General features: G+C 68.1%; 58 protein-coding genes, 1 tRNA gene and 1 pseudogene (2 of these 60 cut by a window edge). 29 read left to right on the top strand and 31 right to left on the bottom strand.

Going from position 1 to position 53,785, the window contains the following annotated elements:
- Positions 1 to 388: the 5' end (the start) of a LytTR family DNA-binding domain-containing protein gene (locus tag FHR20_RS19650; RefSeq protein ID WP_167301313.1), read on the bottom strand. The gene continues 440 nt to the left of window position 1, outside the view; 388 of the gene's 828 nt are visible here — the first part of the coding sequence; the start codon lies at positions 386 to 388; its stop codon lies off the left edge, out of view.
- Between the two features lie 47 nt (positions 389 to 435).
- Between FHR20_RS19650 and FHR20_RS19645 the strand changes: the two genes are divergently transcribed.
- The 5 genes from FHR20_RS19645 to FHR20_RS19625 all read left to right on the top strand — a co-directional run bounded on the left by FHR20_RS19645 (position 436) and on the right by FHR20_RS19625 (position 4,090).
- Entirely contained in the window at positions 436 to 1,014 is a 579-nt protein-coding gene (locus tag FHR20_RS19645; RefSeq protein ID WP_243857669.1) for a DUF1579 family protein, read from the top strand.
- A gap of 100 nt (positions 1,015 to 1,114) precedes the next feature.
- The gene (locus tag FHR20_RS19640; protein ID WP_167301312.1) at positions 1,115 to 2,359 is read left to right on the top strand and encodes a BtaA family protein; all 1,245 of its coding nucleotides are present in this window, start codon (positions 1,115 to 1,117) and stop codon (positions 2,357 to 2,359) included.
- The gene (locus tag FHR20_RS19635; protein WP_167301311.1) at positions 2,356 to 3,018 is read left to right on the top strand and encodes a class I SAM-dependent methyltransferase; all 663 of its coding nucleotides are present in this window, start codon (positions 2,356 to 2,358) and stop codon (positions 3,016 to 3,018) included. Before FHR20_RS19640 ends, FHR20_RS19635 begins: the two co-directional genes overlap by 4 nt.
- A 4-nt stretch (positions 3,019 to 3,022) precedes the next feature.
- Positions 3,023 to 3,439, top strand: coding sequence for a response regulator transcription factor (locus tag FHR20_RS19630; protein WP_167301310.1), 417 nt, complete (start codon positions 3,023 to 3,025; stop codon positions 3,437 to 3,439).
- Between the two features lie 123 nt (positions 3,440 to 3,562).
- Positions 3,563 to 4,090, top strand: a complete 528-nt coding sequence (locus FHR20_RS19625) for a DUF4199 domain-containing protein (RefSeq protein ID WP_167301309.1) — start codon at positions 3,563 to 3,565, stop codon at positions 4,088 to 4,090.
- On the opposite strand, the gene FHR20_RS19620 is transcribed toward FHR20_RS19625, so the two are convergent.
- Both FHR20_RS19620 and hemA read right to left on the bottom strand, forming a co-directional pair.
- Positions 4,087 to 4,434, bottom strand: coding sequence for a hypothetical protein (locus tag FHR20_RS19620; protein ID WP_167301308.1), 348 nt, complete (start codon positions 4,432 to 4,434; stop codon positions 4,087 to 4,089). The two genes, FHR20_RS19625 and FHR20_RS19620, sit on opposite strands and share 4 nt — an antisense overlap.
- Position 4,435: 1 nt before the next feature.
- Positions 4,436 to 5,677 (bottom strand): 5-aminolevulinate synthase, encoded by a 1,242-nt coding sequence (gene hemA / locus FHR20_RS19615; protein WP_167301307.1) that lies wholly within the window; start codon positions 5,675 to 5,677, stop codon positions 4,436 to 4,438.
- A 233-nt stretch (positions 5,678 to 5,910) separates the two neighbouring features.
- Between hemA and FHR20_RS19610 the strand changes: the two genes are divergently transcribed.
- On the top strand, positions 5,911 to 6,081 hold the full coding sequence (locus tag FHR20_RS19610) for a hypothetical protein (RefSeq protein WP_167301306.1): 171 nt from the start codon (positions 5,911 to 5,913) through the stop codon (positions 6,079 to 6,081).
- A 102-nt stretch (positions 6,082 to 6,183) separates the two neighbouring features.
- Here FHR20_RS19610 and murI read toward each other — a convergent pair whose 3' ends face one another.
- Positions 6,184 to 6,981, bottom strand: a complete 798-nt coding sequence (gene murI, locus FHR20_RS19605) for a glutamate racemase (protein WP_167301305.1) — start codon at positions 6,979 to 6,981, stop codon at positions 6,184 to 6,186.
- A 136-nt stretch (positions 6,982 to 7,117) separates the two neighbouring features.
- Here murI and plsY point away from each other — a divergent pair, with 136 nt between their 5' ends.
- The 4 genes from plsY to yghU all read left to right on the top strand — a co-directional run bounded on the left by plsY (position 7,118) and on the right by yghU (position 10,436).
- Complete coding sequence (plsY, locus tag FHR20_RS19600) at positions 7,118 to 7,723, top strand: glycerol-3-phosphate 1-O-acyltransferase PlsY (RefSeq protein ID WP_167301304.1); 606 nt, start codon at positions 7,118 to 7,120, stop codon at positions 7,721 to 7,723.
- Positions 7,716 to 8,801 (top strand): DNA-processing protein DprA, encoded by a 1,086-nt coding sequence (gene dprA / locus FHR20_RS19595; protein WP_167301303.1) that lies wholly within the window; start codon positions 7,716 to 7,718, stop codon positions 8,799 to 8,801. Before plsY ends, dprA begins: the two co-directional genes overlap by 8 nt.
- Before the next feature lie 10 nt (positions 8,802 to 8,811).
- The gene (locus FHR20_RS19590; RefSeq protein ID WP_167301302.1) at positions 8,812 to 9,474 is read left to right on the top strand and encodes a hypothetical protein; all 663 of its coding nucleotides are present in this window, start codon (positions 8,812 to 8,814) and stop codon (positions 9,472 to 9,474) included.
- Between the two features lie 68 nt (positions 9,475 to 9,542).
- On the top strand, positions 9,543 to 10,436 hold the full coding sequence (yghU, locus tag FHR20_RS19585) for a glutathione-dependent disulfide-bond oxidoreductase (protein ID WP_167301301.1): 894 nt from the start codon (positions 9,543 to 9,545) through the stop codon (positions 10,434 to 10,436).
- A gap of 32 nt (positions 10,437 to 10,468) precedes the next feature.
- Here the strand turns inward: yghU and FHR20_RS19580 are convergent, their stop codons facing one another.
- Entirely contained in the window at positions 10,469 to 12,001 is a 1,533-nt protein-coding gene (locus FHR20_RS19580; RefSeq protein WP_243857667.1) for a DUF4403 family protein, read from the bottom strand.
- A gap of 130 nt (positions 12,002 to 12,131) precedes the next feature.
- On the opposite strand from FHR20_RS19580, the gene topA reads away from it, so the two are divergent.
- Both topA and FHR20_RS19570 read left to right on the top strand, forming a co-directional pair.
- Complete coding sequence (topA, locus tag FHR20_RS19575) at positions 12,132 to 14,672, top strand: type I DNA topoisomerase (RefSeq protein WP_167301300.1); 2,541 nt, start codon at positions 12,132 to 12,134, stop codon at positions 14,670 to 14,672.
- The gene (locus tag FHR20_RS19570) at positions 14,669 to 15,109 is read left to right on the top strand and encodes a GNAT family N-acetyltransferase (RefSeq protein ID WP_167301299.1); all 441 of its coding nucleotides are present in this window, start codon (positions 14,669 to 14,671) and stop codon (positions 15,107 to 15,109) included. The genes topA and FHR20_RS19570 overlap by 4 nt, the downstream gene beginning before the upstream one ends.
- Positions 15,110 to 15,124: 15 nt before the next feature.
- On the opposite strand, the gene FHR20_RS19565 is transcribed toward FHR20_RS19570, so the two are convergent.
- Both FHR20_RS19565 and panC read right to left on the bottom strand, forming a co-directional pair.
- Entirely contained in the window at positions 15,125 to 15,421 is a 297-nt protein-coding gene (locus tag FHR20_RS19565; protein WP_167301298.1) for an SEL1-like repeat protein, read from the bottom strand.
- A gap of 88 nt (positions 15,422 to 15,509) precedes the next feature.
- Complete coding sequence (gene panC, locus FHR20_RS19560; protein WP_167301297.1) at positions 15,510 to 16,352, bottom strand: pantoate--beta-alanine ligase; 843 nt, start codon at positions 16,350 to 16,352, stop codon at positions 15,510 to 15,512.
- A gap of 79 nt (positions 16,353 to 16,431) precedes the next feature.
- Here panC and FHR20_RS19555 point away from each other — a divergent pair, with 79 nt between their 5' ends.
- The 5 genes from FHR20_RS19555 (at position 16,432) to FHR20_RS19535 (ending at position 20,157) form a co-directional block, all read left to right on the top strand.
- Complete coding sequence (locus FHR20_RS19555; RefSeq protein ID WP_086128233.1) at positions 16,432 to 17,226, top strand: division plane positioning ATPase MipZ; 795 nt, start codon at positions 16,432 to 16,434, stop codon at positions 17,224 to 17,226.
- Entirely contained in the window at positions 17,226 to 17,483 is a 258-nt protein-coding gene (locus FHR20_RS19550; protein ID WP_086128232.1) for a J domain-containing protein, read from the top strand. Before FHR20_RS19555 ends, FHR20_RS19550 begins: the two co-directional genes overlap by 1 nt.
- 84 nt (positions 17,484 to 17,567) lie before the next feature.
- The gene (gene pgmG / locus FHR20_RS19545) at positions 17,568 to 18,956 is read left to right on the top strand and encodes a phosphoglucomutase/phosphomannomutase PgmG (RefSeq protein WP_167301296.1); all 1,389 of its coding nucleotides are present in this window, start codon (positions 17,568 to 17,570) and stop codon (positions 18,954 to 18,956) included.
- Positions 18,956 to 19,336 carry a DUF1801 domain-containing protein gene (locus FHR20_RS19540; protein ID WP_167301295.1) on the top strand — a complete coding sequence of 127 codons (381 nt, stop codon included), beginning with the start codon at positions 18,956 to 18,958 and terminating at the stop codon, positions 19,334 to 19,336. Before pgmG ends, FHR20_RS19540 begins: the two co-directional genes overlap by 1 nt.
- Before the next feature lie 56 nt (positions 19,337 to 19,392).
- Positions 19,393 to 20,157 carry an exonuclease domain-containing protein gene (locus tag FHR20_RS19535; RefSeq protein ID WP_167301294.1) on the top strand — a complete coding sequence of 255 codons (765 nt, stop codon included), beginning with the start codon at positions 19,393 to 19,395 and terminating at the stop codon, positions 20,155 to 20,157.
- A gap of 1 nt (position 20,158) precedes the next feature.
- On the opposite strand, the gene FHR20_RS19530 is transcribed toward FHR20_RS19535, so the two are convergent.
- The 11 genes from FHR20_RS19530 to FHR20_RS19480 form a co-directional block, all read right to left on the bottom strand.
- The gene (locus FHR20_RS19530; RefSeq protein ID WP_167301293.1) at positions 20,159 to 20,626 is read right to left on the bottom strand and encodes a DUF1440 domain-containing protein; all 468 of its coding nucleotides are present in this window, start codon (positions 20,624 to 20,626) and stop codon (positions 20,159 to 20,161) included.
- Positions 20,627 to 20,703: 77 nt separating this feature from the next.
- On the bottom strand, positions 20,704 to 21,627 hold the full coding sequence (locus FHR20_RS19525) for a TraB/GumN family protein (RefSeq protein ID WP_167301292.1): 924 nt from the start codon (positions 21,625 to 21,627) through the stop codon (positions 20,704 to 20,706).
- Positions 21,628 to 21,654: 27 nt separating this feature from the next.
- Entirely contained in the window at positions 21,655 to 22,068 is a 414-nt protein-coding gene (locus tag FHR20_RS19520; RefSeq protein ID WP_167301291.1) for a hypothetical protein, read from the bottom strand.
- The gene (locus FHR20_RS19515; RefSeq protein ID WP_167301290.1) at positions 22,061 to 22,273 is read right to left on the bottom strand and encodes a helix-turn-helix transcriptional regulator; all 213 of its coding nucleotides are present in this window, start codon (positions 22,271 to 22,273) and stop codon (positions 22,061 to 22,063) included. The genes FHR20_RS19520 and FHR20_RS19515 overlap by 8 nt, the downstream gene beginning before the upstream one ends.
- A 103-nt stretch (positions 22,274 to 22,376) precedes the next feature.
- Entirely contained in the window at positions 22,377 to 23,594 is a 1,218-nt protein-coding gene (locus FHR20_RS19510) for an NAD(P)/FAD-dependent oxidoreductase (protein WP_167301289.1), read from the bottom strand.
- A complete protein-coding gene (gene fghA / locus FHR20_RS19505) occupies positions 23,591 to 24,424 on the bottom strand; it encodes an S-formylglutathione hydrolase (RefSeq protein ID WP_167301288.1) in 834 nt (277 codons plus the stop codon). The genes FHR20_RS19510 and fghA overlap by 4 nt, the downstream gene beginning before the upstream one ends.
- Before the next feature lie 10 nt (positions 24,425 to 24,434).
- Positions 24,435 to 25,283 (bottom strand): formyltetrahydrofolate deformylase, encoded by an 849-nt coding sequence (gene purU / locus FHR20_RS19500; protein ID WP_167301287.1) that lies wholly within the window; start codon positions 25,281 to 25,283, stop codon positions 24,435 to 24,437.
- Between the two features lie 25 nt (positions 25,284 to 25,308).
- A complete protein-coding gene (locus FHR20_RS19495) occupies positions 25,309 to 25,665 on the bottom strand; it encodes a cupin domain-containing protein (protein ID WP_167301286.1) in 357 nt (118 codons plus the stop codon).
- Positions 25,662 to 26,045 (bottom strand): VOC family protein, encoded by a 384-nt coding sequence (locus FHR20_RS19490; RefSeq protein ID WP_167301285.1) that lies wholly within the window; start codon positions 26,043 to 26,045, stop codon positions 25,662 to 25,664. The genes FHR20_RS19495 and FHR20_RS19490 overlap by 4 nt, the downstream gene beginning before the upstream one ends.
- A gap of 10 nt (positions 26,046 to 26,055) precedes the next feature.
- The gene (locus tag FHR20_RS19485; protein WP_167301284.1) at positions 26,056 to 27,168 is read right to left on the bottom strand and encodes an S-(hydroxymethyl)glutathione dehydrogenase/class III alcohol dehydrogenase; all 1,113 of its coding nucleotides are present in this window, start codon (positions 27,166 to 27,168) and stop codon (positions 26,056 to 26,058) included.
- Between the two features lie 59 nt (positions 27,169 to 27,227).
- Positions 27,228 to 27,875 carry a hypothetical protein gene (locus tag FHR20_RS19480; RefSeq protein ID WP_167301283.1) on the bottom strand — a complete coding sequence of 216 codons (648 nt, stop codon included), beginning with the start codon at positions 27,873 to 27,875 and terminating at the stop codon, positions 27,228 to 27,230.
- A 165-nt stretch (positions 27,876 to 28,040) separates the two neighbouring features.
- Between FHR20_RS19480 and FHR20_RS19475 the strand changes: the two genes are divergently transcribed.
- The 4 genes from FHR20_RS19475 to FHR20_RS19460 all read left to right on the top strand — a co-directional run bounded on the left by FHR20_RS19475 (position 28,041) and on the right by FHR20_RS19460 (position 31,528).
- Complete coding sequence (locus FHR20_RS19475; protein WP_167301282.1) at positions 28,041 to 28,469, top strand: hypothetical protein; 429 nt, start codon at positions 28,041 to 28,043, stop codon at positions 28,467 to 28,469.
- Positions 28,470 to 28,530: 61 nt separating this feature from the next.
- The gene (locus tag FHR20_RS19470) at positions 28,531 to 29,649 is read left to right on the top strand and encodes an 8-amino-7-oxononanoate synthase (RefSeq protein ID WP_167301281.1); all 1,119 of its coding nucleotides are present in this window, start codon (positions 28,531 to 28,533) and stop codon (positions 29,647 to 29,649) included.
- On the top strand, positions 29,646 to 30,257 hold the full coding sequence (gene bioD, locus FHR20_RS19465) for a dethiobiotin synthase (protein ID WP_167301280.1): 612 nt from the start codon (positions 29,646 to 29,648) through the stop codon (positions 30,255 to 30,257). Before FHR20_RS19470 ends, bioD begins: the two co-directional genes overlap by 4 nt.
- On the top strand, positions 30,254 to 31,528 hold the full coding sequence (locus tag FHR20_RS19460) for an adenosylmethionine--8-amino-7-oxononanoate transaminase (RefSeq protein ID WP_167301279.1): 1,275 nt from the start codon (positions 30,254 to 30,256) through the stop codon (positions 31,526 to 31,528). Before bioD ends, FHR20_RS19460 begins: the two co-directional genes overlap by 4 nt.
- Before the next feature lie 7 nt (positions 31,529 to 31,535).
- Here the strand turns inward: FHR20_RS19460 and FHR20_RS19455 are convergent.
- The 3 genes from FHR20_RS19455 to FHR20_RS19440 form a co-directional block, all read right to left on the bottom strand.
- Positions 31,536 to 31,610, bottom strand: a tRNA-Thr gene (locus tag FHR20_RS19455).
- A 244-nt stretch (positions 31,611 to 31,854) separates the two neighbouring features.
- On the bottom strand, positions 31,855 to 32,004 hold the full coding sequence (locus FHR20_RS19445; protein WP_167301277.1) for a hypothetical protein: 150 nt from the start codon (positions 32,002 to 32,004) through the stop codon (positions 31,855 to 31,857).
- Positions 31,971 to 33,767, bottom strand: a complete 1,797-nt coding sequence (locus FHR20_RS19440; RefSeq protein ID WP_167301276.1) for an aminopeptidase P family protein — start codon at positions 33,765 to 33,767, stop codon at positions 31,971 to 31,973. The genes FHR20_RS19445 and FHR20_RS19440 overlap by 34 nt, the downstream gene beginning before the upstream one ends.
- A gap of 83 nt (positions 33,768 to 33,850) precedes the next feature.
- On the opposite strand from FHR20_RS19440, the gene FHR20_RS19435 reads away from it, so the two are divergent.
- The gene (locus FHR20_RS19435; protein ID WP_167301275.1) at positions 33,851 to 34,915 is read left to right on the top strand and encodes an alanine racemase; all 1,065 of its coding nucleotides are present in this window, start codon (positions 33,851 to 33,853) and stop codon (positions 34,913 to 34,915) included.
- A 3-nt stretch (positions 34,916 to 34,918) separates the two neighbouring features.
- Here the strand turns inward: FHR20_RS19435 and FHR20_RS19430 are convergent, their stop codons facing one another.
- Positions 34,919 to 35,236, bottom strand: coding sequence for a hypothetical protein (locus FHR20_RS19430; protein ID WP_167301274.1), 318 nt, complete (start codon positions 35,234 to 35,236; stop codon positions 34,919 to 34,921).
- Positions 35,237 to 35,360: 124 nt separating this feature from the next.
- On the opposite strand from FHR20_RS19430, the gene FHR20_RS19425 reads away from it, so the two are divergent.
- Complete coding sequence (locus FHR20_RS19425; RefSeq protein WP_167301273.1) at positions 35,361 to 36,113, top strand: energy transducer TonB; 753 nt, start codon at positions 35,361 to 35,363, stop codon at positions 36,111 to 36,113.
- A gap of 449 nt (positions 36,114 to 36,562) precedes the next feature.
- Here the strand turns inward: FHR20_RS19425 and FHR20_RS19420 are convergent, their stop codons facing one another.
- The 4 genes from FHR20_RS19420 to uvrB all read right to left on the bottom strand — a co-directional run bounded on the left by FHR20_RS19420 (position 36,563) and on the right by uvrB (position 41,245).
- Positions 36,563 to 36,802 (bottom strand): hypothetical protein, encoded by a 240-nt coding sequence (locus FHR20_RS19420; RefSeq protein ID WP_167301272.1) that lies wholly within the window; start codon positions 36,800 to 36,802, stop codon positions 36,563 to 36,565.
- Positions 36,803 to 36,843: 41 nt separating this feature from the next.
- The gene (locus FHR20_RS19415) at positions 36,844 to 37,386 is read right to left on the bottom strand and encodes a hypothetical protein (protein ID WP_167301271.1); all 543 of its coding nucleotides are present in this window, start codon (positions 37,384 to 37,386) and stop codon (positions 36,844 to 36,846) included.
- An 88-nt stretch (positions 37,387 to 37,474) separates the two neighbouring features.
- The gene (locus FHR20_RS19410; protein WP_167301270.1) at positions 37,475 to 38,881 is read right to left on the bottom strand and encodes a pentapeptide repeat-containing protein; all 1,407 of its coding nucleotides are present in this window, start codon (positions 38,879 to 38,881) and stop codon (positions 37,475 to 37,477) included.
- Positions 38,882 to 39,052: 171 nt separating this feature from the next.
- Positions 39,053 to 41,245: an excinuclease ABC subunit UvrB gene (gene uvrB, locus FHR20_RS19405; RefSeq protein ID WP_167301269.1), complete on the bottom strand. Its 2,193-nt coding sequence runs from the start codon at positions 41,243 to 41,245 to the stop codon at positions 39,053 to 39,055.
- A 52-nt stretch (positions 41,246 to 41,297) separates the two neighbouring features.
- On the opposite strand from uvrB, the gene FHR20_RS19400 reads away from it, so the two are divergent.
- Positions 41,298 to 41,867: a DUF3617 domain-containing protein gene (locus tag FHR20_RS19400; RefSeq protein ID WP_167301268.1), complete on the top strand. Its 570-nt coding sequence runs from the start codon at positions 41,298 to 41,300 to the stop codon at positions 41,865 to 41,867.
- A 47-nt stretch (positions 41,868 to 41,914) separates the two neighbouring features.
- Here the strand turns inward: FHR20_RS19400 and FHR20_RS19395 are convergent, their stop codons facing one another.
- Positions 41,915 to 42,373, bottom strand: a complete 459-nt coding sequence (locus tag FHR20_RS19395; protein ID WP_167301267.1) for a hypothetical protein — start codon at positions 42,371 to 42,373, stop codon at positions 41,915 to 41,917.
- Between the two features lie 92 nt (positions 42,374 to 42,465).
- Positions 42,466 to 43,623, bottom strand: a complete 1,158-nt coding sequence (locus tag FHR20_RS19390; protein WP_167301266.1) for an MBL fold metallo-hydrolase — start codon at positions 43,621 to 43,623, stop codon at positions 42,466 to 42,468.
- A 75-nt stretch (positions 43,624 to 43,698) separates the two neighbouring features.
- On the opposite strand from FHR20_RS19390, the gene ligA reads away from it, so the two are divergent.
- Both ligA and FHR20_RS19380 read left to right on the top strand, forming a co-directional pair.
- On the top strand, positions 43,699 to 45,828 hold the full coding sequence (gene ligA, locus FHR20_RS19385) for an NAD-dependent DNA ligase LigA (RefSeq protein WP_167301265.1): 2,130 nt from the start codon (positions 43,699 to 43,701) through the stop codon (positions 45,826 to 45,828).
- Between the two features lie 169 nt (positions 45,829 to 45,997).
- A complete protein-coding gene (locus FHR20_RS19380; RefSeq protein ID WP_167301264.1) occupies positions 45,998 to 48,766 on the top strand; it encodes a TonB-dependent receptor in 2,769 nt (922 codons plus the stop codon).
- A gap of 178 nt (positions 48,767 to 48,944) precedes the next feature.
- On the opposite strand, the pseudogene FHR20_RS19375 reads toward FHR20_RS19380, so the two are convergent.
- A pseudogene (locus FHR20_RS19375) lies at positions 48,945 to 49,534 on the bottom strand (HD domain-containing protein).
- A 199-nt stretch (positions 49,535 to 49,733) separates the two neighbouring features.
- Here FHR20_RS19375 and FHR20_RS19370 point away from each other — a divergent pair.
- From FHR20_RS19370 to FHR20_RS19360, 3 genes are all read left to right on the top strand, one after another.
- Complete coding sequence (locus tag FHR20_RS19370; RefSeq protein WP_086128473.1) at positions 49,734 to 50,771, top strand: sensor histidine kinase; 1,038 nt, start codon at positions 49,734 to 49,736, stop codon at positions 50,769 to 50,771.
- Positions 50,768 to 51,574: a LytR/AlgR family response regulator transcription factor gene (locus FHR20_RS19365; protein ID WP_086128202.1), complete on the top strand. Its 807-nt coding sequence runs from the start codon at positions 50,768 to 50,770 to the stop codon at positions 51,572 to 51,574. Before FHR20_RS19370 ends, FHR20_RS19365 begins: the two co-directional genes overlap by 4 nt.
- A gap of 240 nt (positions 51,575 to 51,814) precedes the next feature.
- The gene (locus FHR20_RS19360) at positions 51,815 to 52,582 is read left to right on the top strand and encodes an isocitrate lyase/PEP mutase family protein (protein ID WP_208413773.1); all 768 of its coding nucleotides are present in this window, start codon (positions 51,815 to 51,817) and stop codon (positions 52,580 to 52,582) included.
- Positions 52,583 to 52,820: 238 nt separating this feature from the next.
- On the opposite strand, the gene FHR20_RS19355 is transcribed toward FHR20_RS19360, so the two are convergent.
- Both FHR20_RS19355 and FHR20_RS19350 read right to left on the bottom strand, forming a co-directional pair.
- Entirely contained in the window at positions 52,821 to 53,093 is a 273-nt protein-coding gene (locus tag FHR20_RS19355; protein ID WP_167301262.1) for a DUF3297 family protein, read from the bottom strand.
- A 16-nt stretch (positions 53,094 to 53,109) separates the two neighbouring features.
- Positions 53,110 to 53,785, bottom strand: the end of a protein-coding gene (locus FHR20_RS19350) for an FAD-dependent oxidoreductase (protein ID WP_167301261.1). The gene runs 986 nt beyond the window's last position; only the last 676 of its 1,662 coding nucleotides appear in the window; its start codon lies off the right edge, out of view; its stop codon occupies positions 53,110 to 53,112.

Genomic DNA, 53,785 nt, shown 5'->3' with positions numbered 1-53,785 from the left:
TCTCGACGCCGACGGCACGGCCGCACAGCCAGATCTCGAACGGCAGGGGCAGGTTGAGCGGGATCGTGCCGAAGAGCGAGACGCGCGGCCAGTCGCCCGGCTTGCGCACGCCCCAGGCAAACAGCGCCTGCCATTTGAGCGCGTTCCACCCCATCAGCAGCAGCCAGAAAGCGATGCGCGTGCCGAGCGGCAATGCGCCGGTGCCGAACCCGCCGGTGACCACCATCAGCGCGGCCGCGGCCAGGCAGGCGATCCACAGCAAGGGAAAACCGGGCACCGGCGCCCGGGGCAGCGCGCGTTTCGCGAAGCCGGGCGCGCGCTTCGCGAAACCGCGCTTGCCGGCGAGGCGGGCGACGGGGCCAGTGCGGAGCGATCGGGCGGCGGGCATGGCGGAGAGGCTGCCATGCGCGGCCCGGGATCACAACGGGAGACCCCATGCTTCGCCCCATGTTCCCCCTCGCCTTCACGCTCGCCGCGCTCGCCCTGCCCGCCGCGGCGCACGCCCAGGCCGCCGACACCGCCGCAATGGCCGCGCAGGCCGAAGCGATGCACAAGCTCGACTGGATGCACGGCAAATGGCGCGGCGAGGCGCGGATGCAGATGCCGGGCGGCAAGGAACTGGTGGTGACGCATACCGAGCGCGTCGGCACGCTGCTCGGCGGCACGATCACGCTGATCGAAGGCAAGTCGTTCGGCGCGGACGGCAGGGTGCCGTTCAATGCCTTCGCCGTCGTCTCCTACGATCCCGCCGCGAAGGCCTTCACCATGGCGAGCCACACGGGTGGCCGATCGGGCAGCTTCCCGCTGATCGCGGCCGAGCGGGGCTATGCCTGGGAAGTGCCGGCCGGGCCCGCCGCCCGCGTGCGGTACAAGGCCAGCTTCGACGGCACCACCTGGACCGAGACCGGCGACTTCGTCGCCGACGGCCAGCCGCCCCGCCCCTTCTTCAGGATGACCCTGAAACGCATCGGCGATACCGACTGGCCGATGGCCGGGAGCATGACACGGGATTGATTTTACAGCACTCCTGACCCAAGGGTGACGCCGGTTCGTCACAAAGGGGTAATAGGGCGTGGCGGAACGCCGCCGCCCGCCGGGCGCCCAGGAGTCACTGATGGGTTCGATTACCAAGACGCCGAAGAATGTCGCCGTCCGCGGTGCCGTGCATCGCCACGAGCATCTCACCAAGGAAGGCCTGCTCGAGCGGGCCTTCACCTTCGCGTTCCGGGGCCTGGTCTATCCGCAGATCTGGGAGGATCCGGTGATCGACATGGAGGCGCTGCAGCTCCAGCCGGATCACCACATGGTGACGATCGCGTCGGGCGGGTGCAACGTCTTCTCCTATCTGACGGCGAACCCGGCCAGGATCACTGCGGTGGACCTGAACCCGGCGCACATCGCGCTCAACAACCTCAAGAAGCAGGCGGTGCTGAACCTGCCCGACTATGCTTCGTTCCACCGCTTCTTCGGCCAGGCGAACAAGGCGGAGAATGTCGAGGCCTATCGCCAGCATATCGCGCCGCACCTCGACGCGCCCTATCGCGACTATTGGGAGCGCCGCGGCCTGAACGGCACCCGCCGGATCGACGCGTTCCGGCACGGCTTCTACAAATATGGCCTGCTCGGCCGGCTGATCGGCTTCGTCCACTGGCTCGCGCACCGCTATGGCATCGATCCGCGCGAGATCCTGGCGGCGAAGACCATCGAGGAGCAGCGCCAGATCTTCGAGACGCGCTTCGCCCCCTTCTTCGAGAAGAAGTTCCTGCGCTGGCTGGTCGACCAGCCCGCCGCGCTGTTCGGCTTCGGCATTCCGCCGGCGCAGTACGACCTGCTCAAGGTCGACGACCAGGCGGGGATCACCGGCGCGCTCAGGAGCCGCCTGCGCAAGCTCGCCTGCGACTTCGACCTGAAGGACAATTTCTACGCCTGGCAGGCATTCGGCCGCGGCTATGGCGAGGGGCCGGACGCGCCGCTGCCGCCCTATCTCGAGGCGAAGAACTGGGATGTGGTGCGCGCGCGTGCCGACCGCGTCGAGATCCGCCACACCAATTATGCCGACTATCTCGAATCGATGCCCGCCCAGTCGCTCGATCGCTTCATCCTGCTCGATGCGCAGGACTGGATGACCGACGAGCAGCTCACCCGCATCTGGAACGAGATCACCCGCACCGCCAAGCCGGGCGCCCGCGTGCTCTATCGCACCGCGGCGATCCCCGACGTGGTGAGGGGCCATATCCCCGACGCGATCATGGATCAGTGGGAATATGAGGACCAGGCCAAGCTCGACGACTGGACCCGCCGCGACCGCTCCTCGGTCTATGGCGCGACGCACGTCTGGACGCTGAAGCCGCACGCATGAGTGCCGCGACCGGGGGGGCCGACCAGAAGGGGCTGATGGACGCGACCTATGCGCTCCATCGCCACTTCTATGACTTCACGCGCAAATTCTACCTGCTGGGGCGCGATGCGCTGATCCGCGGGCTGAACCCGCCCGAGGGCGGGACGGTGCTGGAAGTGGGCTGCGGCACCGCGCGCAACCTGATCGTCGCGGCGAAGCGCTTCCCGCGGGCGCGCTTCTTCGGCTTCGACATCAGCGAAGCGATGCTGGAAACCGCGCGCGCCTCGGTCGAGAAGAACGGCCTGGGGAGCAGGATCACGCTGGCGCAGGGCGATGCGGGCGCGTTCGACGTGACCAGCCTGTTCGGGCTGGAGAAGCTCGACCGGGTGTTCATGAGCTACACGCTCTCGATGATCCCGCCCTGGGTGGAGGCGATCGAGCTGGGGGCCAGGGCGCTGGCGCCGGGCGGCAGCCTGCACATCGTCGATTTCGGCCAGTATGAGCGGCTGCCGGGGTTCGCCAAGCGGCTCCATTTCAAGTCGCTCAACGACTTCCACGTGTTCCCACGCGCCGAACTGCCCGCGGTGCTGAAGCGCGTCGCCGAGGAACAGGGCCTGCGCCTCGACTTCCGCTCCTCCCTGCGCGGCTATGTGTGGAGCGCGACGCTGACGCGGGACTGAGGACATGATATGGAGGCGCATCGTCCTGTACGGCGCGCTCCTGGCCGCGGGCACGCTGCTGCTCGAATGGCTCGACTATCAGCGGCTGGTGCGCTCGCATGCCGGCGACGTCTATGTCTTCCTGATCGCCTGCGGCTTCCTTGCGCTGGGCGTGTTCCTGGGCATGAAGGGGATGGCGCGGCCGGCCGCGCGCGGCTTCGACGGCAATCCGCGCGCGGTGGCGACGCTGGGACTTTCGCCGCGCGAACTGGAAGTGCTGGACGAACTGCGCGCCGGCCGATCGAACCAGGAGATCGCCGAGCGGCTGGGCGTTTCGCCGAACACAGTGAAGACGCATGTCGCCCGGCTGCTGGACAAGCTTGGTGCCAAGCGTCGCGGAGACGCCGTGGCGCGGGCGCGGGAACTGGGGATCGTTCGCTGAGCCGGATCCGTGGCCGGGGCCTGGTGCTGCGCATTTCACGCAAATCATCCCTTCGGGCGATTGCCGGGCGGGCTTGCCCGATGCTTCCTTCGGGCGCAACCTGAACCCAAGGAGGACATCGACATGCTCCGCACCGCTTTGGCTTATGGCGCGATCGGCGGACTGATCGCCGGCGGCCTGCTCTCCATCGTCGTCCTCAACTTCGAAGGCGCCGTCGACCAATACGGCATGGCGATCGGCTATCTGATCATGCTGATCGGCCTGAGCACCATCTTCATCGCGATCAAGCGCCAGCGCGACGTGACGCAGGGCGGCGTGATCCGCTTCCTGCCCGCATTCGGGCTGGGGCTGGGCATCAGCCTGGTCGCGGGCATCGTCTATACGCTCTGCTGGGACGCGGCGCTCCACATGATCGGGATCGACGCGTTCGTCGACAAGTTCGCCGGGGGCTCGCTCCAGGGCAAGACCGGCGCGGAACTGGCCAGCGCCAAGGCCGAGCTGGAGAGTTTCCGCGCCACCTATCACAACCCGTTCCTCCGGCTGCCGATCACCTTTTCGGAGATCTTCCCGGTGGGCGCGATCGTGTCGCTGGTCTCGGCCGGGCTGCTCCGCAACAGCCGCTTCCTGCCGGCGCGCGCAGCGGAAGCCTAAGCCTTGGGGAGCGGCTCGGTCCGCTCCCAATACCAGGCCCAGAAGACGCCGAACGCAGTCAGCGCGAACCAGAAGATCGGCGCGGCGGGATTCGGCGCAACGAGGCGCAGCAGGATCGCGAGGCCGACCGATACGAGCAGGACGATGAGATAGCTGCGCAGCGGTCGTGCGACGCGATGGCCGATATAGGTGCCGGCGGTGGCGAAGAGGATCGATAGCGTGAACAGCCCGAGCCGATAGGCGCCGAACCCGCCCCGAACCAGCATGAAGGCCATCCAGGCGACACCGGGCAGCGCACCGAGCAAGGCGTCGCGCTTCCAACGGGTGTCGGGAGCGCGCTTCACTTCAAGCCGCCAGCCGCAGCTCCAACCGGCCCCAGATCTCGACCAGTGCATCGACCAGCTCGCGCATCATGGCCTCGTCATGCGCGGGGCCGGGCGTGAAGCGCAGCCGCTCGCTGCCGCGCGGCACGGTGGGATAATTGATCGGCTGGACGTAGACGCCATATTCGGCGAGCAGGACATCGCTGATCTTCTTGGCCTTGACCGGATCGCCGACCATCAGCGGCACGATATGCGTGGTCGAGGGCATCACCGGCAGGCCCGCATCGGCCATCATCGCCTTGAGCGTCGCCGCGGCCGCCTGCTGGCCCTCGCGCTCCTCGGCGGAGCCCTTCAGGTGCTTCACGCTGGCCAGCGCGCCGGCGACGAGCACGGGCGAGAGCGAGGTGGTGAAGATGAAGCCCGGCGCATAGCTGCGGATCACGTCGATGATCATCTGGTCGGCCGCGATATAGCCGCCCATCACGCCGAACGCCTTGCCGAGCGTACCCTCGATGATCGTCAGCCGGTCCGCAACGCCGTCGCGCTCCGAAATGCCGCCGCCGCGCGGGCCGTACATGCCGACGGCATGGACCTCGTCGAGATAGGTCAGCGCGTTGTACTTGTCGGCCAGGTCGCAGATCGCGGCGATCGGGGCGATGTCGGCATCCATCGAATAGACGCTCTCGAACGCGATCAGCTTGGGCACCGCGGGGTCGTCCGCCGCGAGCAGCGCCTCGAGATGGGCCAGGTCGTTGTGGCGGAAGACGCGCTTCTCGCAGCCCGAATTGCGGATGCCGGCGATCATCGAGGCATGGTTGAGCTCGTCCGAATAGACGATGCAGCCGGGCAGGATCTTGGCGAGCGTGGAGAGCGTCGCTTCGTTGGAGACATAGCCGGACGTGAAGAGCAGCGCGCCCTGCTTGCCGTGGAGGTCGGCAAGCTCATGCTCCAGCTCGATATGATAATGGGTGTTGCCGCCGATGTTGCGCGTGCCGCCCGAGCCGGCACCGACGTCGTGCAGGGCCTCCTCCATCGCCGCGATCACCTTGGGATGCTGGCCCATCGCCAGATAGTCGTTCGAGCACCAGACGGTGATCGGCTTCGGGCCGTTATGGCCGGCGAAGCAGCGCGCATTGGGGAACATGCCCTTGTTGCGCAGGATATCGATGAAGACGCGGTAGCGGCCCTCGGCGTGCAGCCGGTCGATCGCGGACGAGAAAACCCGGGAATAGTCGACGGGCGCGGGGCTGTCTGCGCTGTGCATGCAGCGTTCCTATCGCCAAAATCGGGCGATTTCCAGTTGGACATAATGCCTAATCGGAGCGCCCGTCTCTCCTTTGATCGAAAACAAAATGCCATTGATCCGGAATCGATAGGGATTGCTGCAGGAACGGCGCGACTTGTGGTAAGCAGGAGGCATCGTGGGCGACTCGGCTACCGAGCGGGCCCACGGCCAAGAGACCTAGCGCGCCTCCGCCTGAACAGGAGCATCGGGCCATGACGGTCAGGGACATGGAATATTTCGCCAGACGCGAGCGCCAGGAGCGCGAGCATGCCGCGCGCAGCGACGACATGATCGCGCGGCGCGTCCATCTGGAAATGGCCGATCGCTATTCGGCGCGGCTGCGCGACATCGCCGTCGTCGCCGTGCCCTGCGTCCAGGCCTGAGGGCCGGGCTGGGGATTCAGGTTCCCCCACCCGTCTTCCCCGCGCAGGCGAGGATTCAGGGCTGCACAGGGATGACGTGGGAGAGGATGTGAATCCCGCAGCCTAGAGCGATTCGATTTCGACCAGGCCGTAGCGCGCCAGGGCCGGCGCCAGCATCTCGGTCCGTGCGCTGCGCGCCGTGAACACCGCCTTCCCCGGCACCGGCGCCGAGGGCCAGCCCTGTCCCTGGGTCAGATGGGCGACGCGCCGGGCGATGCCCGGGCCGCCATCGACGAAGCGCACGGGATGCGGCGCGGCGACGGCGAGTTCGGCCTCGACCAGCGGGAAATGCGTGCAGGCATTGACGATCACGTCGATCCGTTCGCCGCCCGGCTGGCCGAACAGCCCGGCGAGCACGGCGCGCATCCGCGCCGGGATCGGGGGCACCCCTTCCAGCGCGGCCTCCGCAATCTCCACCAGTTCGGCCGAACCGTGGCGCAGGACCGTGCAATCGCCGGCAAAGCGTGCCGCGAGATCGTCGACATAGGGCTGGCGCACGGTCGCTTCGGTGCCCAGCACGCCGATCACCCGCGTCTCGCTGATCGCCGCGGCCGGCTTGATCGCAGGCACGGTGCCGACGATCGGCACGTCGAGCGCGGCACGGACATGCTGGAGCGCGATCGTGGACGCGGTGTTGCAGGCAATGACGATCAGGCGCGGATCGTAGCGCTCGGCAAGGCGGCCGAGCAGGGCGGGCACGCGCGCGGCGATCTCGCCCTCGCTGCGGGTGCCATAGGGAAAGCCCGCCGAATCGGCGACATAGACGAGCGGCGCGTGCGGCAGCAGCGCCGCGCAGGGCGCAAGCACCGAAAGCCCGCCAACGCCGGAATCGAAGAACAGGACGGGCCGATCGTCGGACATCGCCGCGCGGCATGGGCCGGGCGCGAGGCAGCGTCAACCTCGCCCCGACGCAACCGGCCGATACATCCGATTGCGCGTCATCCGCGTCATTGCGCCTCTGCCGCCAGCCACTATGTTGGCAGGCGCAGGGGGATGAATGACGACCGACATTCCATGGCTCGCACCCGCAGGGGTCTTGCTGCTCGGCTATCTGCTGGGCTCGATTCCGTTCGGGCTGCTGCTCACGCGCTTCTTCGGCGCCGGCGACCTGCGCCAGATCGGCTCGGGCAATATCGGCGCGACCAACGTGCTGCGCACCGGGCGCAAGGGGCTGGCCGCGGCGACGCTGCTGCTCGATCTCGCCAAGGGTGCCGCCGCGGTGTGGATCGCCGGCGCGCTCGTGCCGGGCGGCGGCATATTGGGCGGGCTCGCCGCGTTCATCGGCCATTGCTACCCGGTGTGGCTGCGCTTCAACGGCGGCAAGGGCGTGGCGACGATGATGGGCGTCGTGCTCGCGCTCCACTGGCCCTCGGCGATCGTGTTCGCGGTGGTCTGGCTCGGGTTGCTGGCGATACTGCGCATCTCCTCGCTCGCCGGGATGAGCGCGGCGATCAGCGCGCCGGTGAGCGCCGCCTTTTTCGGGCGGATCGAGCTGGTGCTGATGCTGCTCGCGCTGGCGATGATCGTGCTGTGGAAGCACCGCGCCAACATCGATCGCCTGCTGAACGGCACCGAGCCCCGCATCGGGAAGAAAAGTGGCTGACACGCGGGAGGCACGGCTAAGGCTGTTGCGCTCCGCCAATATCGGCCCCGTCACCTATGCCCAGTTGATCGCCCGCTTCGGCAACGCCGAGGCGGCGCTCGACGCGCTGCCGATGCTGGCCGCGCGTGGCGGCGGGCGGGCGCCGGCGATCGCGGATCCGGGCGCGGTGCGGCGCGAGATCGCGGCCGTCGAGCGGCTGGGCGCACGCTATCTGTTCCTGGGAGATGCAGACTATCCTCCGCTCCTCGCCGAGCTGGAGAATGCGCCGCCCGCGCTGATCCTTCGGGGCCGGCCGGCGCTTCTCGCCCGGCCCACCGTCGCCATCGTCGGCGCGCGCAATGCCTCGGCCGCCGCCTGTCGCTTCGCCCGCCAGCTCGCGCTCGGGCTGGGCGAGGCCGGGGTGACGCTGGTCTCGGGGCTGGCGCGGGGGATCGACACCGCCGCGCATATCGGCTCGCTCGCCAGCGGCACGGTGGGAGTGATCGCAAGCGGGATCGACATCGCCTTTCCGCCCGAGAATCGCGAGCTGCAGGAGCGCGTGGCGCGCGAGGGGCTGCTGCTGGCGGAACAGCCGCCAGGCACCGAGCCGCTCGCCCGCTTCTTCCCGGCGCGCAACCGGATCATCGCCGGGCTCGCGCTCGGCACGGTGGTGGTGGAAGCGGCGCCGCGCTCCGGCTCGCTGATCACCGCGCGGATCGCCGCCGAGGCGGGGCGCGAGGTGATGGCGGTGCCCGGCTCGCCGCTCGACCCGCGGGCGCAGGGCTGCAACCTGCTGATCCGCGAGGGCGCGACTCTGGTGCAGGGCGTGGACGACATCCTCGAGATGGTCCGTCCGATCGATCCGCGGGCAGTGCGCGTGCCGGGCACCGGCTGGCGCGGCCCGCCGCCCGAGGATGCGGGCGATGCGGATCGCCGCGCGGTGACCGGGCTGCTCGGGCCGGTGCCGGTGGCGGCGGACGAGCTGATCCGGCAATCGGGGCTGGCGCCGGCGGTGGTGCAGACTGTGCTGCTCGAGCTGGAGCTGGCCGGGCGGCTGGAGCGGCATGCGGGCGGGCGGGTAAGCTTGGCGGTCGGGTGAGGGGGACGGAATGGAAGATTTCGACACGAGCATGATCCTGCGGCGGACCGGCGAGATGGTCCGGCTCGCGCCCGGCGCCGCGCTGATCTTCTGGCTGGCGCTGGCGCTCCCCACCACGGCGCTGAGCGTGCTGCCCGGCGGCGGCAGCGACGCCCGCTTCGCCTTTGTCGGCGGGATCATCGGCATCTTCGGCCAGTTCATCGTGAGCGGCCGGGTGGCGCGCCGCGCGGGATTGATGCAGGCGGACAATGTGCCCGGCCGCGCCGGCAGCTATGCGCTGCTGAGCATCGTCTCGGGCCTCGCAATCCTGCTCGGCATCTTCCTCCTCGTGCTGCCCGGGCTCTACCTGCTCGCGCGCTGGTCGATCGGCGTGCCGATCGTGGTCGCGGAGGGCAAGGGAATGGGAGCGGCACTGGGCGGCAGCTGGACCCGCACGCGCGGCAAGGCCGTGCCGATCTGCCTCGCATTTCTGGTGGTCGGCACCGGCCTGGTCGCGTCGGTCGTCCTCGATCTCTTCCTCATACCGGAATATGGCCCCGCGCCGCCGGTGCCGATGCTCGCCAGCAACCTGCTCGCCTATGGCTCGACGGTGCTCAGCTGGTTCCTGGCGATGGCGATCTATTCCTTCTCGGCCAGGGAAGCGTCGCCGCAACTCGAGCAGATCTTCGCCTGACCGGGGCTGGCAAGTCCCCGGACCGTTCCTACATCGCCGGGGCAATCCTCCCCACAAGGAACCCCGACATGGCCGACGCCCAAGACCCCGCGAACAACCTGCCCGCCGGCTATGTCCCGCCCCGGGTGTGGACCTGGGAGCAGCCCAGCGGCGGCCAGTTCGCGAACATCAACCGGCCGGTCTCGGGCGCGACGCACGAAAAGGCGCTGCCGGTCGGCGCGCATCCGATCCAGCTCTATTCGCTCGGCACGCCGAACGGGCAGAAGGTGACGATCCTGCTCGAGGAGCTGCTCGCCGCCGGCCATGGCGGTGCCGAATATGACGCGTGGAAGATCAACATCGGCGAGGGCGACCAGTTCGGCAGCGGCTTCGTCGAGGTCAACCCGAACTCGAAGATTCCCGCGATGGTCGACCATTCGGTGGATCCCGCCATCCGCGTGTTCGAGAGCGGCGCGATCCTGGTCTATCTCGCCGAGAAGTTCGGCGCCTTCCTGCCGGGCGATCCGGCGAAGCGCGCGGCGACGATGAGCTGGCTGATGTGGCAGATGGGATCGGCGCCGTTCCTGGGCGGCGGCTTCGGCCATTTCTTCGTCTATGCGCCCTACAAGATCGAATATGCGATCAACCGCTATGCGATGGAAGTGAAGCGCCAGCTCCACGTGCTCGACACGCATCTGGCAGAGAATCGCTACATGGCGGGCGACGACTATACGATCGCCGACATCGCGATCTGGCCCTGGTATGGCGGCGTCGCCCGCGGCGATGCATATGCCGGCGCGGCCGAGTTCCTGAACACCGCCGAATATGCGCATTTCAACCGCTGGGTCGCGGAAGTCGGCGCGCGCGAGGCCGTCCAGCGCGGTCGGCTGGTCAATCGCGGCACCGGGCCGGAGGACCAGCGCGTGCCGGAGCGGCATTCGGCGGCGGATATCGACGCGGTGCGGGCGCGGATGCGCGCGTAAGGCGCTCGCCTCCCTTCCAGGGGAGGGGGCGGCTAGCGGCCGGTATATTCCACCCGCGCCGTGCCCGACGCCCAGACGGGCAGGTACAGTCCCTGCCCCGCCGCCTTGAGCTCGCCGGTACGCACATCGGCGATATCGGCGCGGATCACGAAGTCGCCGGCGCGCTTCTGGACGATGGCGCGCCGGACCTTGCCGAGCAGCTTGTCGAAATCATGCGTGAAGTTCTGGGTGAGCGATTCGGCCAGCGTCTCGGCCACGCCGGGGCTCTGGACGAGGCGGACGAGCAGGTCCCCTTCGATCCGGTCGGTCTCGCCCGAAACGGCCAGCTGCTCGAAATGGACGCGCTGCGAGCCGGGAGCGTTGACCGGCCTGGCGGTGAGCCAGACCAGGCCATGCGTCTCGGCCGCGCTGTCCTGCCGGCGGGCGGTGATCGCCAGGCCCACCGCGATGCGGCCGCCCGTGGTGCCATAGCCGGTCACCTTGTCGAACCGCGCGACCACCGGGCCGATGCCCGGTAACGCGAAGGGCCGCATCGAGCGCTTGGCGAGCGCTTTCTGCAGCACCGGCTCCAGCTGGGCATAGTCGGCGATCACCGGAATGAAGAAGGCAAGCTTCGCGCCATGCGCATCGCGACCGAGCGGCGGCAGCGGCGTGGGCGCGGGATCCTCGGGACGCGGGCCGACGAACGTCTCGGTGAGCGCGGACAGGCCAAGGCGCAGGCGCAGCCGGTTCCCGGCTAGGCCATAGCCGCCATAATTGAGCTTCTGCGGCGTGATCCGCATCCAGACCGGCGGGTTCTCGGCATTGAGCTGCAACGACGTGAAGCTCTGCCGCCAGGCATCGGCAACGCGGGCGCGGACGTTGAGCTTGGCGATCTCGCGCGGCAGCGTGCGCTCCAGATCGCGCACCACCGGGCGGAGCTTCTCGTCGGCCTTGTCGGTGAAGGTGATGCGGCGGCCAAGGAAGTCGATGCCGGGCGGCGCCGTCCAGTCATAGGCCAGGCGGACGGTCGCCTGGGGCTGCCAGTTGGCGGTCATCGACAGGCGGACCCGGGCACGGACCATCGCCGATCCCGTCGCGGTCTTGCCCTTGAGGAAGCCGCCGACATGGCGCGCGGCGATATTGGCGCGGATCGGCACGTCGGCGATGATCTCGTCGCCCGCGCCGCGCAGGCGGATCGCCGAGCGGGTGACCGTGCCGACCACGGTGCAGCCGAGATCGGGGGTGACCTTGAGCTTCTTGCTGAACAGCTTCACCCGCTGCGCCGGCACGCAATTGTCGATCCGCTGGTCGATCGACCAGAGCGTGCGCGGCACCGCCCGTTCGAGCGCGCGGCTGAGGACGGAGACATGCACGTCGAGCGGCACGTCGATCGCGGAAACCTGTCTGGGCACTTCGATCGCGTCGCTGGCGCGCGGCGGCGCCTCGGCCTTCACGTCGAGCGCGGCGCGGAGCCAGAGAAAGGCGGCGCCGCCCGCCGCCGCGAGCAGGGCCAGGATAGTTCCGAAGACCCACAGGCGCCGATGCGAGCGGCGCGGCTGCGGCGGCACTGTCTCTTCGGGCAATATCCTGCTCCCCCTCGGCCTCGACGAGTGATACCCGCAAAACCGCTTCAGGTTCCAGATCAACCGGGTTGACGGCTCCCGTCTCCCCTCCCCACCTTACACGCGTACACGTGAGGAACGCTTACCCCCCATGCAGCTCGTCATCGTAGAATCGCCGGCCAAGGCGAAGACCATCGAGAAATATCTCGGCAAGGACTATCGGGTCCTCGCCTCCTACGGCCATGTCCGCGACTTGCCTGCGCGCGACGGCTCCGTCGACCCGGACGAAGGGTTCGCGATGGAATGGGAGACCTATGCCGACAAGTCGAAGCAGCTGAAGGCGATCGCCGACGAAGCGAAGAAGGCCGACCGGCTGATCCTCGCGACCGACCCCGATCGCGAGGGCGAGGCGATCAGCTGGCACGTGCAGGAAGTGCTCCGGAACAAGAAGGCGCTGCCCAGGGAAGTCGAGCGCGTCACCTTCAACGCGATCACCAAGCCGGCGATCCTGACCGCGATGGCGCAGCCGCGCGAGCTGGATACCGACCTGATCGATGCCTATCGCGCGCGCCGCGCGCTCGACTATCTGGTGGGCTTCACCTTGTCGCCGGTGCTGTGGCGCAAGCTGCCCGGCGCCAAGTCGGCCGGCCGCGTCCAGTCGGTGGCGCTGCGCCTGATCGTCGAGCGCGAGCGCGAGATCGAGGGGTTCAAGGCCCAGGAATATTGGTCGGTCACCGCCGACATGGAGCAGGACGGCACGCCGTTCACCAGCCGCCTGGTCAAGTGGAAGGGCGACAAGCTCGACCGGCTGTCGATCGGCGACGGCAAGACTGCCGAGGCAGCGAAGAAGTCGGTCGAGGAAGGCCGCTTCACCGTCGTCTCGGTCGAGACCAAGCCGGCGATGCGCAACCCGCCGCCGCCCTTCACCACCTCGACGCTGCAGCAGGAAGCCGCGCGCAAGCTGGGCTTCTCGGCCAGCCACACGATGCGGATCGCCCAAGGTTTGTACGAAGATGGCGCGATCACCTATATGCGTACCGACGGCGTCCAGATGGACCCCGGCGCCATCCAGGAGGCCCGCAAGGCAGTCGCCACCCGCTATGACGGCAGCTATGTGCCGGACAAGCCGCGCGTCTACACCACCAAGGCCAAGAACGCCCAGGAAGCGCACGAAGCGATCCGTCCCACCGATTTCAGCAAGGACCGCGCAGGCTCGGGCGATCACGCCAGGCTCTACGAACTGATCTGGAAGCGTGCGCTGGCCAGCCAGATGGCCTCGGCCCGGATGGAACGCACCACGATCGACCTGGAGGACGCGACCGGCCAGCACGGGCTGCGCGCCACTGGCCAGGTGGTGCTCTTCCCCGGCTATCTCGCGCTCTACGAGGAAGGCCGCGACGATGAAGGCGACGAGGATTCGCGCCGCCTGCCGCGGATGAGCGAAGGCGCGACTCCGGCAAAGAAGGCCGTCCATGCCGAGCAGCATTTCACCCAGCCGCCGCCCCGCTTCTCCGAAGCCTCGCTGGTCAAGCGGCTGGAAGAGCTGGGGATCGGCCGCCCGTCGACCTATGCCTCGATCATCCAGGTGCTCAAGGATCGTGCCTATGTGCGCGTCGAGAAGAACCGCTTCTTCGCCGAGGAGAGCGGGCGGCTGCTGACGGCGTTCCTCGAGCGCTTCTTCCAGAAATACGTCAACTACGACTTCACCGCCGAGCTGGAGGAGGAGCTGGACGACGTCTCGGGCGGCCGCGCCCAGTGGCAGGCGGTGCTCGAAGCCTTCTGGAAGGACTTCAAGCCGCGCACGGCCGATGTGATGGAGCAGAAGCCGTCGGACATCACGGCGGCGCTGGACGAGTTCCTGGCGCCCTATCTGTTCCCGGAAAGGGCGGACGGCAGCGATCCGCGGCTGTGCCCGAACTGCGGCAACGGCCGGCTGGCGCTGCGCGGCGGCAAGTTCGGCGCGTTCATCGCCTGCTCCAACTATCCCGAATGCAAATATACCCGCCGCTTCGCCCAGCCCGGCGGGGAAGCGGGCGAGGACAGCGGGCCGGAAGTGCTCGGCCAGGATCCGGAAACGGGCCTCAACGTCGAGCGCAAGTCGGGCCGGTTCGGGCCGTACATCCAGCTCGGCGAGGGCAAGGAAGCGGCACGCGCCTCGATCCCCAAGGACGTCGAGCTCGACCTGGAGCTGGCGCTGAAGCTGCTCAAGCTGCCGCGCGTGATCGGCGACCATCCGGAGACCGGCAACCCGATCACCGCCTCGATCGGCCGCTACGGGCCGTATCTGGCGCATGACGGCAAATATGCGCGGCTCGGCTCGACCATGGAAGTGTTCGAGACCGGCATGAACGCCGCGGTGGTCAAGCTGGCCGAAGCGGCGGCGAATTCGGGCCGCCCGGCCCGGGGCGCCGCGCGCGAGCCCCTGAAGGTACTCGGCAAGCATCCGCGCACCGAGGCCGAGATCAAGCTGATGGACGGCCGCTACGGCGCCTATGTCACCGACGGCGAGACCAACGCCACGCTGCCCAAGTCGATCGACAAGGACCAGCTGACGCTCGAGGAAGCCGCCCAGCTGATCGACGCCCGCGCGGCGGCGGGCCCCGCCAAGGGCAAGGGCAAGAAGAAGGCCCCGGCCAAGAAGGCGCCTGCCAAGAAGGCGGCGCCCAAAAAGGCCGCGGCGAAGGCGGGATGAGGCACGGCATCCGCGCGTTCGGGGAGGCGGATCTGCCCGCCTGCCTGGCGTTGTTCGATGCCAATTGCCCGCGCTTCTTCGCCCCGAACGAGCGCGCCGAGTTCGTCGACTATCTGCGCGCGCATGCCGGCGAGTACCGGCTATGCGAGCGCGATGGCCGGGTGGTCGCGGCATTCGGAGTAGCGCTGCGCGGCGCGCGGGCGCGGCTGAACTGGATCATGGTCGACCCCGCGGTGCAGGGATCGGGAGCCGGCGGCGCGATGATCGCCGCGACGATGGCGTCGGCCAGGGCCGGCGGCGCCCTTAGGATCGATATCGCGGCCAGCCATCTCTCGGAGCCCTTCTTCGCGCGCTACGGCGCACGGTCGCGCGGCCGGATCGCCGATGGCTGGGGCCCCGGAATGCACCGGGTCGACATGGAACTCAGCCTCGATTGAGGTGAGGCCGGCGGATCAGGCCGCCCGCACCTCGAAACCGCGGAGCCAGGCCCGCGCGGCCTTCTGTGCCTCGATGATCTCGCGCGCGGTCATGTCCTCGGCGATCTCGGCGCGGCATTCCTGCGCGCGCGTGTCGCCGGTGACCGCGGCGATGTTGAACCATTTGTGCGCCTCGATCAGATCGACGCCGATGCCATCCGCGCCGCTCGAATAGACCATCCCCAGATCGTAGCACGCATTGGCATCGCCGCGGGCCGCATCGCGCAGCCGGCTCTCGATAAGGAAACGCGCACTCTTCAGGCTGCTGCCCATGTCGCTTACCCCTTTCCACCCTTTCGTGGTGGATGGGGTTTGGCACTCGAATCCAAAACAAATGGTTAACGGCGTTAACCGTAATTGTTCAGGGTATCGCGATGTTGTCGATCAGCCGGGTGGTCCCGATCCTGGCGGCGGCGAGCAGGCGCAGCGGCCGGTCGGCGGAATAGGCGGTCACGGGCGCCAGCGTGGCGGCATCGGCGAGCGCGACATAGTCGATCTCGAAGCCCGCCGCGGCCAGCGTCTCGCGCGCCTGGGCAAGCGCCGCCTCGACATCGCCGCCCTCCACGATCGCCTTGCCCGCCGCGCCGAGCGCGCGGGGCAGCGCCACGGCCTTGGCGCGCTCCTCGGGCATCAGATAGGCGTTGCGCGACGACAGGGCCAGGCCGTCATCGTCGCGCTGGGTCAGCACCGACTGGATCTCGACCGGCAAGTCGAGGTCCATGGTCATGCGACGGATCACGGCGAGCTGCTGCCAGTCCTTCTCGCCGAAGAACGCGATGTCGGGCTGGACCTGGCCGAACAGCTTGGCGACCACCGTCGCCACGCCGTCGAAATGGCCCGGCCGGTGCGCGCCCTCGAGCACTTCGCTCACGCCCGAAACCGAGACGTTGGTCGCGAAGCCTTCGGGATAGACCAGCTCCACCGGCGGCATCCACAGCAGGTCCACGCCCGCGCCCGAGAGCATGCGCGAATCCGCGGCTTCCTTGCGGGGATATTTGGCGAGATCCTCATTGGGGCCGAACTGCTTCGGGTTCACGAAGATCGAGACGACGACGCGGTTCGCGGCACGCCGGGCGGCATCGACCAGCGCCATGTGCCCGTCATGCAGCGCCCCCATGGTGGGAACAAGGGCGATGCGCTCGCCCGCCTGGCGCCAGGCGGCGACCGCCTCGCGAAGGGCTTCGAGCTGACGGACTGTTTGCACGCGTTAACACTTTCGATAAGACGGAGGCGCGGCCTTCTATGGGGGGCGGGCCGATCGATCAATAAAGGATGTTGAGACGTTGAGCGAAGGATCGAAGCGGCTGCACGTTCTCGTATTCGCGAACGAGAAGGGCGGCACCGGAAAATCCACCACGGCGGTCCACACCGCCATCGCGCTCGCGTCGAAGGGCGCGCGCGTCGCCTGTTTCGATCTCGACCATCGGCAGCGCACCATGGGCCGCTATCTCGACAATCGCGGCGCGACGATGAAGCGCATGGGCCGCGAGCTGCCGATGCCGGTCTACGACACGCATGACGGCGAGAGCATGGCCTATTTCTCCGAGGCGCTCGACCGGCTGGGCACCGGCGCGGACTTCCTGGTGATCGACACGCCCGGCCGCGACGACAAGTTCGCCCGCATCGCCGTCACCAATGCCGACACGCTGGTCACTCCGATGAACGACAGCTTCGTCGATTTCGACCTGATCGGCCAGGTCGATCCCGATACCTTCAAGGTCGTCCGCCCCAGCTTCTATTCGGAGCTGATCTGGGAATCGCGCAAGCGCCGCGCCAAGGCGGACGGCGAGACGATCGACTGGGTCGTGCTGCGCAACCGCATGCAGCATATCGAGGCGCGCAACATGAAGCGCGTGTCGGAGGCGATCGACCAGCTCTCCAAGCGCGTCGGCTTCCGCGTGATCTCCGGGCTTTCCGAACGCGTGATCTATCGCGAGCTGTTCCCCCAGGGGCTGACCATGCTCGACAGCCGCGAGTTCGGCGAGATGGGCCTGGCGCACGTCGCCGCGCGGCAGGAACTGCGCGAGATGATGGCCGGGCTGGCGCTCCCCGAAGTCACCATGCCGCTGTTCGCCTGATGGCGAAGCTGATCATCGCGGCGCTGGTCCTCTACGCGCTGTACCTGCTCGTGCTGAAGCCGCGTTCAAAGGGCCCGCGCATGCCCGAGGAAGAGGCGCGCGCGATCCTGGGCGTGGCGGCCGATGCCGATGACGAGGCGATCCGCTCGGCGCATCGCCGGCTCGTCTCGGCGGTGCATCCGGACAAGGGCGGCTCGGCCGAGCTGACCCGACGGATCAATTCGGCGCGCGACACGCTGCTGCGGCACGGCCGCTGAGCTCTTGCCCGCGCTTGCGATGCCGGATTGAACTTTCCCCGATATTCGCGAATTAGGCCGCCAGAGATTCCCCCGGGAGGCATCATGACGCATCGCTTCGACCCCACTTCGCTGCGCGAGTACGACATTCGCGGGATCGTGGGGCAGACCCTCGGCCCGGACGATGCGCGCGCGATCGGCCGCGGCTTCGCCACTCTGCTGCGCCGCGCCGGCGGCACGCGCGTGGCAGTGGGGCGCGACGGCCGCCTCTCCTCGCCCGCACTCGAGGAAGCGCTGATCGACGGGCTCACCAAGTCGGGCTGCTCGGTGGTGCGCACCGGCATGGGCCCGACGCCGATGCTATATTATGCCGAGGCAACGCTGGAGGTGGATGGCGGCATCCAGATAACCGGCAGCCACAATCCCGGCCATTACAACGGCTTCAAGATGGTGTTTCAGCACGCCAGCTTCTTCGGCGAGCAGATCCAGCTGCTCGGCCGGATGGCGGCGGAAGGCGATTGGGACGAAGGCGACGGCAGCGAGACCGTGACCGACGCCGATGTCGAGGACCTGTATGTCGGCCGGCTGATCGCGGGCTATGCCGGCGGCGCCTATCGCGTCGGATGGGATACGGGCAACGGCGCCGCCGGCCCGGTGGTCGAGAAGCTGGTGAAGCTGCTGCCCGGTGAGCATCACACGCTGTTCACCGATGTGGACGGCAATTTCCCCAATCATCATCCCGACCCCACCGACGAGAAGAACCTCGCCGATCTGAAGAGGCTCGTCGCGGAGAAGCAGCTCGATTTCGGACTTGCCTTTGACGGCGACGGCGACCGGCTGGGCGCGATCGACGGGCAAGGCCGTGTGATCTGGGGCGATCAGCTTCTGTCCATTCTGGCCGAACCCGTCCTCCGCGTGGAGCCGGGCGCGACGATCATCGCCGACGTGAAGGCGTCGCAGATGCTGTTCGACCGAGTCGCGGAACTGGGCGGCAAGCCGCTGATGTGGAAGACCGGGCACAGCCTGGTGAAGACCAAGATGAAGGAAACCCATGCGCCGCTCGCCGGCGAGATGAGCGGCCACATCTTCTTCGCCCAGGATTATTACGGCTTCGACGATGCGCAATATGCCGCGATCCGGCTGATCCAGGCGATCCATGTGATCGGCAAGTCGCTGACCGAGCTCAGGGACGCGATGCCCAGGCTGGTCAACACGCCCGAGATGCGCTTCCAGGTGGACGAGAGCCGCAAGTTCGCGGTGGTCGACGAAGTGCTCGACCGGCTGGAAGCCGAAGGCGCCGATGTCGACCGCACCGACGGCGCACGCGTGAACACCGCCGACGGCTGGTGGCTGCTGCGCGCGTCGAACACGCAGGACGTGCTCGTCGCCCGTGCCGAGGCCGGGGACCAGGCCGGGCTCGACCGGCTGCTCGCCCAGATCGACGATCAGCTCGCCAAGAGCGGCCTGGTGCGCGGAGAGACGGTGGCGCATTGATGGCGGCCGGATCGATCCCCGCATTCCTCGACGCGCTCGACTCCGGTCACCGCGCCGCCGTCGATGCGCTGCGAGGGCTGGTGGCCGAGGCCGCGCCGGGGCTGGTCGAGGAGTTGAAGTGGAACGCGCCGAGCTTCCGCGACGCGCGGGATCACAAGGTGACGCTCGGCATCGACCGCAAGGGCGGCGTCCGGATCGTCCTGCATCGCGGCGCCACGGCGAAGACGGCGACGGGCTTCCGGTTCGAGGATCCCGCGGGCCTCGCGGCCTGGCCGGCGCCCGATCGCGGCGTGATCCAGCTGCGCGACGCGGACGACGTCGCCGCCCATGCCGATGCACTGCGCGACCTCGTCCGCCGCTGGATCGCCGCCACCGCCTGATGCCCCGTCGGGCGATTTGACTCGCAATTCCGCGTCCCTCCCCCCATTTGGGGGTCATGGCGTCATCCCACCCGCCCATCATCCGCGTCATCGATCTCGAAACCACCGGCGACAAGCCGCCGGCCCATGCCGTGTGCGAGATCGGCTGGCAGGACGTCGCGATGGGCAAGGACGGGCGCTGGGAGCTCCATGGCGAAGGCGGCAACCGGTTGGTGAACCCCGGCCGGCCGATCCCTCCGCTCACCATGGCGATCCACCATATCCGCGACGAGGACGTCGCCGACGCGCCCTGGTGGCACGACGTCGCGCGGCCGATCCTCGATCCCTGGCCGCGCCGGGTGGCGCTGGCGGCGCACCGGGCAAGCTTCGAGGAGCAATATTGCACCCCGGCCCTCACTCGCGGCGCCGACTGGATCTGCACCTGGAAATGCGCGCTGCGGCTGTGGCCCGACAGCGGCGGCTTCTCGAACCAGTTCCTGCGCTACTGGCGCAATCCCGAGGGGCTGGAGCACGAGCGCGGCCTGCCCGCGCACCGCGCCTTTCCCGACGCCTATGTCACTGCGCATCATCTGCGCGACATGCTGAACGAGGTCGGCGTCGCACAACTGGTCGAATGGTCCAGATCGCCGGGGCTGCTGCCGCGCGTCCGCTTCGGGCCCGATCGCGGCAAGGAATGGGGCGAGATCGACGATGATTCGCTCGCCGTCTTCCTGAACGATCGCGACGAGGACGTGCGCTTCACGGCCCAGACCGAGCTGGCGCGCCGGCGCGGCGGGGCGCCGGCGGGGCACAACGCTCCGGCCCAGCGGCTGCTGTTCTGATCTAGCGCCGCCCGGCGATCAGCCAGCGCACCCCTTCGAGGACGATACCGTAGACCAGATGCGAGGCCGCGCCATAGGCATGCTGGGCAAGCGGCGTGTCTTCCGGCCCCGGCGCCAGGCCGGCGGCTTCGTCGAGCAGCGCGCTGGTGGCAATGCCATAGGCTCCGCCGAAACCGGCACTCGCCTCGGGCTTGTATTCGGTGATGACGCCATAGATGCCGCCGAGCACCGCGCCGGCGATATAGGGGACGGCCATCCCGGCCTGTTCGCGCCGGGGCTCGGGCAGCGGCGTGCCGATCAGCGCCTCGCTCGCCTTGCCGGCGGCCTTCTCCGTCGCCGGCTCCGCGTCCCTGTCATCCTCGGGCAGCAGCTTCGCCGCCTGGTGCTGAAAGGCGGCCATCGCCGCGGAAGCGACCAGCCCCGCGGCGACACCGGCGAGAAGACCGAGAAACGGGCGGGGCTTTGCCATCGGGAACTCCGGGACAGGGATGGGCTCGATGCGCCCCTCCCTGCCCGGCTCCCGGCGTCACATCAATATCGGGGCAATCAATATTGGATGCGCTCGGCCTTGAGATTGTGCTTGGCGAGATAGGCCTGGACGCTGTCGCCGCCGGCCAGGTGGCCCGCGCCGACCGCGATGAACACGGTGCCCGGCTTGGCCATGCGCGCGTCGATCCAATCGGCCCAGCGGGCGTTGCGGTCGGCAAGCAGCACCTTGGCCAGCTCGGGCGTCCTGCGCATTTCCTCGTTCAGCGTCGCGCCGAGCGCATCGGGATCGCCCGCACTCCATTGCTCGACCATCTTGTCGAGCTGCGGGCCGATCTTGTCGAACTCCTTCACCGTATGCGCCAGGAACTTGACCTGCAGGCCTTCCGGCAGCGTGTCGAAGAACCCGATCTGCTGCTCGAAGGTCTCGAGCCCTTCCAGCCGCTTGTTGGCCGACTTGGCGGCGGCGGTGATGGTCACCTCCACGCCGCTGGAAGGATCATAGCCCAGCTTGGCCAGCGGCAGCATGCTGAGCATCATCGCCGCATACCATGGCTCGAAGCGATCCAGCGCGGTGGCCGGCATGCCGAGGCTGGCCAGCGCGCCCGCAAGCGCCGGCCGGGCATCTTCGGGCAGCTTGGCGGTGAGCGCGGGGTCGGCCTGCGGCGCCGTCGCGGCCTTCGTGATCACCCCCTGCATCACCGTGGGCTCGGGCATCACCATCTCGAGCACCACCGTGTCGCTCTTGTCGAACGCGGCCTTCACCGCCTTGTCGAACCAGCTGAGTCCCGGCTTCAGGACATGGACGGTGCCGAAGAGATAGACGGTGGTATCGGCATCCTTGACCACCCAGAGCGCAGGATCGGCTTCCCTGGCGGCCGGCGCCGCGGCGGTGGCCGGCGCGGCCTGGGCATAGGCAATGGCCGGCAGGGTGGCGAGAGCAGTGAAGCCCGCCAGAACGGTGAGCAACTTCTTCTTCAACATCGCGGGATCACTCCAGTTGCGCGGCCCTCAAGGCCGAAGTTTCTTCCAGAAATAGACGGCGCTCATGACAATCACGGTCGCCACGAAGAGGATTTCATGATCGGGCTCGCGAACCAGGCCGCCCTTCCACAGGAAGAACCAGGCGGGATAGACGAGCGCGTAGAAATTGATCGCGATCGTGCCCGCGATCAGATTGTCCTGCCGCTCCACCTCGTCGATATCGCGGTAGAAATACCAGGTGCCGCCGCCCAGCACGGCGACGAAGATCACGGTGATCGTGATCGCCCAGATCGCGGGCAGGCTGCCCGACGGGCTCTTCTCGATCGCGACGAGCGTGCCGCCGATCACGGCGCCGAGCAGCATGAAGCCCGACATCATCAGCCAGAAACGATTGCGGCGCGCCACCTCGGCACGTTCGCCGGGCCCCGCATGCTCAGTCATCCCCGCCTCCCGACTCGCCATCGAAAAATATCTCCTCGATGGGCATGGCGAACAGGCGCGCGATCTTGAACGCGAGCGGCAGCGACGGATCGTGCTTGCCCGTCTCGATCGCGTTCACCGCCTGGCGCGACACGCCGAGCCGACCGCCAAGCTCCGCCTGGCTCCAGTCGCGTTCGGCGCGCAGCACTTTCAGCCGGTTTCGCATCCGTTGTTCGGCATGTCCCCATGACCTGACATCTTGTCAGGTACACCTTACATAGCGAGTCGCGTGCGATTGTCAACAAGACCTGACATAATGTCAGGCTCGGCTAGCTCGCGATTTCCTTGATCGGAACGGATGCGTCGACGATCGCCGCCGGATCCACGGCAAGCCCCTCCACCACCAGCCTGCGGCCCTGGACATAGTCCTTGACCGCGTTGACGCAGTCGAGGGCGATCACCCGGCCCCGGCGATAATAGACCAGCGAGAAACTGCGCGCGGCGGGATCGCCGCGGACCACCGCGGCATCATGCCCGGCCGAGATGCCGACGGTCTGGAGCTTGAGGTCATACTGGTTGGACCAGAACCAGGGCACGGCGTCGTAGCTCGCCTCGACGCCGCAGATCGTCTTCGCCGCGACATTGGCCTGGTCGTTCGCGTTCTGGACCGATTCGAGGCGGACCGCGGTATCGGCGGCATAGCGGTTCACATGCAGCGCACAGTCGCCGATCGCGAAGACGTCCGCCAGGCTGGTACGGCACTGCGCATCGACGAGCACGCCGTTTCCGCCGACCGCGCCGGCCGCGAGCAGCGGCTCGACGGCGGGCAGGATGCCGATGCCGACAATGGCCATGTCGGCGGGGATCACTTCGCCATTCGCCAGGCGCACGCCGGTGACCCGAACCTCGCCCTCGATCGCCTCGACCTGCGCGCCGAGCCGGATCTCGACGCCGTGCGCGCGATGCTCGGCCTCGAAGAAGCGCGACAGCGGCGCGCCGGCGACTCGGGCGAGAACGCGGTCCAGCGCCTCGATCACGGTGACCTGCTTGCCGAGCTTGGCGAGGACGGCCGCCGCCTCCAGCCCGATATAGCCGCCGCCGACCACCGCGACCCGGGCGACCCCGTCCAGTTCGGCCATCATCCGGTCGACATCGGCGCGGGTGCGCACGGTGTGGATGCCGGCAAGGTCATGGCCGTCACAGGCCAGGCGACGCGGCTTGCCGCCGGTCGCCCAGATCAGCCGGCCATATCCGATCGGCTCGCCATCGGCGGTGACTTCATGCGCGACAGGATCGACCGCGGTGACGGTGCGGCCGGGGAGCAGCGCCACCCGGCGCTCCTCCCAAAAGGCCGCGTTGCGGATCAGCAGCCGCTCGAAGGCCTTCTCGCCCGAGAGATATTCCTTGGAGAGCGGCGGGCGCTCATAGGGCAGTTCGGGCTCGTCGCCGAGCAGCGCGATGCTGCCTTCGAACTTGTTCTGGCGAAGCGCGATCGCGGCCTGGGCGCCGCCATGGCCGGCGCCGACGATGAGGACGTCGTACTTCATGCCTTCAGCCGCTCCGCATGCCAGGCGACATGGTCGCCGAGGAAGGTAGAGACGAAATAATAGCTGTGGTCATAGCCCGGCTGGAGCCGCTGGGTCAGCGCGATGCCCGCCCGGCTACAGGCAGCCTCCAGCAGTTCGGGCTTGAGCTGGGTGTCGAGGAACGGATCGCCGGCGCCGGTATCGACCAGCAGTTCGGGCAGGCGCGCGCCGTCCTCGATCAGGGCGACGGCGTCATATGCGCGCCACGCCCCCCGATCCGCGCCGAGATACCCGCCCAGCGCCTTCTCGCCCCAGGGCACCCGGCTCGGCGCCGCGATCGGCGAGAAGGCGGAGACCGAGCGGAAGCGCTCCGGATGGCGCAGGCCGATGGTGAGCGCGCCATGCCCCCCCATCGAATGGCCGGTAATGCCCTGGCGGCCCATGTCCGCGGGAAATTCCGCGCCGACCAGTGCCGGCAGCTCCTGCTCGACATAGCTGCGCATCCGGAACCGCGCCGCCCAGGGCGCTTCGGTCGCATCGAGATAGAAGCCGGCGCCCTGGCCGAAATCATAGGCCTCGTCGTCGGGCACGTCCGGCCCGCGCGGCGACGTGTCCGGCGCGACCAGGATCACGCCGTGCCGCGCGCAGGCCGCCCGATACTCGCCCTTCTCGGTGACGTTGGCATGGGTGCAGGTGAGGCCCGAGAGGAACCACAGCACCGGCAGCTTCGCGCCCGGCGCATGCTCGGGCACGAAGGCGGAGAAGGTCATGTCGGTGCCGGTGACTTCGGAAGCATGGCGATAGACGCCCTGCACGCCGCCCTGGGACTTGTTCGAGGAAAGCAGTTCCATGGGCGGCCCTTCAGCGGAAGACGATGGTACGATTGCCGTTGCGGAAGACGCGGCGTGCACCGATCCACTGCACCGCGCGGGCGAGCACCTGCGCCTCGATGTCGCGGCCGATGCGGATCATGTCGTCGACCGAGGCGCGGTGGTCGACTCGCTCGACCGCCTGCTCGATGATCGGCCCTTCGTCGAGGTCGCCGGTGACGAAATGCGCGGTGGCGCCGATCAGCTTCACTCCGCGCGCATGCGCCCGATGATAGGGCCTGGCGCCCTTGAACCCCGGCAGGAAGCTGTGATGGATGTTGATGCAGCGCCCCGCCAGCCGATCGGCGAGCGCGGGCGACAGGATCTGCATGTAGCGCGCGAGGATCAGATAGTCCGCATCGGCGCGGGCGAACTCGGCGAGCAGCGCCGCCTCCTGCGATGCCTTGTCCTCGGGCAGCAGGACGAAGGGCAGGCCGTGCCATTCGGTGAGGTCGCGCAGCGTGTCATGGTTCGAGACCACGCCCGCGATCTCGACCCCCAGGCCGCCGGTCTTCCAGCGGTGGAGCAAGTCGTTGAGGCAGTGCGAACCCCGCGACACCGCGATCAGGATGCGCGGGAACCTGTCGCTCTCCGCCATCGCCCAGTCGAAGCCGAAGCGCTCCGCCACGGGTGCGAAATCCCCGCGCAGCACCGCGGTCTCGAATGGCTCCCCCACCGCCTTGAACTCGACGCGCATGAAGAAGCGGCCCGAATCGAGATCGGCATATTGCTGGCTGTCGAGGATGAAGCCGTCGCGCGCCGCAAGGAATCCGCTCACTGCCGCGACGATGCCCGGCCGGTCCTCGCAATCGAGAGTCAGGATCCAGGCCGGCGCGGTCATGCGCGGCGGGCCGGGCACCGCGACATCACAGCGCCTCCACCTGCGTCGCCGTGGCCGCGTCGCCGGTATTGGGGGTGCCGGTCGGCTCGATGACGATCAGCTTCACTTCGCCCTGGCGCGCGACCGGCCGGTGCTCGACGCCGCGCGGCACCACGAAGATCTCGTCCGGGCGGAGGGTCACGATGCGGTCGCGCAGCTCGATGTCGAGCACGCCTTCGAGCACCAGGAAGAAATCGTCGGTCTCGGGATGGCTGTGCCAGACGAACTCGCCCTCCACCTTCACGATGCGGATGTCATTGTCGTTGTAGCGCGCGACGATGCGCGGCGCCCAATGTTCCGAGAAGCCGGCGAACTTCTCCGCCAGGTTGACGACTTCGCTCATGCCGGCACGCGCCACAGCCCGCACAGCTTGTTGCCGTCGGGGTCGCGGAGATAGGCGAGGTGCATCTTGCCGAAGGGCAGGTCGCGCAGGCCGGGCGGATCCTCGATCGACTTGCCGCCCGCCGCGACGCCGGCATCGTGCCAGGCCACGACCTGCTCGGGGCTGTCCATCGCGAAACCGATCGTGCCACCATTGGCATGGCAGGCAGGATCGCCGTCGAGCGGCATGGAGACCATGAAGATCCCGCCATTGTGCAGGTAGATCAGCCGGCCCTTGTCGTCGGTCATCGCCGGCCTGCCGCCGACCGCGCCGAACAGTGCGTCGTAGAAGGCCCGCGAGCGGGCAAGATCGTTGCTGCCGAGCATGACGTGGCTGAACATGGCGCTCTCCTCAATAGACGACGACGCTGCGGATGCTCTCGCCCGCATGCATCAGGTCGAAGCCCTTGTTGATCTCCTCCAGCGCGAGGACATGGGTAATCATCGGATCGATCGCGATCTTGCCGTTCATGTACCAGTCGACGATCTTCGGCACATCGGTCCGGCCCTTGGCGCCGCCGAACGCCGTGCCCTTCCAGACGCGGCCGGTGACCAGCTGGAACGGGCGCGTCGCGATCTCCCTGCCCGCCTCCGCCACGCCGATGATGATCGATTCGCCCCAGCCGCGATGGCAGCATTCGAGCGCGGTGCGCATCACCTCGGTATTGCCGGTGGCATCGAAGGAATAATCGGCACCGCCGTCGGTGAGCGCAAGCACCTCGGCGATCACCGTCTCGCGCGACTTGCCCTTGCCGTCGATGAAGTGCGTCATGCCGAACTGGCGGCCCCATGCCTCGCGGTCCGGATTGATGTCGACGCCGACGATCACGTCCGCGCCGACCATCCGGGCGCCCTGGATCACGTTGAGGCCGATCCCGCCCAGGCCGAACACCACCACCTTCTCGCCGACCTGGACCTTGGCGGTGTTGACCACCGCGCCGACGCCGGTGGTGACGCCGCAGCCGATATAGCAGCTGGTCTGGAACGGCGCGTCCTCGCGGATCTTCGCCACCGCGATCTCGGGCAGCACAGTGAAGTTCGAGAAGGTCGAGCAGCCCATATAATGGTAGATCGGCTGGCCCTTGTACGAGAACCGGGTCGTGCCGTCGGGCATCAGGCCCTTGCCCTGGGTGGCGCGGATCGCGGTGCACAGGTTGGTCTTGCCCGACAGGCACGACTTACACTGGCGGCATTCGGGCGTGTAGAGCGGGATCACATGGTCGCCCGGCTTCACGCTGGCGACGCCCGCACCCACTTCGCGCACGATGCCCGCGCCCTCATGGCCGAGCACGCTGGGGAAGATGCCCTCGGAATCGAATCCGTCGAGCGTATAGGCGTCGGTATGGCAGATCCCCGTCGCCATGATCTCGACCAGCACTTCGCCGGCCTTGGGTCCTTCGAGGTCGAGCTCGACGATCTCGAGCGGCTTCTTCGCTTCGAAGGCGACGGCGGCGCGGGTCTTCATGGGTCTTGCTCCTTGCTCGCAGGCCTGATCGGGGAAACCCGGCCCGGTTGCAATGGGAGTCAGCGCGGGATGCGGTCTTCCGGCTTGCGCAGGGTCAGGAAGATGCCGCCCCACCAGGCGATCCCGGCGAACGCGGCGACGTCCAGCAGGGCGCGCGCGAAGCCGGAGGCGAGGACGAGACCGGCAAAGGCGAGGCCGGCGAGCAGCACCCAGCCGGGAAGGCTGCGCGCGACACCCGCCTCGCGCACGCTCAGCACCGCCCAGAGCGCGATGCCGGCATGGCCGAGCGCCGTGAGCGTCGCGACGAGATCGCCCCGCGGCGAGATCCGGCCGACACCGAGCAGCGCCGCCGCCTCGATGCTGAAATGCGCAGCGACGGCCAGGCACAATATTCCCCCGGCGCCGACGAACAGCGCCGCGTCGCGCGCCGGCGTGCGCGGCCCGATCGGCCCGGCCAGCGTCAGCATCGCGAGCAGGATCGCACCCGCGAATACGCAGCGGACGATCTCGCCGGCAAGCAGCAGGCCCCAATGGGCGCGCGCGGCATCGAAGCTGCCCCGGGCGATCGCCGCGAACGGCTCCGAGGCGCCGGCCAGGTCGTGCGAAACGTCGCCGAGCACGATCAGCGCGATGGTGAGCAACAGGCAGAGCAGCGCCGCCACCGTGCCGAAGGGCCTGCCATGATCGCCGACAAAGGATCGCTGCATCCCGCATCTCCCATATGTGTATTATCTAAATAATACACCACTGCCCCGGGCGAGGCAAGCCGCCGGCCGCACAGGGCCGATATCGCCGAAACGGCGGCAATCCGCGGCGACGCCGCGAGAGGCCCGTGCTATTTTTCCGGCCGCGCGGGATGGCGGGAGAGAAGGATGGTAGAGGCTCCGAACGCAGCGGCGGGCAACGTCTATGTGATGAACCTGACCAGCCAGGATCTCAACCTGAGCATCAACGGCCTGGGAACCTCGGGCGGCACGATTCCGGGCTGGGGCCAATCGGGCAGCAACCGATATCAGCCCGGCATGCAGGCAGTGCCGCGGACGCTCAACGCGGGCGACGGCCCGGGCAAGTTCTTCAACGGCAACAACAGCCTCGCTCTCTTCTGGATCGACGGGCTGTTCTTCGCGGCGGTCCGGATCGACGGCAGCCAGATTCCGCTCAACCAGGACCTGGTCCTGGTGGTCGAACGCAACAAGTGGCAGCTCGTCAATCAATATGCGGTGCTGGTCGCCAGCGGCGACGTGAGTCCGATGTCCATGCTGCGCGACGCGCTGGAAATGACGGAGCCGCGGGACGGCTGACCCCGGGCGCGCGGGCTTCCGCGCTTGGCCGATCGCGCCCACTGCGCCTATGGGCGCGGGGATGCCCCATTTCGAAGCGCAGCGCCGTGACCTTGCCGACCTCGCCGAACGCAGCCGTGCGCGACGGCTGGCCCAGCGGGCGGGACGGGATTTCTCCTCCAACGACTATCTGGCCCTGGCCGGCGATCCTGCGCTGGCGGCGGCGGTGCGCGCGGCGATCGATGCGGGCATCCCGATCGGGTCCGGCGGATCGCGGCTGCTGCGGGGCAACCACGAAGCGCATGAGGCGCTGGAAGTGGAAGCCGCACGGTTCTTCGGCGCCGGGAGCGCCCTCTATTTCTCGACCGGCTATGCCGCCAATGCGGCGCTGCTCGCCACGCTGCCGCAGCGCGGCGACCTGATCGTCCACGACATGCTGATCCATGCCAGCGCGCACGAAGGCATGCGGCTGAGCCGGGCGGAAGCGCGCGAGGCCGCGCACAACGATGTCGGCGCGTTCGAGCACGCCATCGCGGCGTGGCGGCACGCGGGCGGCACCGGGCGCATCTGGATCGCCGTGGAAAGCCTCTATTCCATGGACGGCGACCAGGCGCCGCTCGACCAACTCGCCGCGCTGGCGGACCGGCACGAAGCAGTGCTGCTGGTCGACGAAGCGCACGCCACCGGCGTGTTCGGGCCGCAGGGGCGCGGGCTGGCGGCAGGGCTGGCGGGGCGCGAGAACCTGATCACGCTGCATACCTGCGGCAAGGCGCTGGGCTGCGAAGGCGCGCTGCTGTGCGGGCCGCGGGTGGTGCGCGACTTCCTGGTCAATCGCGGCCGGGCCTTCATCTTCTCGACCGCGCCTTCGCCGCTGATGGCGGAGGCGGTGCGCGCGGCGCTGGCGCTGATCGCCGAGCCGGCACGGCGCGCGCGGCTGCACGGGCTGATCCGGCAGGCGGAGGCGCTGCTGGCCCCGGTGGGCGTGCGGGCAACGGGCTCGCAGATATTGCCGCTGATGATCGGGGAAGATGCGCGGACCATGGCGATGGCGGCGGAGTTGCAGCGGCTCGGCTTCGACGTGCGCGGCATCCGCCCGCCGACCGTGCCGGCAGGGACTTCGCGGCTGCGCATCTCGCTGACTCTCAACGCCGGCGAGGACGACGTCGCCGCCCTCGCCGATGCGCTGCGGGGCCTGGCATGAGGATCGTGGTCACCGGCACCGATACCGATATCGGCAAGACCGTGTTCGCGGCCGGCCTGGCCGGAGCCCTGGGCGCGGCCTATTGGAAGCCGGTGCAGAGCGGGCTGGAGGGCGCCAGCGATGCCGAGCGGGTCGCCGCCTTGTCGGGAGCGGCGACATTGCCCGAGGCCTATCGGCTGAACACTCCCTGCTCGCCGCATCTGGCCGCCGAGATCGACGGCGTGGCGATCGATCCGGCGCGGCTCAATCCGCCCGCGATCGACCCGCTGGTGATCGAGGGCGCCGGCGGCGTGCTGGTGCCGGTGACGCGCGAGCTACTCTATGCCGACCTGTTCGCGCGCTGGCGATTGCCGGTGGTCCTGGTCGCCCGTACTGCGCTGGGCACGATCAACCACAGCCTGCTCTCGATCGAGGCGCTCCGCGCGCGCGGCGTGCCGATCCTCGGCGTGGCGTTCGTCGGGGAAGCGAACGAGGACAGCGAAGCCACCATCGCCGCGATCGGCGGAGTCCGCCGGCTTGGGCGCCTGCCGATCCTCGACCCGCTCGACCGCCCCGCCCTTGCCGCCGCCTTCGCGCGGGCCTTCACCCTCACGGACTTCACCGCATGACTTCCCCCGTCTGGCATCCGTTCACCCAGCACGGTCTCGGCGAGCCGATCCCCGAAGTGGTGCGCACCGAAGGCGCGGCGCTGCACACGCGGGACGGGCGGCGCTTCGTCGATGCGATCTCCTCCTGGTGGGTCACGACGCACGGCCATTGCCATCCGCGGATCATGGCCGCGATCGCCGAAACGGCGAGCCGGATGGACCAGATCATCTTCGCCGGCTGGACCCATGAACCGGCCGAGGCACTCGCCCGCGAACTGGCGCGGATCATGCCCGACCCGCTCCGGCACGTCTTCTTCTCCGACAGCGGCTCGACCAGCGTCGAAGTGGCGCTGAAGATGGCGCTCGGCTTCTGGGACAATCGCGGCGAGCCCCGCCACCGCATCGTCGTGATGGAGCATGGCTATCATGGCGACACGATCGGCGGCATGTCGGTCGGCGCGCGCGGCGTGTTCAACCGGCCCTATCAGCCCCTGCTGTTCGACGTGGCGACCATCCCCTTCCCCGAGCCCGGCCAGAGCAAGGCGACGCTCGACGCGCTGGAGGCGCAGTGCCGCGACAAGCCCGCCGCGCTGCTGGTCGAGCCGCTGGTGCTCGGCGCGGGCGGCATGAAATTCTACCCCGCCAGCCTGCTCGCCGAGATGCGCAGGATCTGCGCGGCGCACGAGGTACTGTTCATCGCCGACGAAGTGATGACGGGATGGGGCCGCACCGGAACCTTGCTCGCCTGCGAGCAGGCGGGCGTGGTGCCCGACATCCTCTGCCTGTCCAAGGGGCTGACCGGCGGGGCGATCCCGCTGGCCGTCACGATGGCGACCGCAGCGATCTTCGAGGCGCACCTGTCGACCGATCGCGCCCGCATGTTCTTCCACTCGTCGAGCTACACCGCCAATCCGATCGCCTGCGCGGCGGCCAACGCCAATCTGGCGATCTGGCGCGACGAGCCGGTGCGCGAACGCATCGCCGACCTGGGCGACCGCCAGCAGGACCATCTCGACGCGCTGGCCCGGCATCCGCTGGTCCGCAATCCGCGCCGGCTGGGCACGATCGTCGCCGCCGAGATCGGCACGGGCGAATCGGCCTATCTCGATTCGGTGGGCCCGCGCCTCAGGTCCTTCGCGCTGGAGCGCGGCGTGCTGATCCGGCCGCTGGGCAACACGGTGTATGTGATGCCGCCCTATTGCATCGACGATGCCGATCTCGACGCGACCTATGGCGCGGTGACGGCGTTTCTGGAGCGGGAACCCCGGATGGGGGATCTGTTCGCCTTCTAGGGGCGAGTGGTGCTGCCGGTGAGGATTGAACTCACGACCTCAGCCTTACCAAGGATGCGCTCTACCACTGAGCTACGGCAGCACTCGCTCGAACGGTCCGGCAGTGCCGGGTCCCAAGCGGGAGGCGCCTATGTGCTTGGGCGGGACCGATTGTCAACCCGCCCATGGACGGTTTATCGCAGGAAGATGAGCGAAGCGGAGAAGAAGGCCCGCCTGGCCGAGGCGTTGCGGGTCAATCTGAGGAAACGCAAGACGCAGGCACGGGCGCAGGCCACTGTCGGCGACCCGCCCGATTCCCAGGGCCCGGATTCCCAGGGCCCCGATTCTCAGAGCGACGCCACCCATAGCGATACGCGGTCCGCGGCATCATAGGCGTTGCGCGCGATCGCGTGCGGCCCGAGCAGATATACCGCCATCGTGACCGCACCCGCCAGGAACCACATCACCCGATAGGTGCGCACTTCGCTTCTAACCATGCCAACTCGTCCCCGCCCAGCTGCGGACCCAGGATCCGCAGGACTTCAGCATGATAGGCATTGAGCCAGGCAAGTTCCTGCACGGTTAGCAGAGATGGTTTAATCAGCGTTCGCTCAATCGGCGCGAAGGTCAGCGTCTCGAAGCCGAGCATCTGTTGTTCCGCACCCGAAATCAACTGCTTGACCACCAGCACCAGGTTCTCGATCCGGATGCCAAATTCCTGCGCCTTATAGTAACCGGGCTCGTTCGACAGGAACATGCCCTCGCGCAGCGGCTCCAGGCTCTGGCCGCCCGGATAATAGGGCTGGGCGATGCGCTGCGGGCCCTCGTGCACCGACAGGTACGAACCGACGCCATGCCCGGTGCCATGGCCGTAATCGAGGCCGACTTCCCACAAGGGGCGCCGCGCGAAGCTGTCGAGCTGGGCGCCGGTGGTGCCGTCGGGGAAGATCGCGGTGGCGATGGCGATATGGCCCTTCAGGACGCGCGTGAAGCGGTCCCGCATCTCGTCGCTCGCCTCGCCCACCGGCATCACCCGCGTCACATCGGTGGTGCCATCCGCATATTGGCCGCCCGAATCGACGAGATAGAGCTGGCCGAGTTCGATCGGCAGGCTCGATTCGTCCGTCACCTTGTAGTGCGGGATCGCGCCGTTGGGGCCGGTGGCGGAGATGGTGTCGAAGCTCAGGTCCTTGAGCACGCCGGTCGCCTCGCGGAATTCGCGCAGCTTGTCGGCGGCCGACATCTCGGTGAGGCCGCACCGGGGCGCGGTTTCCTCGAACCATTTCAGGAAGCGCGAGAGCGCGGCGCCGTCGCGGGCCTGGGCAGCCTTCTGCCCGGCGATCTCGGCCGGGTTCTTGATCGCCTTGGCCAGGATCACGGGGTCGCGCAGCGCCAGTATCTTCGCGCCGCCGGCATCGAGCGCATCGAACACGGCGGCGACCGCGCTGCCCGGATCGGCGGCGACGCGCTTGCCGGCAAAGCCCTTGAGCGCGGAGGCGAAGGCGGTGCGATCATGGATGCGGATCGCATTGCCGAGATGCTGGCGCACCGCGTCGCTCATCTTCTCGGGCGCGACGAACAGGTCGGCGGTGCCGTCCGCATTGACGATCGCATAGGCGAGCGCCACCGGCGTGTGGCTGACATCGGTACCGCGGATATTGAACGCCCAGGCGATCGAATCGAGCGCGGAGAGCACGACGGCGTCCGCCTTGCGCTCGGCCAGCCAGTCGGCGATCTCGGCGCGCTTGGCGGGCGAGGACTTGCCGGCGGCCGCATCGGACTGGACCGCCAGCGTCGCGGCGCTGGGCGCCGGCTTGTCCGGCCACACCGCGTCGATCGGGTTGGTATCCACCGCGACGAGCTCCGCACCCTTCTCGGCCAGCGCCTTGCGCGCTTCCTCCACCCAAATACGGGTGTGCAGCCAGGGATCATAGCCGATCCGGCCGCCGTCCGGCGCATGCGCCCCGAGCCAGCCCGACACGCTGGTGGCGGGAACGCCGACATATTCCCAATCCGCCGCCGAGACCTGCTGGCGGACCTGGAGCGTATAGCGTCCGTCGGTGAAGATCGCCGCCTCCTGGGGCAGGACGACCGCGGTGCCGGCCGAGCCCTGGAAGCCGGTGAGCCAGGCAAGGCGCTGGGCATAGGCGCCGACATATTCGGACATGTGCTCGTCGGTGAGCGGCACCACGAAACCGTCGAGACGGTCGCGCTTCAACTGCTCGCGCAGGGCCTTGAGGCGGTCGGCATAGCTGGACATCGTTTCTACTCTTAGCTGGACTCTATGGGGCTGCTTTGCGCCGTTATTCGGCAAAAGTCACACCTTGCGCTATCGCCTGACCGATGAGCGCCTTCCCCCTGCCCCGTACCGACCTGGCCACGCCCGCGCTGCTGCTCGACGTGGCGGCGATGGACCGCAACATCGCCGCGATGGCGGCCTTCGCCAGGGCGCGCGGCCTCGCGCTGCGGCCCCATGCCAAGACGCACAAGAGCGGCGAGATCGCCCGGCGGCAGATCGCGGCCGGGGCGGTCGGCATATGCTGCGCCAAGCTGGGCGAGGCGGAAGCGCTCGCGGCGGACGGGGTGGGCGACATCCACCTCACCTCGCCCGTGGTGACCCGCGGCGGCATCGCACGGCTGGCGGCGCTGGCAGCGAGGATCCGGCTCTCGGCGGTGGCGGACCATCCGGAGGCGGTGCGCGCGCTGGCGGGCTGCGGCGCGACGATCTTCGTCGATGTCGACCCCGGCAAGCACCGCACCGGCGTGACTTCGCCCCGGGCCGCCGTCGCGCTGGCGCAGGCGATCGCGGAGGCCGGGCTGACGCTGGGCGGCGTGCAATATTATTGCGGGTCCGAGCAGCACATCGCCCGTTTCGCGGATCGGCAAGCGGCGATCGCGGAAAGGACCGCCTATCTGCGCACCGTGCTGGCGGCATTGGCGGCGGCGGGGTTCGCTATTCCCGTGGTGACCGGCGCCGGCACCGGCACCTTTGCGATCGACGCCGATCTGGGCGTACTCACCGAGCTGCAGGTGGGGAGCTATATCTTCCTCGACCGCGAATATCGCGACTGCGAACTGGCGGGGCCGCGCTTCGAGCAGGCGCTCTGGGTGGATTCCAGCGTGGTCAGCGCGAACACGCCCGGCATGGTGACGATCGATGCGGGATTGAAGTCCTTCGCCACCGATGCCGGGGTGCCTGTGCCCGCGTCAGGCACCGCGCGATACGCCTTCATGGGCGACGAGCAGGGTGCGCTGATCGGCGAGGATCTGCCGGGCCTGGCGGAACGCGTCACGCTGGTTCCGCCGCACTGCGACCCGACGGTGAATCTGTACGACGTCTACCACCTGGCGGAGGGCGGCACGGTGACCGGCGCCTGGCCGGTGACCGCGCGCGGCCGCTCCACCTAGCATCTATCGACGGACATAGTGGCAGCGCTTCTTGGCGGTGATGCTGCGATCGATCGCCCGGCCGCCGAGCGCACCGCCCACACCGCCCACCGCGGCGCCGAGCAGGCCGTGGCCGATGATCGCAGGGCCGGCGAGTACGCCCACCGCGGCGCCGCCGACCAGGCCGGCCGTGCCGGTCGAGCGGCGGCACTTCTTGTAATAGGTGCGCGACTTGGACGACTTGCCCTTGTAGTGCGACTGGGCCTGGGCAGGCGCCGTCGGAACGACCGCGACGGGCATGGCCAGTGCGAGGGCGGCAGTGGCCGCGATGAGCTTGCGCATGATTTCCATCCCTTCTTCGAATCCAATGTGCAGACAACTTGCCGGATGGCCGGCGGTTGCATGAACCGAAAACAACAGGGCGTTCATCGGGATCGTTCGCGGTGCCCGGCGCATTGTCCGCGGCATGACAGGCGCCGGCATCCCGACCCCGCGCGAACGGATCGGCAGCGCGTTCGGCGCGCTGGCGCTGGTGGCGCTGCTCGTCTGGATGCTGATGCGCGGGCTGGGCGTGAACCTGCACCTCGTCCCCGCGCCGGCGATGCGGCTGGTCGCCTTCGCGCTGCCCCCGCCTCCCCCGCCGGAACCGCGAGTCGCACCCAAGCCGAAGCCGCACGCGCCCCGGGAAGCCGGCAAGGCCGCGCCGCCCAACCTGGTGTCCCGCGCCAGCGAAGTGGCCGCACCGGTGAAGACGCCCCTGCCCCAGCCGCTTCCCGCCGCGACGATCCCGGCACAGGGCAGTGACGCGCATTCGGGCAATGCGCCGGTCGCCGGACCGGGCACCGGCGCGGGCGGGTCCGGCACCGGCTCCGGAGCGGGCGGCGACGGCGACGGATCGGGCGGCGGGGGCGGCACGGTGCTGCGGCTGCTCGAGGGCAGGATCACCGGGCGCGATTATCCGAAGGCCGCGGCGGAGGCCGGCGCGAGCGGCACGGTGGGTCTGCGCTTCACGGTGGGCGTGAACGGGCGGGTGACCGATTGCCAGGTGACGCGATCGAGCGGCAGCGCCGATCTCGACGAGACGACCTGCCGGCTGATCAGGAAACGCTTCCGCTATGCGCCGAGCCGCGATGCGAACGGCAGGCCCTATGCGGACACGGTGACGGGAGAGCAGGTATGGGAATTGTACGACCGGCCGGATCGCGCACCCTCGCCCTGAACGCGCCCGCCCGGCAGGCGTGGCACAAATGGGCCATCATCACGAACCATATGGGTTTGCACTGCGCCCGGACCCCTGCCGGACCGGCATGCGAACACAGAAGGCCGGCGCTTGCACGTTGCAGCTGACGGTGGACCGGTGCGCAGCCGTTCGGCTCAAGTCGAAGCTTCAGGCGCGCGCTCGAGGCGCCCATAAAATGAAAGAGGCCGCCGGGGCGTCTCCCGACGACCCGGCGACCTCCGACATGGTCAGCGGCCGGAAGCTCCAGCCCGGGAGACCATGCGGACCGCTTTGCTTCGGACTGACGCCGTTGATTGGAGGAGGATACCTCCCGCGCGCCTTACGATCGGAGGGCTTCCGATCGCGTCCGTCTGCTCAGCGGTGCGTCTCCCGAACGAACTGAACCGACCCCATTGCTGAACCATGAGACATCGGATCACCTCCTTTCGCTAGTTGAAGAAGCACGCACCCTCAAAGGGCACGCCAACTATTTGAATCACTGCGAGTCGCAGAACAAGTCTTGTATAAAATCTTTTTCTGAGCGATTCTGGAATTCTGGGCCGCAAAGCCGGGAACCTGCCCGGCGACTCACGCCCCCTCCCATATCCCAAGGCTTCGCGCCGGTGCATGTCGGAGTCCGGCTTGCGCGAATAGCGCCGGCATTCGCCGGACTGGCGCTTGCGGATCATCGCGTCTCTCCTCGCGCCATCGACGCGCGCGGACGGCCGATCTATCCGCGGCAATCCTCGGCGACGCGCAGCACCTCGGCATAGGCGGGCACCACCAGCGTGGGCAGGCCGTTGCCCTGGACGAGGAATCGCCCGCGACTATAGCCCATTGCGTCGAGCAGCGGATCCGCCGGGGCGAACTCGGCGGCCAGCCGCGGTGCCGCGCCGGAGAGCGGCTGGACCGCGATTTGGCGGAGCGTGCTGGTGGTGCGCACGGTGACGCTCGCCACGCCCTCGCCCTTGCGCGAAAGCACCACTCGGCCGCGGCCGGCGTCGCAGCGCAGGATCAGTTCGGCCTCGCCCCCGGCCACGCCGAAGAACGCGACCGAACCGCGCCCGTCCTGGCGATAGACCCAGTCGCCGGGGGTGAGCGGCCAGTCGCGCCAGTCCGGGCCCTGGGGCACGGGCGACGGCGCCGGAGCCGGCGCGGGAGCAGGCGCAGGGACGGGCCTGGGCGGGGGCGCGGGCGGCGGCACCACGCGCGGCGTTTCCGAACAGCCCGCGATGGCGAGCGCGGAGGCGAAGACGAGCAGCTGGCGTCGCATGCGCGGCCTTATGCGGGAAGTGCCCGGGCGGCTCAACCGCTACGGCGACGAAACGGCCTGTCGCTTCGTTCTACCGCGGCAGCACCCTTCAGACCCGCTTCATGCCCTTGGCGATCCAGGGCTGGCGCGCCGCCTCGCATTCGCTTTCGGGGAGAGACGACCAGTCGAATGCGAATTCGGTGGCGGCATCGAACGTCGCGCCGGTGCAATTGCCCACCAGGCTCGCATCCTGATCCGCAAGCTTCGCCCCTTCCAGGCGCGCGCCCCGCAGGCTTGCGCCGGCCAGCTCGGCATCCCGGAAATCGGCGCCGCGCAGATCGGCGTTCGAGAAGGACACGCCGCGCAGATCCGCATCGGACAGCGTCGCGAAGCGCAGCGAGGCGCTGGTGAACCGCGCGCCGGCGGCGCTGGCCCCCTGGAGCAGCGCCCGATCGAGATTGGCGCCCACGAAGGACGCATATTCGAGATAGGCATAGAAGAAGGCGGCCTGCTCGAGATGGGCACCGCGCAGATAGGCTCCCTCCATATAGGCGCCGGACAGCTCGGCGCGCTCGAGATGCACGTAGCGCAGCCGCGCCAGCCGGAAGCGGCAATCGACGAAGCTCGCCCCGGAAAGCACCGTCTTGCGGCCCAGCTGGATGCGATCGAAGGCGGATCCGGCGAGCGGCAGGCCGCCCCGGAGCACCGCCTCCCATTCCTCGCTCAATATGGTCTGCTCCGCGGCCGCGATGGCGCAGGGGCGAAGCTTGCGCCGTGCGCCAGCGATCTCGCGCTTCATTTCGATGACGGCGCGCGTCACGTCGCGCCCCTCGAGCCGTCTGAAACGCTCGCGCCAATCCTGCAGCCAGTTCCCAACGATGCTGCTGCCGGTCGCCTCGGCGCTGGCGACCAGCCGCGCCCGCAGCAGCTCGAAGGCGGGGCGCTGGAAGCTCTTGCCATATTCGCCGCGCAGGAACGCGCGCATCTGGTGCAGCGCCGCGATCTGCAGCGTCTCGCGCGCGGCGGCGGGGAATTTCTCGTCGATGGCGCCGGCGGCGCGCATCTGGATCTCCTGGAATTCCTTGAGGTTCACGTCCTTGCGCTGGTTGTCGAGCGTCGCGTTGACGTTGAGGTCGCGGAAGAGCCAGAGCAGGAAGGCGGAGGGCACGCCGATCAGCAGCAGCAGGATCTGCGCGGCCTCCCGCCACTCGAGCCGCGGCGCCTGCGCATCGGTGAACAGCCGGTGGAACGCCGCCACGACGCCGCGCGCCTCCTGCGGGAACAGCAACGAGAGGATGGTGGCGATGCCGAGCGGCACGAAGATGCCGACCAGGGCAAGCGCGACCGGCTTGGGCCAATGGCGCCGCAGCCCCATCCCCCGGGGCCGGCGCAGCCACAGGCGGAACCGCAGCCACGCCAGGCGCGCGCCGATCCGAAGCGCGAAGCGGACCTCGTGCCGCGGGCCGAACAGGTCGTCCAGCCACCAGCGCGAGACGCGCCTCCTCCATCCGGCCATCCGCTCCCCTTTCCACCCGCGATCGCATGGCAGGATTATCGCGACGGGCTCAGGAGTCCAGCGCAGGCCCCGGGGCCATATCGGCATTCAAGTCGGACGCCCGTCATCGCCGCCATTCCCGCACAAGCGGGGATGACGACGGAGAATCGGATACGCGTTCAGGCTCTCAGGCTAGCGCCGGCTGCCGCCGCCCCATTTCTTCTGCACCTTGCCGTAGCGCGTCTTGCGCGTTCCCGGCTTGCCCTCGTTGCTGCGCCCCATCACCGGCGCCTTGCGCTGGTCCTCGGGCAGGCCCAGTTCCTCGGCCTCCAGCGCGCGGATCTCGTCGCGCAGGCGGCCGGCCTCCTCGAATTCGAGGTTCGCCGCCGCGTCGCGCATCTTCTTCTCGAGCTCCTCGATATAGGCGCGCAGATTGTGGCCGACCATGTGCGGGCGATCGGCGTCGATCTCCACCGTCACCTGGTCCTTCGAGGCGACATGGGCGATGATGTCGCCGATATTCTTCTTCACCGTCTCCGGCGTGATGCCGTGCTCCGCATTATATTCCTGCTGCTTCTCGCGGCGGCGGCCGGTCTCGGCGAGCGCGCGCTCCATGCTGCCGGTCATGCGATCGGCATAGAGGATCACGCGCCCTTCCACGTTGCGCGCCGCGCGGCCGATCGTCTGGATCAGCGAGGTCTCGCTGCGCAGGAATCCTTCCTTGTCCGCATCGAGGATCGCCACCAGCCCGCACTCCGGGATGTCGAGCCCCTCGCGCAGCAGGTTGATGCCCACCAGTACGTCATAGACGCCCATGCGCAGGTCGCGGATCAGCTCGATGCGCTCCAGCGTCTCGGTGTCCGAGTGCATGTAGCGGACCTTCACCCCGGCTTCGTGCATATACTCGGTCAGGTCCTCGGCCATGCGCTTGGTAAGCGTGGTCACCAGGGTGCGATAGCCCTTGGCCGTGGTCGCCTTGCATTCCTGGATCAGGTCCTGCACCTGCTCCTCGACCGGCTTGATCTCCACCGGCGGATCGATGAGACCGGTGGGGCGGATCACCTGCTCGACGAACACGCCGCCGGCCTGCTCCATCTCCCAGCCGCCGGGCGTCGCCGAGACATAGACGGTCTGCGGGCGCATCGCTTCCCATTCGTTGAAGCGCAGCGGCCGGTTGTCGATCGCACTGGGCAGGCGGAAGCCATATTCGGCCAGCGTCACCTTGCGGCGATGGTCGCCGCGCGACATGCCGTTGATCTGGCCGATCGTCTGGTGGCTCTCGTCGACGAAGAGCAGCGCGTTCTCCGGCAGATATTCGAACAGGGTGGGCGGCGGCTCGCCAGGCAGGCGGCCGGTGAGGAAGCGGCTGTAATTCTCGATGCCCGCGCAGCTGCCGGTGGCCGCGATCATCTCCAGGTCGAAGTTCGTCCGCTGCTCCAGCCGCTGGTGCTCGAGCAGCTTGCCCTCTGCCTCCAGCTCCTTGAGCCGCTCCGTCAGCTCGTGGCGGATGCCCTCCATCGCCTGTTTCATCGTCGGCCCGGGCGTCACATAGTGCGAGTTGGCGAAGACGCGGACATAGTCGAGGCTTGCCACCTTGGCCCCGGTCAGCGGGTCGAACTCGGTGATCTCCTCGATATCGTCGCCGAAGAAGCTGATCCGCCAGGCGCTGTCCTCATAGTGCGACGGGAAGATCTCCAGGCTGTCGCCGCGCACCCGGAAATTGCCGCGCGCGAACGCCGCGTCGTTGCGCTTGTACTGGAGTGCGACGAGCTTGCGGATGATCTCGCGCTGGTCGGCCACCTGGCCCTTCTTCAGGTCGAAGATCATCGCCGAATAGGTCTCGACCGATCCGATGCCATAGAGGCAGGAGACCGACGCCACGATGATCACGTCGTCGCGCTCGAGCAGCGACCGGGTGGCCGAGTGGCGCATCCGGTCGATCGCCTCGTTCACCGAGCTTTCCTTCTCGATGTACGTATCCGAGCGCGGCACATAGGCCTCGGGCTGGTAATAGTCGTAATAGCTGACGAAATACTCGACCGCATTCTCGGGGAAGAAGCTCTTCATCTCGCCATAGAGCTGGGCCGCCAGGATCTTGTTGGGCGCGAGCACCAGCGCCGGGCGCTGCAGCGTCTCGATCACCTTCGCCATGGTATAGGTCTTGCCCGAGCCGGTGACGCCCAGCAGCACCTGGTCGCGCTCGCCTGCCTGGGCCTGCTCGACCAATTCGGGAATCGCGAAGCGCTGGTCGCCCGATGGCTGGTATTCGCTGACGAGCTTGAACGGCTTGCCGCCCTCGGACTTCTCCGGGCGCTGCGGGCGGTGCGGGACGAAGCTCTGCCCGGTCTCGGGCTCGGCCAGGCTGGTGCGAATCTGGATTGCCATCGCGGGGAATATGGGGTGTGGCTGGCACATACGCCAACCCCGGGGGAACATCATGCGCCTGACGATCTTCGCCGCTGGAGCCCTGCTCCCGCTCGCCGCCTGCAATCAGGGGCCCTCGACCGAGGAGAGCGCGCGCAAGACCGGCGATATCCGCCTGGAAAATGCCAGCGTCGAGGAAGTCGCCAAGCAGGCCACCGCGGCGGATGCCAAGACGCCCAGCCAGCCGGGCCAGTGGGAAACCGGGATGCAGCTCGTCGCGCTGGAGCCGGGGGCGATGCCCGAGGCGATCGCCGCCAAGATGAAGGAAGATGTGGGCAAACCGCCCCGCACCGAGCGCGGCTGCCGCAAGGCCGAGGAGCTCAAGCCGCTCGACGTCTCCAGGCTCGGCGCGATGGCATCCGGCTGCCGTTTCTCGAAATATCGCTTCGTCGGCGGCAAGCTGGATGCCGCGATGGAATGCGAAACGCCCATGGGCAAGGCGCAGGCGAGCTTCAGCGGCACCCAGACCCCGACCGCGTTCGACCTGACGATGACTCAGCGCCAGACCCCGACCGGGCAGACCAAGGCGACGTCGATGACCGTGCGGCTCACCGGCAAGCGCCTCGGGGAATGCAAGGCCTGACGCATGCGCCGCGCGCCGGCGGATGTGCGGAACAGTTCCCGCGGCGGCTATTCGCGGCGATAGGCGATGCGCCACATCAGGGCGCCGATTCCCGCCGCGAACAGCGCCAGGATCGCGCTCGACGCCACGGCGCTGATCCAGCGGAACAAGAGCGCGCGATTGTCCATCGGCGGCATCTCGAACAGCCCGAAGCCATAAGTCTGGGCGCCGACGAAGATGGCGAGCGCCGTGACCGCGCCGACCAGCGCGGCATGGCGGGCGCGCCGCAAGCCGGCGACGTGCATCACCAGCCAGAGCGGGCCGCCCACCGCGGTGATCGCGATCCCGGCGATCAGGCTGCCGATCAGCCAGCCGCTGACCAGGCTGATCGGATCGCGCTTGCCGCCGAGCAGCAGCAGCCCGAGCACGATCAGGCCCGCGAACGCGCTCCCGACGCCGAGCGCAAGCCCGGCGCGGTCGATCGTCGTATCATAGCGTCGCACGGCGCCCGTCGCGCGGTTGTTCACTGGGGGACCCCTCCCGGATTCGCCGGAGGATAAACCCGGGCACCGAGTCCCTTCAAGCACCAGAAGGGCAAGGATGTGCCGAATCCGGCGCGTCAACGCAGCGCGTCGAACCGGCCGGCCTGGATGCAATGGCCGAGCGCCGCATAGTCGGGTGCGGGCGGCGGCGCGCCCAGCGGCGGCACCATGAAGCTCTCGCCGATCCGGTGCGCGGCGAAGCGGGCCGGATCCTCGCCCGCGCAGCGCAGCATGCCGCGCAACATGAAGGGCGGCGTGGCATAGCCTTCGCGCGAGAGGCGGAACGTGCCCCAATGCACCGCGAGCGCATCGGGCCGGCCCAGCCCGTCCCACACCCGGATCGCGTCCCGCGGGCCGACATGGCTGCCGCTCGCCATCTGCCCCTCGTCGAAGCGGAAGGCGCCGATCGGGATCGCCGCGAAGCGGATCGGGCCGAGCGCGGCCGCCTCGGCCGGCCATTTGCCGTCGCCGAGCCCGGTGTCGCCCGCGAAGAAGAAATTGCCGTGCGGCAGGCGCACCACGAAGCTCGACCACAGCGCACGGCTGCGATCGGCGAACCAGCGGCTGCCCCAGTGGTGGCTGCGCGTGACGGTCACCGCCGCGCCGAACCGCCCCGCCACCCCCTGGCCCCAGTCGAGCGCCGTCGCCTTCACGCCGGCTCCGGCCATCACCGCGTCATTGCCCAGCGGCGTCACGATCAGCGGCCGGTCGCGATCCCAAAGCCGCTTGAGCGTCGGCAGGTCCATATGGTCGTAGTGATTGTGGCTGACCAGGACGAGGTCGATCCTGGGCAGGTCCTCGAAGCGCACCCCCGGTGCCGCCACTCGCCTGGGCCCGATGCCGAACGGTCCGACGGTATCGCTCCACACCGGATCGGTGAGGATGTTCACGCCGTCCGCCTGCACCAGCACGGTGGCGTGCCCGATCCAGGTGACGCGCATCTCGCCGCCGTCCACGCGCGCCGGCGGCTTGGCCGGAGTCGCCGCGACATGCCCGGGCCATTTCGGTCGGGTCGGGTCGCCGAAGACCTGCTGCCACAGCAGCCTGTTGCGGCGGGCGGCGGAGATGTCGAGCGCGTCGCCGTCGGGATTGAAGAAACGCCGCCCGTCGAAATGGCCGCTGACGGGGCCGCGATAATAGATGCGATCGAGGAAGAAGGGCGCGACGCTCGCGGCAAGGCACAGCGCGACCGCGATCCAGAACAAGATGGCAAGGGCGATCCGGATCGGGCGCATTGCCGATCATGTCGTTACGCATCCGCACGTCTTCAAGCTTGATCGCGATGCGGCGCCCAGCCTAACCCCGGCGACATGGACCCGCTGCCCCAGACGCCCCAGGAAGCCGCGCTCGAGCTGGAGAAGCTCGCCGGCGAGATCGCGCACCACAACCGCCTCTACCATGCCGAGGACGCGCCCGAGATCAGCGACGCCGACTATGACGCGCTGATGCGGCGCAACGCCGCGATCGAGACCGCATTCCCCGATCTGGTCCGCGCCGATTCGCCGTCGCGGCTGGTCGGCGCCGCACCGTCCGGCCGGCTCGCCAAGGTGGCGCATGCGCGGCCGATGTTCAGCCTGGACAACGGCTTCGACGACGCGGACGTCGCCGATTTCCTCGGCCGGGTCCGCCGCTTCCTGGCGCTGGGCGATGCCGAGCCGATCGCACTCACCGCCGAGCCCAAGATCGACGGCCTTTCCTGCGCGCTGCGCTACGAGAAGGGCCGGCTGGTCCAGGCGCTCACGCGCGGCGACGGCCAGATCGGCGAGGACGTGACCGCCAATGCCCGGACCATCGGCGACGTGCCCCAGGAAATCGCCGGCGCGCCCGAGGTCTTCGAGGTGCGCGGCGAGGTGTACATGGCGAAGGCGGATTTCGCCGCCCTCAACGCCCGGCTGCTCGCCGAGGCGGCGGAGACCGGCAAGGAAGCGCGCCAGTTCGCCAATCCGCGCAATGCCGCCGCCGGATCGCTGCGCCAGAAGGACGCCGCCGTCACTGCGGCGCGCCCGCTGCGCTTCCTCGCCTGGGGCTGGGGCGAGACCAGCGCGCTGCCCGGCGAGACCCAGGCGGAAGTGATCCGCGCGATCGCCGCGATGGGCTTCCCGGTTTCGGACCTGTTCGTCGGCCCCGTCGACCTCGAGGCCGCGCTTGCGCAATATGGGAAGATCGAGGCGGTCCGCGCCGACCTGCCCTTCGACATCGACGGCGTGGTCTACAAGATCGACCGGCTGGACTGGCAGGCCCGGCTCGGCTTTGTGGGCCGCGCCCCGCGCTGGGGGCTTGCGCACAAATTCCCCGCCGAGCGCGCCCAGACCCTATTGCGCGGCATCGACATCCAGGTCGGCCGCACCGGCAAGCTCACGCCGGTCGCCCGGCTGGAGCCGGTTACCGTCGGCGGCGTCGTCGTCACCAACGCGACGCTGCACAATGCCGACGAGATCGCGCGCCTGGGCGTGCGCCCGGGCGACCGGGTCGTGCTCCAGCGCGCCGGCGACGTGATCCCGCAGATCGTCGAGAACCTGACCCGCGACGAGGACCGGCCGGCATTCCTGTTCCCCAGCCATTGCCCGATCTGCCATTCGGAAGCCGTGGCCGAGGAAGGCGAAGTCGACATACGCTGCACGGGCGGGCTGATCTGCCCGGCCCAGCGGCTCGAGCGCCTCAAGCACTTCGTCAGCCGCGGCGCGCTCGACATCGAGGGGCTGGGCGAGAAGACCCTGATCGAGCTGCTCGACCTGGGCTGGATCGTCGAGCCGGCGGACATCTTCCGCCTCGCCCCCCATCGCGCCGAACTGCTGGGCCGCGAAGGCTGGCAGGAGAAGTCGGTCGACGCGCTGCTCGCCGCGATCGAAGCCAAGCGCGCACCCGATGCGGCGCGGCTGCTCTTCGGCCTGGGCATCCGCCATATCGGGGCGATCACGGCACGAGACCTTTTGAAACGCTATGCAACATTGCCGGCGCTCCAGGCGCTCGCCGACGAGGTCATCGCGCTGCGCGATGCAACGCCGCCACAGATCGGTGAGACCGAGACGAAACACCGTGCGCGGCTCGACAAGGCGATCGCCGAGCATATCGGAGTCGAGAATGTCGGCGGCGCCGTCGGCCAGGCCCTGGCCGATTTCTTCCACGAGCCGCACAATCGCGCGGTGTGGGAAGACCTTCTGGGCGAAGTCGCCCCGCCGACCTTCATCGTCGAGACACGCGAATCGGAAGTATCGGGAAAGACGCTGGTTTTCACCGGCACGCTGGAGGCGCTGAGTCGCGACGAGGCCAAGGCTCAGGCCGAATCGCTGGGTGCGCGAGTCGCGGGATCGGTGTCCGCGAAGACCGATCTGGTGATTGCGGGCCCCGGCGCGGGTTCGAAGCTGAAAAAGGCCGCAGAACTCGGAATCCGCGTAATTTCGGAGAGCGAATGGTTGCAGATCGTCGCCATAGTGGAGTGACTTTTTTGCAACGCAACAATCCTGAATCGCAGATTAACCGGCCTGCCCCACAGGACTCGGATTGACTGTCACAGGACCGACATAAATTAATCGCATGGGCGGCGACGACGGTGAACCGCACCGCGTTCAGTGCAGACGATAAGCACACACCGAAAGGGAAACACCTCTAATGCGCACCAAGCTTTTTGCGGGCGTGGCTTTTGCCGCGCTGATGGTCCCGGGGGCAGCGTTCGCGCAGTCCACCGGTACGCAGGACTTCGAGGGCGAGACCGAGATCGTCGTGACCGGCGGCCGTGCCGACAATGGCGTGAACGGAATCATCATTCCGGACACCTCGCGGGCCAAGGGCGTCCTCACGCAGGAATTCATCGAACGCCAGGCGCCGGGCGCCAGCGTCAATGATCTGATCAACCAGCTCCCGGGCGTCAGCTTCCAGAATAACGATCCCTATGGTTCGTCGGGCGGCTCGATGAGCATCCGCGGCTTCGACTCGACGCGCATCAGCCAGACCTTCGACGGCGTGCCGCTGAACGATTCGGGCAACTACGCCATCTATTCGAACCAGCAGATCGATCCGGAACTGATCGAGCAGGTCAACGTCAACCTCGGCTCGACCGACGTCGACTCGCCGACCGCCGGCGCGACCGGTTCGACCGTCAACTACCGCACGCGCGTTCCCAGCCGCGACTTCGGCGTGAAGCTGGTCGGTTCGGTGGGCCAGTACGGCTTCTTCCGCACCTTCGGCCTCGTCGACACCGGCGAGTTCACTTCGGCCGGCACCCGTGCGTGGTTCGCGGCGAGCCAGTCGCGCAACTATCAGCGCTGGAACCCGAACTCGAAGATCAACAAGCAGCAGTTCAACGCCAAGATCTATCAGCCGCTGGGCGATAGCGGCGACTTCATTGCGATCGCGGGCCACTACAACGAGAACCGCAACAACTTCCAGGGCTCGGTTCCGCTGCGTTGGGACACCGTGCAGCGCGCGGTCGGCTGCGCCGTCACGACCAACCCCTGCCCCGCGGGCCAGCAGGTCGTCATCTCCAATGGCGTGCGCAACACCGGCGTGAACGCGACCGACCGTTACCCGATGAACAACGGCGAAGCGTTCTACAACGTCCCGGCCTGCACCATCAACACGGTGGCCCGCCCGGGCGTGGCCGACGTCGCCAACAGCTGCGGCTCGACCTTCGACGAGCGCTTCAACCCGTCGAACACCGGCAACATCCGCGGCCAGTCGCGCTTCACCCTGTCTGACGGCCTCGTCCTCACGGTCGACCCGAGCTACCAGTTCGTCAAGGCGAACGGCGGCGGCACCGTCGTCGCGAACGAGTCGAGCTTCGACCTCAACCCGGCCGGCACGCCGGCGCGCGCGAACTGCAACACCACCGCCAACAGCGGCACGGTGAACTGCCAGCCGGGCTATTGGGGCGGCACGCCCTATGCCGGCCGCGACCTGAACGGCGACGGCGACACGCTCGACACCGTTCGCGTCCTGGCCCCCAGCCAGACCCAGACGCACCGCATCGGCGTCATCGCGTCGCTGCGCTACGACCTGTCGCCCGACCAGAGCGTCCGTATCGCCTACACCTATGACCGTGCGCGCCACCGTCAGACCGGCGAGCTCGGCTATCTGCAGCTCAACGGCAAGCCCTTCGACGTCTTCCCGGTCAACAACCCGATCCTCGACGCGAACGGCAACTCCCTGCAGAAGCGCGACCGTCTGTCGTACGCCATCCTGCAGCAGGTCGCTGCCGAATATCGCGGCGAGTTCTTCGACGGCACGCTGAAGATCAATGCGGGCGTCCGCGCGCCGTTCATGCGCCGCAACCTGACCAACTATTGCGCCACGTCGAGCGCTTCGGGCTTCATCGAGTGCGGTTCGCAGGTTGCGGGCTTCCTTGCCGGCACCCCGACCCAGACGGTTACCGCCAGCGCGGCCGCCGCTTCGGGCGCCACCTGCACCACCACGGCGCCGATCACCTGCACCTTCCCGACCCAGGGGCCGCAGCAGCGCGTCCTGAACTACAACCGCGTGCTGCCGAACGTCGGCTACACCTGGTCGCTGACTCCGCAGGTCGACGTTTTCGGCAACTACTCGAAGGGCCTGCAGGTCCCGGGTACGGACAACCTCTACAACTCCTTCTACTTCCCGAAGGGTTCGGAGCGCGCCACGCCGAAGCCGGAGACCACGGACAATTTCGACCTCGGCGTCCGCTATCGCTCGGCGACGCTGCAGGCGCAGTTCGGCGCGTGGTACACCAACTACAAGAACCGTCTCGCTTCGTCCTACGATCCCGAGCTGGAAAAGTCGGTCTACCGCAACCTCGGCACCGTGCGTAAGTACGGCTTCGACGGCTCGGTGACCTACCAGCCCGTCAAGCAGCTGAGCGTCTATGCGTTCGGTTCATACCTCCACTCTGAGATCGTGAACGACGTCGAGGTCGCCCGCACTGCGGCCGGTGCGATCATCTATGCTCCGACCGCCGGCAAGCGCGAGTCGAACGCTCCCGTCTACACCTTCGGTGGCGGCGCGACGGTCGACGTCGAGCCGGTGTCGCTCGGCATCGACGTGAAGCGCACGGGTCCGCGCTACATCTACGACACCAACGAGCCGATCCGTCAGGCTCTCACCGTCAACGGTGCGGTCCAGACCTTCGACATCTTCCCGGCCAAGACCCCGGCCTACACGCTGGTTGACCTCAACGCGCGTGTCGACCTCACCTGGGCCGGCCTGAACAAGAAGACCTATTTCCAGGTCAACGTTCGCAACCTGTTCAACGAGTTCTGGGTCGGTTCGGTCAACAGCGGCAACGGCGCGCTGAACCAGGGCCCGACCTTCAACGCGACGACGGGTGCGATCACCAACTACGGCAACCCGCCGTTCACCCAGATCGGTTACCCGCGCACCGTGATGGGCACGCTGGTCGTCGGCTTCTAAGCCACGATCCGCTTCCCGAACGGGAACACGAAGCCGCCGCTCCGGAAACGGGGCGGCGGTTTTCGTTTGGGGGGCGTATCGATTGCAAGCGCCGGCGATGCCGGTCCGACTCGACCATCGGCCATCCTCCCGGATCGGGGGCGGCGACAGCATCGCGGCACTTGCCGGCGGGAAGGACTCAGGCTGCCTCGGGCGCCCGTGCGTAGATGCTGTTCAGCGGCTTCGCGAAGACGCGGCGGACCATCGGCTCGAAAAAGGCGAGCGGCGCGCTTTCGTAGGTCGGGTCGAACGCCGCCTGATCATAGCGCTCGCAGAATTCCGCACATGCCTCGAAATGCGGATGCCCGCGAAACCCCTCGCGCACCTCGCGGTCCAGCCCGAGATGGTGGAAGAAATAATAGCCCTGGAAGGCGCCGTGCTTGTCGGCGATCCAGTGCAGTTCCTCGCTGACAAAGGGGCGCAGGATCGCGGCGGCGATCTCGGGATGATTGTAGCTCCCCAGCGTGTCGCCAATGTCGTGGAGCAGGGCCATCACCACATAGTTCTCGCCGCGTCCGTCGCGATGCGCGCGCGTCGCGGTCTGGAGCGAGTGCTGCAGCCGGTCGATCGCGAATCCGCCGAAATCGCCGTCGAGCAGCTTGAGGTGCCCCAGGATCCGATCGGGCAATCCGCCCGCAAAGCCGCGGAACGCCCGCCGATGATCGCCCAGTCCTCGGCGGTGCCTTCCGTCATCGCGTGGAATTTCGCGCGTTCGCCGCCCTGATCCATCCTCGCTCTCCGCAATCGCCCCGGTCTCGCGCCGGCGCGCCCAGCCTACGCCTCTTTGCCCCCGCCTGTCAGCGGTGTTAGAGGCTTGGGCGTGGCTACCCTGGATCCTAGCTCCCCGTTCCTCGCCCAGCCGTTGAAGCAGCCGGCGCCCGCCGCGCTGTCGCGCCCGTTCTTCGAGGACAAGAACCGCGCCTTCTGGATGCTCCAGGCCGGCGGCTGGACCGGCTATCTGCTGCTGCGCACCGTGGTGTCGCTGTCCAACGGCTTCAGCGTCGAGGGCGTGATCGCGGTGATCATCGAATCGATCATCGGCTATTGCCTCACGCTGCTGCTCTCGACGCTCTACGGCTATTACCGGCGGTTGCCGCGCATCCCGGGCATCCTGCTGACGCTGGCGACGCTGGGCACGGCGACGGCGATCTATGCGGTGCTCGACGCGTTCATCTATTCCTTCATCAAGATGCCGACCCCGAACATCTCGTTCAATCTGGTCGTCGGCACCGTGTTCATCAACTTCACCGTGCTGGCCGGCTGGTCCGCGCTCTATTTCGCGATCAACTTCTATCTGATCGTCGAGCAGCAGATCGATCAGATGCAGGCGCTGGAAGTGCAGGCGAGCCATGCCCAGCTGGCGATGCTGCGCTACCAGCTCAACCCGCATTTCCTGTTCAACACGCTCAACTCGATCTCCACGCTGGTGCTGCTGAAGCAGACCGAGCGGGCGAACATCATGCTCTCCCGCCTTTCCTCCTTCCTGCGCTACACGCTGGCGAACGAGCCCACCGCGCACGTCACGCTCGCCCAGGAGGCCGAGACGCTGAAGCTCTATCTCGAGATCGAGAAGATGCGCTTCGACGAGCGCCTGCGCCCGCATTTCGACATCGACGAGCGCGTCGCCAAGGCGCGGCTGCCTTCGCTGCTGCTCCAGCCGCTCGTCGAGAATGCGATCAAATATGCCGTCACGCCCCAGGAAGAGGGCGCCGATATCACCGTCTCCGCTCGGCTCGCCGGAGAACGAGTGCAGATCGCCGTATCCGATACGGGTCCGGGATTGATCGAGGCCAAGCAGCGGCCGACCCTTTCAACCGGCGTGGGGCTCGCCAATATCAAGGAACGGTTGGCCCAGGCTTTCGGGCCTGACCATCGATTTGAGACGCGTTCGGACCCAGGGAAGGGGTTCAGCGTTGAGATCGAGATACCGTTCCAGATCGAGGAACCTAATCGAGAGGCCGCATGACCATCCGTACTATTCTGGTCGACGACGAATCCCTGGCCATCCAGGGGCTCGAGCTGAGGCTTCAGGAACATGACGACGTCGAGATCATCGACAGATGCTCGAACGGGCGCGAAGCGATCCGTTCGATCAAGACCCACAAGCCCGACCTTGTCTTCCTCGACATCCAGATGCCCGGTTTCGACGGCTTCTCGGTCGTTCAGGGGCTGATGGAAGTCGAGCCGCCGCTGTTCGTCTTCGTGACCGCCTATAGCGATCACGCGATCCGCGCCTTCGAGGCGCAGGCGGTGGACTATCTGATGAAGCCGGTCGAACCCGCCCGGCTGGCCGATACGATCGAGCGCGTCCGCCAGCGCCTCAGCGAGAAGCGCGGCGTCGAGGAGATCGAGAAGCTGAAGGAAGTGCTTGCCGAAGTGGCTCCCGAAGCGGTCGACGAAATCGCCGCCTCGGCCATGGACGGCGAGATGGCATCGAACCGTTTCGAGAAGCTGATCAACATCAAGGATCGCGGCCAGATCTTCCGCGTCGACGTCGACACGATCGAGCGGATCGACGCCGCCGGCGACTATATGTGCATCTACACCGGCGACAACACGCTGATCCTGCGCGAGACGATGAAGGATCTCGAGAAGCGGCTGGATCCGCGCCGCTTCCAGCGCGTGCACCGTTCGACCATCGTCAATCTCGACCTGGTCCGCCAGGTCAAGCCGCACACCAATGGCGAATGCTTCCTCGTGCTCGATTCGGGCGCGCAGGTGAAGGTGAGCCGCTCCTATCGCGACGTGGTGGCGCGGTTCGTCCACTAGGGTCAAGACTCGTTCAGCAAACCTTGTCATCCCCGCGCAGGCGGGGATGACGGTCATGAGGCTATCCTTGCCTCCTGGGGATCCCCAACGGGCACAGGTCTAGAGCCTGGATCCGCCGCGCCCGTGGCGCCGGGCCAAGTGACAAGATCTTGTCAGCATGGTTACGAGACGGCGCTACGACCCCCTTGCCGCGGCGCCGTTACCCTTCTAGAACAATACATGAACAAGAGGGGTTCCGTCATGTCCGCCAAGTATCAGAGCTTTGCCGCGCTTCATGTGCCCGGCGATCCGGTGATCCTGTTCAACATATGGGATGCGGGCAGCGCACGCGCGGCGGAGCGCGCCGGCGCCCGGGCAATCGCCACGGGCAGCGCCTCGGTCTCCACCGCACATGGCTATGACGATGCGGAGGCGCTGCCGCTCGATCTCGCCCTGGCCAATGCGCGGCGCACCGTGGCGGCGGTGGCGCTGCCGGTGAGCGTGGATTTCGAGGGCGGCTATGCGGTCGATCCCGATGCGGTTGCCGCCAATGTCGAGAAGCTTGCCGCCACGGGCGCGATCGGCTGCAATTTCGAGGATCAGATCGTGGCCAGCCACGGCACTGCCGCGCGCGCCCTGCATGGCATCGAGGAACAGGCCGCCCGCATCGCGGCGATCCGCTGGACGGTGGGCCCGGATTTCTTCCTCAACGCCCGCACCGACATCTTCCTGATCGCGCCCGGCGATACGCATGACGCGGCGATGGCCGATGCGGCGATCGCGCGCGGCAAGGCCTATGCCGATGCCGGCGCGAGCGGCTTCTTCGTCCCCGGCCTCGCCGATCTCGCGCTGCTCGAGCGGGTGGCGAAGGCGGTGCCGCTGCCGGTGAACTTCATGGCCTTTCCCGGTGCCCCGGATGCCCGGGCCGTGGCGGAGACGGGCATCGCGCGGATCAGCCACGGTCCCTTCCCGCACCTGGCCGCGCTCAAGGCGTTCGAGGATGCGGCCCGGGCGGCGTTTTCGGCGTAGCTTCGTGCTGAACGCGTTTGGCGATTACCCCCTTGAGACAAGGATGGTCCCATAATCGTCATCCCCGCGCAGGCGGGGGTCCAGAGTCACGGGCGATACGACAGAGAGACCCCTGGGTCCCCGCCTGCGCGGGGATGACGAAAAGGCTACTTGTCTCAAGGGGATAAGCACCAACATCGGCGTCATCGATGAAAGTGCGTCGGCGCAGTCGAAGAACCTCCCAAGGGAGGATTGAGGATCAGCCCTCGGCGCCTTCTTCCGCGCTGCCTTCGGCGGGCCGCTCGAACCATGCCTCGACCGGGCCGACCAGCTTGATCGTCAGCGGGTTGCCCTTGCGGTCGACCTTGTTGCCGAGCGCGACGCGGACCCAGCCTTCGGAAATGCAATATTCCTCGACGTCGCGGCGCTCATTGCCCTTGAAGCGGATGCCGATGCCGCGCTCCAGCAGTTCGCGCTGGAAATAGGGGCTGTTCTGGTTGACCGACAGGCGGTCCGGGGGCGTGTCACTCATGGGCAGCCCTTTGCCGCTATTGGCGCAGGCTTTCAAGATAACGGTGGATCGAAGAGACCACCACCGATCCCTCGCCCACGCCCGACGCGACTCGCTTGACCGAGCCCGAGCGGACGTCGCCGACCGCGAAGATGCCCGGCCTGGACGAGCAGAAGAAGGTGTCGCCGCTCCCCGTCCGCACGAAGCCGGCGGGATCCAGGTCGAGGCAGCCGTCCAGCCAGTCGGTCGCGGGCACCGCGCCGATCATCACGAACAGCGCGCCCACGCGGCGCCGGCTCGCCTCGCCGCTCTTGCGGTCGGTCCAGCCCAGGCCGGTCAGGTGCCGCTCGCCCTCCAGCGCGGTCACTTCGGTGAAGGGGTGCAGCGTGATCCGGTCCGAAGCCTCGATCCTGTCGATCAGATAGCGCGACATCGTCTCGGCCAGCCCCTTGCCGCGGACCAGGATGTGGACATGCCCCGCGCTGCGGGCGAGGTAGATCGCCGCCTGCCCGGCCGAGTTGCCGCCGCCCACCACCACCACTTCCTGCCCGGCGCAGAGCCCGGCTTCCATGTTGGTGGCGGCATAATAGATGCCGTTGCCCTCCAGCTCGGCATAGCGCGGCAAGTCGAGCTTGCGATAGCGGGCGCCGGTGGCGACCACCACGACGCGCGAGCGGATCTCGGTCCCGTCGTCGAGCCGCACGACGAACGGC

The organism is Sphingomonas leidyi (assembly GCF_011761945.1).
In the GTDB taxonomy this organism is placed as follows: domain Bacteria; phylum Pseudomonadota; class Alphaproteobacteria; order Sphingomonadales; family Sphingomonadaceae; genus Sphingomonas; species Sphingomonas leidyi.
The sequence above is the reverse complement of the archived record's forward strand: the minus strand, read 5'-3'. Positions and strand labels throughout refer to the sequence as shown.

Bases quoted from the DNA above. Each gene is read 5' to 3' on its own strand.
- FHR20_RS19645 (WP_243857669.1), top strand. From the start codon at position 436: ATGCTTCGCCCCATGTTCCCCCTCGCCTTCACGCTCGCCGCGCTCGCC.
- FHR20_RS19640 (WP_167301312.1), top strand. From the start codon at position 1,115: ATGGGTTCGATTACCAAGACGCCGAAGAATGTCGCCGTCCGCGGTGCC.
- FHR20_RS19635 (WP_167301311.1), top strand. From the start codon at position 2,356: ATGAGTGCCGCGACCGGGGGGGCCGACCAGAAGGGGCTGATGGACGCG.
- FHR20_RS19630 (WP_167301310.1), top strand. From the start codon at position 3,023: ATGATATGGAGGCGCATCGTCCTGTACGGCGCGCTCCTGGCCGCGGGC.
- FHR20_RS19625 (WP_167301309.1), top strand. From the start codon at position 3,563: ATGCTCCGCACCGCTTTGGCTTATGGCGCGATCGGCGGACTGATCGCC.
- hemA (WP_167301307.1), bottom strand. From the start codon at position 5,677: ATGCACAGCGCAGACAGCCCCGCGCCCGTCGACTATTCCCGGGTTTTC.
- FHR20_RS19610 (WP_167301306.1), top strand. From the start codon at position 5,911: ATGACGGTCAGGGACATGGAATATTTCGCCAGACGCGAGCGCCAGGAG.
- murI (WP_167301305.1), bottom strand. From the start codon at position 6,981: ATGTCCGACGATCGGCCCGTCCTGTTCTTCGATTCCGGCGTTGGCGGG.
- plsY (WP_167301304.1), top strand. From the start codon at position 7,118: ATGACGACCGACATTCCATGGCTCGCACCCGCAGGGGTCTTGCTGCTC.
- FHR20_RS19590 (WP_167301302.1), top strand. From the start codon at position 8,812: ATGGAAGATTTCGACACGAGCATGATCCTGCGGCGGACCGGCGAGATG.
- yghU (WP_167301301.1), top strand. From the start codon at position 9,543: ATGGCCGACGCCCAAGACCCCGCGAACAACCTGCCCGCCGGCTATGTC.
- topA (WP_167301300.1), top strand. From the start codon at position 12,132: ATGCAGCTCGTCATCGTAGAATCGCCGGCCAAGGCGAAGACCATCGAG.
- FHR20_RS19570 (WP_167301299.1), top strand. From the start codon at position 14,669: ATGAGGCACGGCATCCGCGCGTTCGGGGAGGCGGATCTGCCCGCCTGC.
- FHR20_RS19565 (WP_167301298.1), bottom strand. From the start codon at position 15,421: ATGGGCAGCAGCCTGAAGAGTGCGCGTTTCCTTATCGAGAGCCGGCTG.
- FHR20_RS19550 (WP_086128232.1), top strand. From the start codon at position 17,226: ATGGCGAAGCTGATCATCGCGGCGCTGGTCCTCTACGCGCTGTACCTG.
- pgmG (WP_167301296.1), top strand. From the start codon at position 17,568: ATGACGCATCGCTTCGACCCCACTTCGCTGCGCGAGTACGACATTCGC.
- FHR20_RS19540 (WP_167301295.1), top strand. From the start codon at position 18,956: ATGGCGGCCGGATCGATCCCCGCATTCCTCGACGCGCTCGACTCCGGT.
- FHR20_RS19535 (WP_167301294.1), top strand. From the start codon at position 19,393: ATGGCGTCATCCCACCCGCCCATCATCCGCGTCATCGATCTCGAAACC.
- FHR20_RS19530 (WP_167301293.1), bottom strand. From the start codon at position 20,626: ATGGCAAAGCCCCGCCCGTTTCTCGGTCTTCTCGCCGGTGTCGCCGCG.
- FHR20_RS19525 (WP_167301292.1), bottom strand. From the start codon at position 21,627: ATGTTGAAGAAGAAGTTGCTCACCGTTCTGGCGGGCTTCACTGCTCTC.
- FHR20_RS19520 (WP_167301291.1), bottom strand. From the start codon at position 22,068: ATGACTGAGCATGCGGGGCCCGGCGAACGTGCCGAGGTGGCGCGCCGC.
- FHR20_RS19515 (WP_167301290.1), bottom strand. From the start codon at position 22,273: ATGCGAAACCGGCTGAAAGTGCTGCGCGCCGAACGCGACTGGAGCCAG.
- FHR20_RS19510 (WP_167301289.1), bottom strand. From the start codon at position 23,594: ATGAAGTACGACGTCCTCATCGTCGGCGCCGGCCATGGCGGCGCCCAG.
- fghA (WP_167301288.1), bottom strand. From the start codon at position 24,424: ATGGAACTGCTTTCCTCGAACAAGTCCCAGGGCGGCGTGCAGGGCGTC.
- purU (WP_167301287.1), bottom strand. From the start codon at position 25,283: ATGACCGCGCCGGCCTGGATCCTGACTCTCGATTGCGAGGACCGGCCG.
- FHR20_RS19495 (WP_167301286.1), bottom strand. From the start codon at position 25,665: ATGAGCGAAGTCGTCAACCTGGCGGAGAAGTTCGCCGGCTTCTCGGAA.
- FHR20_RS19490 (WP_167301285.1), bottom strand. From the start codon at position 26,045: ATGTTCAGCCACGTCATGCTCGGCAGCAACGATCTTGCCCGCTCGCGG.
- FHR20_RS19485 (WP_167301284.1), bottom strand. From the start codon at position 27,168: ATGAAGACCCGCGCCGCCGTCGCCTTCGAAGCGAAGAAGCCGCTCGAG.
- FHR20_RS19480 (WP_167301283.1), bottom strand. From the start codon at position 27,875: ATGCAGCGATCCTTTGTCGGCGATCATGGCAGGCCCTTCGGCACGGTG.
- FHR20_RS19475 (WP_167301282.1), top strand. From the start codon at position 28,041: ATGGTAGAGGCTCCGAACGCAGCGGCGGGCAACGTCTATGTGATGAAC.
- FHR20_RS19470 (WP_167301281.1), top strand. From the start codon at position 28,531: ATGCCCCATTTCGAAGCGCAGCGCCGTGACCTTGCCGACCTCGCCGAA.
- bioD (WP_167301280.1), top strand. From the start codon at position 29,646: ATGAGGATCGTGGTCACCGGCACCGATACCGATATCGGCAAGACCGTG.
- FHR20_RS19460 (WP_167301279.1), top strand. From the start codon at position 30,254: ATGACTTCCCCCGTCTGGCATCCGTTCACCCAGCACGGTCTCGGCGAG.
- FHR20_RS19445 (WP_167301277.1), bottom strand. From the start codon at position 32,004: ATGGTTAGAAGCGAAGTGCGCACCTATCGGGTGATGTGGTTCCTGGCG.
- FHR20_RS19440 (WP_167301276.1), bottom strand. From the start codon at position 33,767: ATGTCCAGCTATGCCGACCGCCTCAAGGCCCTGCGCGAGCAGTTGAAG.
- FHR20_RS19435 (WP_167301275.1), top strand. From the start codon at position 33,851: ATGAGCGCCTTCCCCCTGCCCCGTACCGACCTGGCCACGCCCGCGCTG.
- FHR20_RS19430 (WP_167301274.1), bottom strand. From the start codon at position 35,236: ATGCGCAAGCTCATCGCGGCCACTGCCGCCCTCGCACTGGCCATGCCC.
- FHR20_RS19425 (WP_167301273.1), top strand. From the start codon at position 35,361: ATGACAGGCGCCGGCATCCCGACCCCGCGCGAACGGATCGGCAGCGCG.
- FHR20_RS19420 (WP_167301272.1), bottom strand. From the start codon at position 36,802: ATGATCCGCAAGCGCCAGTCCGGCGAATGCCGGCGCTATTCGCGCAAG.
- FHR20_RS19415 (WP_167301271.1), bottom strand. From the start codon at position 37,386: ATGCGACGCCAGCTGCTCGTCTTCGCCTCCGCGCTCGCCATCGCGGGC.
- FHR20_RS19410 (WP_167301270.1), bottom strand. From the start codon at position 38,881: ATGGCCGGATGGAGGAGGCGCGTCTCGCGCTGGTGGCTGGACGACCTG.
- uvrB (WP_167301269.1), bottom strand. From the start codon at position 41,245: ATGGCAATCCAGATTCGCACCAGCCTGGCCGAGCCCGAGACCGGGCAG.
- FHR20_RS19400 (WP_167301268.1), top strand. From the start codon at position 41,298: ATGCGCCTGACGATCTTCGCCGCTGGAGCCCTGCTCCCGCTCGCCGCC.
- FHR20_RS19390 (WP_167301266.1), bottom strand. From the start codon at position 43,623: ATGCGCCCGATCCGGATCGCCCTTGCCATCTTGTTCTGGATCGCGGTC.
- ligA (WP_167301265.1), top strand. From the start codon at position 43,699: ATGGACCCGCTGCCCCAGACGCCCCAGGAAGCCGCGCTCGAGCTGGAG.
- FHR20_RS19380 (WP_167301264.1), top strand. From the start codon at position 45,998: ATGCGCACCAAGCTTTTTGCGGGCGTGGCTTTTGCCGCGCTGATGGTC.
- FHR20_RS19370 (WP_086128473.1), top strand. From the start codon at position 49,734: ATGCTCCAGGCCGGCGGCTGGACCGGCTATCTGCTGCTGCGCACCGTG.
- FHR20_RS19365 (WP_086128202.1), top strand. From the start codon at position 50,768: ATGACCATCCGTACTATTCTGGTCGACGACGAATCCCTGGCCATCCAG.
- FHR20_RS19360 (WP_208413773.1), top strand. From the start codon at position 51,815: ATGTCCGCCAAGTATCAGAGCTTTGCCGCGCTTCATGTGCCCGGCGAT.
- FHR20_RS19355 (WP_167301262.1), bottom strand. From the start codon at position 53,093: ATGAGTGACACGCCCCCGGACCGCCTGTCGGTCAACCAGAACAGCCCC.